The following is a 55284-nucleotide window of genomic DNA, read 5'->3' as shown; positions in this document are numbered from 1 at the left end:
CTGCGCACGGGTCAGCGCCAGCAGTTGGGTGGAGCTGCGGATCGCGCGGTCGGTCAGCTGGCGGATGTGCTGCAGCGCCTGCGCGGTGTCCTGTGCGCGGGTGCTGGCCTGGGCGCGCTGCACATGCATGCTCAGCCCCGCCAGCGGCGTGCGCAGCTGGTGCGCGGCGTCGGCGACGAAGCGCTCCTGCAGCGCCATCAGCTGCTTGAGCCGGCCCAGCAGGCCGTCGATGGCCTGGGTCAGCGGCAGCACCTCGATCGGGATGTCCGGGCCGGACACCGGGCTGAGGTCGCGCTGGCTGTCGTCGAGCCGGCGCACCGCCGGTTGCAGCAGGCGCAGGCCCACGCGCACGCCATGCCAGACCAGCGCCAGCAGCGAGCAGGTCAGTAGCAGTTCGGTCGGCAGCATCAGCATCAGGATCTCGCGCGCGCGGCGGTGGCGGTCGTCCAGGGTCTCGGCCACCGAGATCGTCAGCCGGTCGTTGGCCTCCCAGGCCGACGGCACGATCAGGCTGGCCACGCGCACGGGCGTGCCGTCGGCCATGCGTTCGTCGCGCAGCGCCACCCGGCCGAGCGTGGCCGGGGCGGCGTGCGCCGGGATCGGCTGCGCGCTGTTGCTGATCACGCCGTGGTCGCGGCTGCGCACCTCGAAGAACACGCGGCCGTCGCTGCTGTATTCGAGCAGGCGCCGCGCCTGCAGCGGCAGCGGCAGGCTGGCGCCGGCATCGTTGACCGCCTTGGCCAGGCCCAGCGTGTCCTCCTTCAGGTCCATGTCGTGGACGTGGTTGGAGTACTTGAGCATCAGCAGATAGAACAGCGCCGAGACCACCAGCATCAGCAGCAGGGTGGGGATCAGCAGGAACGCCAGCAGGCGCCGGCGCAGGCTGGGATGGGCGGGGAGCGCGCCCGCCGTCGCGGCTGCCACGGCCGCGCTCACGACGCGTGCGCGTCGTGGGCGGCGTCGGCTTCCGCGGCGCGGGATTCTTCCAGCAGGTAGCCCAGGCCGCGGATGGTGCGGATGCCGACGCCGGAGCCGTGCAGCTTGCGGCGCAGGCGGTGCATGGAGATGTCCAGGCCGTTGTCGGTGATCTCGTGCTGCCAGTCGCACAGCGCGTCGGTCAGCTGGCCGCGGCTGACCACGCGCCCGCTGCGCATCAGCAGCGTCTCCAGCAGCGCGAACTCGCGCGCGGTCAGTTCCAGCGGCTCGTCCTGCAGCCACACCCGGCGCCCGGCCAGGTTGATCCGCAGCTGGCCCAGGGCCAGCTCGGGGATGCCGCCGCTGCTGCGCCGGCGCAGCAGGGCGCGGGTGCGGGCCAGGAACTCGGACAGCTCGAACGGCTTGATCAGGTAGTCGTCGGCGCCCTGGTCGAGGGCGCGGATGCGGTCCTCCACGCCGTCGCGCGCGGTCACCACCAGCACCGCGACCTCGTCGCGGCGCTCGCGCACGCGCTGCAGCACCTGCAGGCCGTCGCGCCGCGGCAGGCCCAGGTCGAGCACCAGCAGGTGGTAGGACTCGGCGCTGAGCGCGCGCTCGGCGGCGGCGCCGTCGTTGACGTGGTCCACCACGTGCCCGCACTCGGCCAGCGAGTCGCGCAACGCAACGGCAATGGACGTATCGTCTTCGGCAACCAGGATGCGCATGGCGCGAGATGCTTGCAACGTGGATGTTGGAAAACCGTCGTAATCGGCGGTGGCGAGGCGATCACGATGGGATCCGTTTATGTAGCGACGGTGACGGTTGCGCGGCAGTGCGGCGTGGCCGGCGCAGGGTCGGGTGGAACGAGGGACGTAGCGGCGCCTGCCCGTGGTCCCTTCCGCAACCGGCCCGCCGTTGCGCAGGGCGCCGTTCCTGGCTTGCGCGCGCACGTTGAAACAGGGATCGGAAGCGCGCAAGCTCCTGTCTACTTGCGACCAGGGGGTTGGCGATGCGCGGAGTGCTGTTGTGGCTGTGTGCGGTTGCGGCCGCGGCGTTGCCCTCGGTGGCGTTCGCGCAGGCGACCACGCGTCAATGCGGCGCGGCCGAGGAGCCGGGTCCGGCCTGTCTGCTGGCCAGGAAGACGCTGCCGGCGTTGCCTGCTGAACCGGTGTTCTGGCATCTCGATCGCTTCGTGTCCAAGCCATCCGCCGAGGCTGCCGCCAGCGCCTCCAGCGTGGTGGTGGAGGCGTTCGGATCGGTCTGGCTGTTCACGCTGGCGCCGGCCGCGTGGCAGTCCACGGGCGGCGAGCACGTGTCCACGGTCGGCCCGCTCGCGGTGGCGCCGGCGTCGACCTATGCGGCCGAATACCTGCGCTCGGTCTTCACCCCGGGGACGACGGCGCCCTTGCATGTCCATTCCGGCCCGGAGGCCTTCTTCGCGGTGAACGGCGACACCTGCCTGGAAACGCCCGAGGGCGTGCGGATCGGCCGTGGGCCGGGCAACAGCCTGACGATCGAGGCGGGGCCGCCGATGCTGCTGATGGCGATCGGCACGGTGCCGCGGCAGGGCTTCGCGCTCATCCTCCATGACGCCGAGCGGCCGGCGACCACCTTGACCCAGGCCTGGCAGCCGCAAGGCCTGTGCGCGCGGCAGCTTTCCGCGGATCGGGCGCACTGACACCGCATCCGCGGTCGGCGCATGTCGGGAAATTCTGACAGTGCGTCGCGGTATCGGCCGATCGCGCCGGCGCCTGAGGAGAGGCATTCTGTGCGTGTCGGCAACGTCATCGCTCCCGCGCCAGGGATGCGCGCTTGCACGGAATCGAACGGAACTCGATTCGCCGGCCACCTGTTTTCGTTCCCGCATGCGCCGACGGACCGGCGCGCGTGCATGCGAGCGGAGTGACACGGACGGAACGCACGACGCCCCGGCATGCCGGGGCGTCGTGCGTTTGCGCGGGTGGTTGTTTGCGGCGTGCCTGCCGGTTCTGCGCAGAACACCGGCCTGGCGCTGCCGGTCCGGTGGCGCCGACGCGGCAATCGGCGGCGCATGGACGCGCCTTCGGCCTGGCGGCGCATCCGTTCACGGACGGTCCTTTCACCTCACGAGATCCGGTGGACCGCTGCGTTGTTGGTTCGACAGGATCGCCGCCATCACGGCCGCTTCGATCCTGCCCCGGCATCGCGGCGATCCGTCGCCCGCGCGCGGCGGAAACGCCGCGGCGTGCGAATACCTACCGCCGCCAGCGTCCGCCCAGGCGCGACAAATCCCCAATCCCCAATCCCCGCTTTTCCACAGCCGAATGGCTGGTCATCCCAGCCCTACAGCGCCCAATCCACCCGCATGCCGGCCACCAACGCATTCGGCAGGTCGCGGGTGCGCGCCGGCTCGTTGAACTGGTCCGGGTGCACGATGTAGTGCAGGTTCGGCGCGATGCGCAGCTGTGGGGTGACCTGGATGCCGTAGCTCAGTTCCATCATGTATTGCGAGCTGTGCGGGGTGCCGCTGCCGCCGGCCGCGGCGCGCGCCAGGCGCAGGTCTTCCAGCGCGTCGTCGCTGTAGCGCTGCTGGGTGACGACGAAGGCGATGTTGTCCTGCTCGCGGCTGGCGAAGGTGCCGCGCTGGACCAGGCCCAGCTCCAGGAAGTGGTCCTCGATCAGCTGCCCGGAGGTGCCCTTGAGCACCGAGCCGAACAGCACCAGGCCGCGCGCGCTGTCGGCGTCGGGGCGGGTGACCTGCTGCTCGAAGCGGAAGAACGCGCCGGAGCGGCCGTTGCGGGTGGCGTAGCCCAGCCCGCTGAGCCGCGCCGGGGTGCCGTTGCGGTCGTTGAGCGGGTCGCTGTAGTCGGAGTTGTCCTGCCAGCCGCCCAGTTCGTACATCGCCGGGAAGCGCACGCTGGCCGCCTCGGTCTTGTAGCCGATGGCATAGGGCACGATCACCCCGGTGTGGTCGCGGGTGCTCCAGTTCAGGCCGTGCTCGCCGTCCTCGGCCTGGGTCGGATTGACCTCGTAGGCGCCGACGTGCACGTACACGGTCGGGGTCACCCAGGCCTTGGCGTGCGCGGCCCAGCTGGACACTGGCCAGTAGGTGAAGTTGCTGGTGCGGAACACGTAGGTCGGGTTGCCGCAGGCCGAGTTGCCCTGGAAGTAGCCGCACAGGTCCGAGCCGAGGAAATGGATGTTGGCCACGCTGCGTCCGGCCTCCAGTTCCAGGCGGTCGTCGAACAGCTTCTGCTCGAGGGTGAAGTTGGCCAGGCGCGTGCCCTGGCCGCCGTAGATTTCCTGCACCGAGGTGCTGTTGCCGATGTCGCTGTTGGCCAGGTTGGTGCCGTGGCGGTTGATCGCATAGACCTTCAGCGTGGCGCCGTTCCAGCCCATCAGCCGCTGCAGGTCGACGTCGGTGCCGAGCATCAGCTGGCCGGCGTAGGCGCTGCCCTGTTCCTTGCCGCCGTCCAGCGAGACCGCGGCTTCGCCGGTGTAGGCGAGCTTGAGCTTGAACGCGTCGCTGGCGTCCTGGGCGTGGGCCAGCGGGGCGAGGGCGAGCGCCAGGGCGGTGAGCGACAGGCGCCGGGTGAGGGGAAGGGACATGGCAGGGACTCCTGGGGTGTGGGGAGGCCGGCGCGCCGCCGTGGACGACGGGGGGAGGGGACATCGCCCCCGGCGGCGCGCCGGCGCGTTGCTTATTCGGCGACCGGCTTCTTCAGCACGCGCAGGGCCAGCGCGGTCAGCGCGGTGCCGGCGATCAGGGCGATCAGGTACATGCCCAGGTGGGTCACCGCATTGGGGATCGGCAGCACGAACACGCCGCCGTGCGGCACCTTCAGTTCGGCGCCGGCGGCCATCGAGATCGCGCCGGCCAGCGCCGAGCCCAGCATCAGCGCCGGGATGGTGCGCAGCGGGTCGCGCGCCGCGTACGGGATCGCGCCCTCGGTGACGAAGGCCAGGCCGAGCACGCCGGTGGCGGCGCTGGTGCCGCGTTCCTCGCGGGTGAAGCGGTTGCGGAACACCCAGGTGGCCAGGGCGATGCCCAGCGGCGGGGTCATGCCGGCGACCATCGCCGCGGCCATCGGCGTGTACACCTGGCTGGCGATCAGGCCGGTCGAGAACGCATAGGCGGCCTTGTTGACCGGTCCGCCCATGTCGAAGGCCATCATCGCGCCCAGCAGCAGGCCCAGCAGCACCGCGCTGCTGCCCTGCATGCCGCGCAGCCAGTCGGTGAGCCAGGCCAGCGCTTCGGCGACCGGCTGGCCGACCACGTACAGCATGGTCAGGCCGACCAGCAAGGTGCCCAGCACCGGCAGGATCAGCACCGGCTTCAGCCCTTCCAGGGTGCGCGGCAGCTTGATCGCGCGGTTCAGCGCGGCCACGCCGTAGCCGGCGATGAAGCCGGCGAAGATGCCGCCGATGAAGCCGGCGCCGAGGTTGGCCGCGACCATGCCGCCGATCATGCCGGGGGCGATGCCGGGGCGGTCGGCGATGGAATAGGCGATGTAGCCGGCCAGCGCCGGCACCATCAGGGTGAAGCCGGCCTTGGCGCCGATCTGGAACAGCGACCAGGCCAGGGTGCCCTTGTGCGCGTCGTCGAAGGCGTAGATGCCGCCCAGCGCGAACGCCAGCGCGATCAGCAGGCCGCCGGCGGTGACGAACGGCAGCATGAACGACACGCCGGTCATCAGGTGCTTGTACGGGCCGGCCGACTTGCCGCGCTCGCTGCTCGCCGGCGTCGCGCCATTGCCGCTGGCCGCATGCACGCCGGCCTCGGCCAGCGCCTTGCGGATCAGCCCGGGGCCGTCGTTGATCGCCGGCTTGGTGCCGCTCTTGAACAGGCGCTTGCCGCCGAAGCGGGACAGGTCCACCTCGCGGTCGGCGGCGATCAGCACCAGGTCGGCCTCGGCGATCTCGGCGTCGCTGAGCGTGTCCTGCGCGCCGACCGAACCCTGCGTTTCCACCCGGATCTGGTGACCCAGGGTCGTGGCCGCCTGCTGCAGGCCTTCGGCGGCCATGAAGGTGTGGGCGATGCCGGTGGGGCAGGAGGTCACGGCGACGATGCGCTTGGCGCCGTCCGCCGTCGTGGCGGTGGCGGCGCCGCTCGCCTGCGCCGCGCTGGCCGCGGCCAGCAGCGGTGCGAGCACGCCGGCGGCGTCGTCGAGTACCGCGTCCAGGCTGGCACGCACCGGCGCGGCGCCGGCGAAGCGCGCCGCGTCGGCATCGCCGTCGCCGACCAGCAGCAGCGCCGCGGCGCTGCCGGCGGCGGCCAGGTCCAATGGGGCGATCACGCCCTGCGGCGTGCGCACCTCGGCGTGCAGTACCGCGCCGCCCGCGCTGGCCGCATGGCGCAGCGCTTCGGCGGCGAGGACGGCCTCGGTGCTGCGCTCGCCGGCGACGATCACCACGAAGATAGGATTCATGCTTGCTCCCGATGGACGCAGGGGGCCGACGCGCGGAATGGCGACGGCGGGTGGTTCGGGGTGGAGGTCACTGCAGCGCCTCGATGCGGACCGCGGCGGCGATGCCGGCGACCTGTTCGCGCGGCAGCCGGCGTGCCTCGCCGCTGCCCAGCGTGGCCACGGCGAAGGCGGTGGCCTGGCGCGCGCAGGTGGCCAGGTCGGCCTCGGCCAGCAGCGCCGCGACCAGGCCGGCGACCATCGCATCGCCGGCGCCGACGCTGCTGCCGCCGGCCAGCTGCGGCGGCCGCGCCAGCAGCGCCTGCTCGCCGCGCACGAACAGCGCGCCGTCGGTGCCCAGCGACACCGCCACCAGGGCGATGCCGCTGGCCAGCAGCGCGCGCGCCGCCGCCAGGACCGCGGCGGTGTCGCGCAGCGGGGTGCCGGCCCAGTCCTCCAGTTCGTGGCGGTTGGGCTTGATCGCGAACGGCAGCTGCGCGCGCGGCGCGGCCAGCGCGGCGCGCAGCGGCGTGCCGCTGGTGTCCAGCAGCACCCGCGCGCCGGCGGCGGCGGCCTGCGCCTGCAGCGTGCGCCAGCTGTCGGCGGCCAGGCCGGCCGGCAGGCTGCCGGTCAGCACCACCGGCAGGTCCGGGCGCAGCAGCTCGGCCAGGCGCGCGCCGACCGCCTGCAACTCGGCCGCGCCCAGCGGCAGGCCGGGCAGGTTGATGTCGGTGGTGTCGCCGCTGTCGGCGGCGACCAGTTTGAGGTTGGTGCGGGTGTCGCCGGGCACGCGCAGGCAGCGGTCGTCGATGCCGCGCGCGGCGAACAGGGTCTCGAACAGGTGCGCGTTGCCGGCGCCGAGCACGCCGAGCGCGGCGGTCGCCACGCCGGCGTCGGCCAGGCAGGCGGCGACGTTGATGCCCTTGCCGCCGGCGATGGCATGCGCGCCGCGTGCGCGATGCACCTGGCCGGGCTGCAGCCGGTCGATCGCCACGGTCAGGTCGATCGCCGGGTTCAGGCTGACGCTGACGGCCTGCACGCTCATGCGCCGGCTCCGTCCAGCGCGCGCACGTCGGCCGCGCTCTCGCAGTCCAGCGCGCGCTGCGCCAGCGCCTGCAGCGCGTCCAGGCGGCTGCCGCGCAGGCGCGCCTTCACCGCCGGCACGTCGTTGGGGGTCATCGACAGTTCGTGCACGCCCAGCCCGGTCAGCAGCGCCGCGCCGAACGCGTCGCCGGCCAGGCCGCCGCACACGCCGACCCAGCGCCCGTGGCGCGCCGCGCCCTCGACCGTGGTGCGGATCAGCCGCAGCACCGCCGGGTGCAGGCTGTCGGCCTCGGCGGCCAGGTCCGGGTTCTGCCGGTCGATCGCCAGGGTGTACTGGGTCAGGTCGTTGGTGCCGATCGAGAAGAAGTCGGCATGCCGCGCCAGCGCGTCGGCCTGGATCGCCGCGGCCGGCACTTCGATCATGATCCCCAGCGGCACCTCCGGCGCCTCAAGCTCGGCGCGCAGGCGCTCGCACTCGGCGCGCAGCGCGACGATCTCCGCCGCCGAGGTGATCATCGGGAACATGATCGCCAGCTTGGCGCCGTCCCTGGCCGCGCGGTACAGCGCGCGCAGCTGCGGTTGCAGCAGGTCGGCGCGGCGCAGCAGCAGGCGCGCGCCGCGCACGCCCAGGAACGGGTTGTCCTCGCGCGGCAGGTTCAGGTGCGCGACCTGCTTGTCGCCGCCGATGTCCAGCGCGCGCACGATCAGCGAACGCCCGTCCAGCGCCTTGGCCATCGCCATGTAGGTGGCGTACTGCTCGTCCTCGCTGGGCGTGCTGCCGCGCTCCAGGAACAGGAACTCGGTGCGCATCAGGCCCACGCTCTCGGCGCCCTGCGCCAGCGCCAGCGGCACCTGCTCGGGCAGGTTGACGTTGGCGCCGATCTCGACGCGATGGCCGTCCTGGGTCTGCGCCGGCTGGTTGCGCTGTTCGGCCTCGCGCTCGCGCAGCTGGCGCTGGTCCTCGATGTAGGCGCGCGCCGAGGCCAGGTCGGCCTCCGACGGCGCCAGGTACAGGCGGCCGCTGTTGCCGTCGACGATCACGGTGGCGCCGTCGTCCAGGTCGAGCAGGTCGGCGCCGCCGGCGACCAGCGCCGGCAGGCCCAGGGTGCGCGACAGGATCGCGGTATGCGAGGTCGGCCCGCCCAGCGCGGTGGCCAGGCCGAGCACGCGGCTGGTGTCCAGGTGCGCGGTGTCCGACGGCGACAGGTCGCTGGCGAGCAGGATGCAGGGGCGCTCGGGCAGGTGCTCCAGGCTGCCGCTGGCCAGGCTCGGGTCGATCTGGGTCAGCACCCGGCGGCCGACGTCGCGCAGGTCGCTGGCGCGCCCGGCCAGCACCGCGTTGCCCAGCGCCGACAGCTTGTTGGCCATGCGCTCGACCGCCTGCTGCCAGGACCAGGCCACGCCGTGGCCCTCGACCATAAGCTGGCAGGCCAGGGTGATCAGGTCGGTGTCATTGAGCAGTTCGGCCTGGGCGCGGAAGATCGCCGCGTCGCCGGCGCCGAGCCGGCGCCGGGTGTCGTCCTCGATCGCCTGCAGTTGCTGGCGGGTGCGCAGCAAGGCGTCGTGCAGCAGCGCACCGCCGTCGCTGAGCGGCACCGGCGCGTCCGGCACCGGGCCGTCGTTGCCGGCCAGCTTGTGCACCACGCCGATCGCCAGGCCGGGGCTGGCGCCGATGCCGACGATGGCCGGCTGCGCCTGCGGCGGGGTCCAGCCGGCGACCGGCGCGGCGCGGCGCTGCGCGGCGGCCTGCGCGTCGGCTTTCTCCTGCGCGGTCAGCCCGTCGATGACGCCGCGCAGCCGCGCCAGCGCCGCGGCGGCGTCCTGGCCGTCGGCCGAGATGGTCACCGTGTCGCCGGCATGCAGGCCCAGTTGCAGCAGCGACACCAGGTTCTTGGCATCGCCGGTCTGCTCGCCGGCGCGCACCTGGATCCTGGCGGCGAAACCGCGCGCGGTTTCCACCCAGCGCGTGGCCGGACGCGCATGCAGGCCGGTGGGGTAGGCGACGGTCCAGTCGAAGCGCTCGCCGAGGTCGGCGACCGGAGCGCCGCTCGCGGCGGCGGCCGGATCCTGGCTCAGCGCGTCGACGATCGCCTGCGGGTCGTCGCTGGCGAACAGCGCGTCCAGCCGCGGCTGGTCCTGGATCAGCCGGGTCAGGCGCCGCAGCAGGGTGATGTGGGTATCGGACTGCGCGGCGATGGCGACCACCAGGTGGGTGACCTGGCCGGGATTCCATTCCACCCCGTCGCGCAGCTGCAGCACCGCGATGCCGTCGCGCTGGACCAGGTGGCGGTCCTCGCCGGTGCAGTGCGGGATCGCCACGCCGTGGCCGAGGAAGGTGTTGGCCAGGGCTTCGCGGCGCAGCATGCTGGCCTCGTAGGCCGGCGGCACGCAGCCGGCGGCGACCAGCAGCTGCGCGGCCTGGGCGATGGCGTCGGCTTTGTCGCGGGCCTGGACATTGACGCGGACCAGTTCGCTGGCGACCAATACGGTGGGATTCGTCTGGGTCACGCGGGACATCCTTCGGGGTCTGGGACGGCGAGTGGGCGCAGTGTGGGAACGTTCCCACGGCCACGTCAATGTGCACTGCACAATTTATTCGGGAAATGCTGGTGCTACTATCGAATCCGGCCACTTGGAAGGGGGTTGCAGTGGGAATTTTGCGGGAACGTTGCCAGTGACGGTCAGCATCCATGACGTGGCGCGGGTGGCCGGGGTGTCGACCTCGACCGTGTCGCGCGCGCTGGGCCACGGCCCGGTCAGCGAGGATGTGCGGGCACGGGTCGAGGCGGCGGTGCGCGAGACCGGCTACCGGCCCAACCTGATGGCGCGGCGCCTGCGCTCGCAGCATTCGGGGATCGTCGGGCTGATCGTGGCCGACATCCGCAACCCGTTCTTCACCGCGGCGATCGGCGCGGTCGAGGACGTGGCCTATCGCGCCGGCATGCGCGTGATCCTGTGCAATACCGACGAGGATCCGCAGCGCGAGGCGCTGTACCTGCAACTGATGCAGGAGGAACGGGTCAGCGGCCTGATCTTCGCGCCGACCCGCACCACCCAGAACCAGCTGCCCAAGCTGAGCTTCGACTACCCGGTGGTGCTGATCGACCGCGCCGGCAAGGCCGGCGTGCACGACAGCGTGGTGCTGGACAACGCCGCGGCGATGGCGAGCCTGATCGAGCACTTGGCCGAGCGCGGCTTCCGCCGCATCGGCGGGCTGTTCGGCAAGACCAGCAGCACCGCCGCCGAGCGCCGCGACGGCTATCTGGCGGCGATGCAGGCGCATGGCCTGGCGCCGAGCTACCGCGAGGTGGCGCCGAGCGCGGAGGCGGCCACCGACGAGGTGCAGGCCTGGCTGGCGCAGCCCGATCGCCCCGAGGCGCTGGTGGCCAGCAACAGCCTGCTGCTGATGGGCGCGCTGAAGGCCGCGCGCGGCGCCGGCCTGCGCATTCCGCAGGACCTGGCCCTGGCCGGCTTCGACAACGAGAGCTGGACCGAGCTGGTCGAGCCCGGCATCACCGTGATCGAGCAGCCGGTCGAAGACATGGGCCGCACCGCGATGTCGCTGCTGCTGGAACGGCTGAATGCGCCGACCCTGCCGATGCGCAAGGTGGTGCTGAGCGGCCGCTGCATCGTGCGCGGGTCGAGCCTGCGCTGAGCGCTGGCACGGCCGGCGGCGCCGGTCGCAGCGCGCCGCGCGGGCTGCATGGGGTCCGGCGACAGGCGCGGCACGCGGCTGTCGGGGACGCGTTGCCTGCGGCGACCGGCGTTGCGCCGATCCTGCCGCGCCGGCCTATTCGCTGCCGTCCGGCCGCGGGTAGTCGCGTTCCGGATCGGCATGGTTGCGCTCGGGATCGCTGTCCGGCTGGTCGCGGTCCTTCCATTTCGCCTTGTCGTTGCGCACGGTGTCGGGCGTGTGGCCCTGCTGCTGGGGACTGTCCGCATTCTCGCGGTTGGAGGTGCTCGGCATGGACGTGTCTCCGGGGTGCTCAGGCGGGGGCAGGGGCTGGATCGGGCTGGGTGTCGCGCCGTTCGGAGCCGTCCAGCCTGGCCCAGCAGGCCAGTACCAGGGCTTCGGCGTCGTTCCAGGCGATGCGCGGCCACGGATGTTCGGCGTCGTAGCGCTGGCGCAGGCGCTGCATGCGCACCGCGTTGGATTCGCGCGGCAGTTGCAGGAAGACGTCGCAGGCCATCTTGATCAAACGCGCATGCTCGCTGAAGGACTGCGGCCCCAGCTTGCCTTCCCCGTGCAGCATCTTCCAATGCGCCAGTTCGGCTTCGACATCCACGAGCAGGCACGGAGCGTGACTCACGGCGAGATCTCCTGTTGGTTGGGGGGATTGGTTCCGGAATTACGCGGAGGCGCTTCGCCACAGTAGAACGTGCGGCGTAAAGGCCAGGTCACACCGGTGTCGCGGCGGCGGCAAGAACCGCGACATGCCGACAGCGGCGGATGCGATGCGCACAGCATGCACACGGCGTGCGTGAAGACGGCGCCGGCTTGGAGCGGGCCGCGACGCCGCTTACCATGGCCGCGGGTCCGCGCCGCGGACATCCGCACTTCCGCGACCACCCGCGCCGACGGTCCACGCCGCCGTCGCGGCGCCCTGAAAGGAACGGCATGCCCGTCGATCTCGTGTTCGATCCCGCGCAACTGCGCATCGCCGTCATCGGCCTGGGCTACGTCGGCTTGCCGCTGGCGGTGGCCTTCGGCGCGCGCCACGACACGCTCGGCTACGACATCGACGCGCAGCGCGTGGCGCAACTGCGCGACGGCCACGATCAGACCCTGGAGATGGAGCCGGAGGAACTGCGCAGCGGCGTGCACCTGCGCTACAGCGACGACGCGGCCGCGCTGCGCGACCGCAACGTCTACATCGTGACCGTGCCGACCCCGATCGACGCCTACGAACAGCCCGACCTGCAGCCGCTGCGCCAGGCCAGCGAACTGCTGGCCGGCGTGCTCAAGCGCGGCGACCTGGTGATCTACGAATCCACGGTGTATCCGGGCACCACCGAAGAGGTCTGCGTGCCGTTGCTGGAACAGGGTTCGGGCCTGCGCTTCAACGAAGACTTCCACTGCGGCTACAGCCCGGAGCGGGTCAATCCGGGCGACCGCCAGCGGCGCCTGGCCGACATCCGCAAGATCACCTCCGGCTCCAGCGCCGCGGCCGCCGACGCGGTCGATGCGCTGTACGCGGGCATCATCGCCGCCGGCACCTGGCGCGCGCCGTCGATCCGCGTGGCCGAGGCGGCCAAGGTGGTGGAGAACATCCAGCGCGACGTCAACATCGCCCTGGTCAACGAGCTGGCGCTGATCTTCGACCGCCTCGGCATCGATACCCAGGACGTGCTGGAGGCGGCCGGCACCAAGTGGAACTTCCTGCCGTTCCGCCCCGGGCTGGTCGGCGGCCACTGCATCGGCGTGGACCCGTACTACCTGCTGCACAAGTCCGAGAGCATGGGCTACCACCCGGACCTGATCCACACCGCGCGCCAGGTCAACAACCGGGTCGGCGCGCACGTCGCGGCGCGTGTGCAGGCGCTGTTGGCGGGCAAGGGCGTGCCGATGGCCGCGGCCACGATCCTGGTGCTCGGCGTCACCTTCAAGGAGAACTGCCCGGACCTGCGCAACAGCCGCGCGCTGGAGCTGGTGCAGGCCCTGGCCGCCAGCGGCGCGCAGGTCGATGCCTGCGATCCCTGGGCCGAGCCGCAGCTGGCGCGCGAGCACGGCGGGGTCGAGCTGCGGCCGGCGCCGGCGCCCGGCCGCTACGACGCGGTGGTGCTGGCGGTGGCGCACGACGAGTACCGCGGCTTCGATGCCGCGCAGATCCGTGCGCTGGGCACGCCGAACCTGGTGGTCTACGACGTCAAGTCGGTCTGGCCGCGCGAGGCGGTGGACGACCGGCTGTAGCGGAACGCGGCGGACGCTGTACACCGCCAAGCTGTACGCCGCCCAAGCGGGCAACCGCGCGCCGCACCGCCGCCGCGGGCCTGCAGCGCCTACACTTCCCGGCTTCCGAATCTCGCGAGGAACGCGATGCACCGCTACCTAGCCTATGTCGCCAGCTGCCTGCTGCTGGCGCTGTCCATCGCCCTGTGCGCGATCTGGCCGCTGTGGGGCTGGGGCGTGGCCGGGTTCGCGGTGCTTGCGCTGCTGGGCACCTGGGACCTGCTGCAGACGCGCAGCACGCTGCGCCGCAACTATCCGATCCTGGCGCATTTCCGCTACGGGCTGGAATCGGTCGGCCCGGAGATGCGCCAGTATTTCCTGCAGAGCGACATCGAGGAGGCGCCGTTCTCGCGCCAGCAGCGCGCCCTGGTCTACCAGCGCGCCAAGAACGTGATGGACGTGGTGCCGTTCGGCACCCTGCGCAGCGCCTACGCGCCCGACTACGAGTGGATCAACCACTCGCTGGCGACCAGCGAGATCGCCCACCACGATTTCCGCGTGACCATCGGCGCCGACTGCGCGCAGCCGTACTCGGCCAGCGTGTTCAACATCTCGGCGATGAGCTTCGGCGCGCTGTCGGCCAACGCCATCCGCGCGCTCAACGCAGGCGCGCGCCGCGGCGGCTTCTATCACGACACCGGCGAAGGCTCGATCTCGCCGTACCACCGCGAATGCGGCGGCGACCTGGTGTGGGAGATCGGCTCGGGCTACTTCGGCTGCCGCGATGCGGACGGGCATTTCAGCGAGGAACGCTTCGTCGCCAACGCCAGCCTGGCGCAGGTCAAGATGATCGAGATCAAGCTCTCGCAGGGCGCCAAGCCCGGCCACGGCGGGGTGCTGCCGGCGGCCAAGGTCAGCGCCGAGATCGCCGCCACCCGCGGCGTGGCGATGGGCCAGGACTGCGTGTCGCCGTCGCGGCATTCGGCGTTCTCCACGCCGCTGCAGCTGCTGCAGTTCGTGGCCCGGCTGCGCGAGCTGTCCGGCGGCAAGCCGACCGGCTTCAAGCTGGCGATCGGGCACCCGTGGGAGTGGTTCGCGATCGCCAAGGCGATGCAGGAAAGCGGGCTGTATCCGGATTTCATCGTCGTCGACGGCGCCGAGGGCGGCACCGGCGCGGCGCCGGCCGAGTTCATCGACCACGTCGGCGTGCCGATGCACGAGGCGTTGCTGCTGGTGCACAACACCCTGGTCGGGCTGGACATCCGCGAGCGGATCAAGCTCGGCGCGGCCGGCAAGATCACCAGCGCCTTCGACATCGCCCGCACCCTGGCGCTGGGTGCGGACTGGTGCAACGCCGGGCGCGGCTTCATGTTCGCGCTGGGCTGCATCCAGTCGCTGAGCTGCCACAGCGACCGCTGCCCGACCGGCATCGCCACCCAGGACCAGCGCCGCTGGAAGCACCTGGATCCCACCGACAAGGCGGTGCGGGTGGAGCACTACCACGCCAATACGCTCAAGGCGTTGCGCGAACTGCTCAGCGCCGCCGGGCTGCAGGATCCGTCGCAGCTGGGTCCCGAACACATCCTGCGCCGCATCTCCCAGGTCGAGATCCGCTCGCTGGCCTCGCTGTACCGCTACCTGGAGCCGGGCGAGCTGCTGCGCACGGTGCCCGACCATGCCGTGTTCCACGACTACTGGGGCGACGCGCGCAGCGATTCGTTCCAGCCGCCGGCGCGGATCCGCAGCCTGCGCGACAGCAAGTCGCGATGAGCGCCGCCGCGCCGCCGCCGGGATCCGTCGCGCTGCGCCCGGCGCTGCACGCCGACATCGCCGCGATGTGGGCGTTGCGCACGCGCTGCGTGCGCCAGGTGTGCAGCACGCACTATCCGCCCGAGGTGATCGCGGCCTGGGCGTCGGCGCCGGCGCCGGCGACGTATCCGCAGCTGATCGCCAGCGGCGGCGCGGTGCTCGCCGAGGACAGCGGCGGCCGCCTGCGTGGCTTCGGCGTGGCCGATCTGGCCGGCAGCGAGATCGACGGCCTGTTCGTCGATCCGGACCTGCGCGGCAGCGGACTGGGCCGGCGCCTGCTGCAGGCGCTGGAGGCCAAGCTGGTGCCCGGCGCGCGCATCCACCTGGCCGCCGCGCTCAATGCGGTCGCGTTCTACCAGGCGCAGGGCTACGCGGTGCTGCGGCAGGGCAGCTATGCGCATCCCAGCGGCATCGCGCTGGCCTGCACCTACATGGAAAAATACCCCGGGCAGGCGCACGCCGGCACGCCGGCGGCGGCCGTCTAGCGTCTCTTCCGGCAGCCACCCGCGGCGGCGTGGCGGCGGTCCGTCGCGCCACGCGCGCGCTGCGCAGGCGCCGCTTGCGCAGCAGCATGCGGCCTGCCGCGCCGCCCGCGCTGCGCGCCGAATGCGTGGTGCACGTCGCCAACCGCGATCGTGCGACTGCCATCGCCGCCCGCGGTCCGCTATCTTGGCCTGCGCCCATCCCGCTTGCCGCGCATGACCCAGCGACCGCCCCTCGGCTTCATTCCCGCGCCGTTGCCCGCCGACGAACGCGAGCGGCTGCGCGCGGTGGCCGAACTGGGCGTGCTGGACACGCCGCCGGAGCCGGTGTTCGACGACCTGATCTGGTTGGCCAGCCAGCTGTGCGACGTGCCGATCGCCCTGGTCACGCTGATCGACGAACACCGCCAGTGGTTCAAGGCCAGCCGCGGCCTGGACGTGTCGGAGACGCCACGCGAGCTGGCGTTCTGCGCGCATGCGCTGCTCTCGCCGCAGCTGCTGGAAGTGCCGGATGCGCTGCAGGACCCGCGCTTCGCCGGCAACCCGCTGGTGCAGGGGCCGCCGCACATCCGCTTCTACGCGGGCATGCCGCTGCGCGGCAGCGGCGGCCATCTCTACGGCAGCCTGGGCGTGATCGACACCATGCCGCGGCAGCTGGGCACGGCGCAGCGCGAGGGGCTGCGGCGCCTGGCCGCACAGGTGACGATGCAACTGGAGGCGCGCCGCGACGCGCGCATCGCCCGGACCCAGGCGCAGATGCTGAGCCTGCTGCTGGAGACGGTGCCCGACGCGGTCGTGTCGTGTTCCGCCGACGGCACGCTGTCCCAGTTCAACCGGGTCGCGCGTGACTGGCACGGCACCGATCCGCGCGCCTTGCCGCCGGCGCAGTGGGCGCAGTATTTCGACCTGTTCGACGCCGACGGCCAGCGCCTGCTCGAGCGTGAACGGATCCCGCTGTTCCGCGCCTGGCGCGGCGAATCGGTGCGCGATGCGGAGATCGTCGTCGCCGCCGCCGGACAGCCGCCGCGCAGCGTGCTGTGCAGCGCCGAGCGGCTGCACGACGCCGACGGGCACGCGCTGGGCGCGGTCTGCGTGATGCGCGACGTCACCGTCGAGCGCCAGGCCACGCGTGCCGCGCTGCTGGCCGGACAGCGTTTCTCCGGGGCGTTCTCGGCGGCGGCGCACGGCATGGCGCTGGTCTCGCTGCAGGGCGGCTGGCTGGAGGTCAACGACGCCTTGTGCGCGATGCTGGGGTACGAGCGCGACGCGCTGCTGGCGCTGGATTTCCGCCAGCTCAGCCATCCGCAGGATGTCGCCCCCGACCTGGCGCTGGCGGCCGAACTGGTGGCCGGGCGACGCAGCGGCTACCACCTGGACAAGCGCTACCTGCGCCGCGACGGCGCCACCCTGTGGACGCGCCAGGCGGTGTCGCTGGTGCGCGACGAACACGAGCGGCCGCTGCATTTCGTGGCGCAGATCCAGGACGTCACCGAGCAGCACCTGGCCGAGGCGCGCCTGCGCCAGAGCGAATCGCAGCTGCGCACCATCGCCGACAACGCGCCGACGCTGATCGCCTACGTCGACAGCCAGTTGTGCTACCAGTTCGTCAACAAGCCCTATGCGGACTGGTTCGCGCTGGCGCCGGCGGCGATCGTCGGCCGGCGCCTGCCGGACCTGCTGGACGCCGAGCACATGGAGCGGATCCGGCCGCATCTGCAGCGGGTGCTGGACGGCGAGGCGCAGCATTTCGACGCGGAGCTGCGCGACGCGGCCGGCGAACTGCGGGTCATGCATTCCAACTACCTGCCCGACGATTCCATGGCGCCGGCGCGGCCCGGCTTCCACATCATGATCAGCGACATCACCGGGCAGACGCGGCTGGCGCGGTTGATGGAAGCGCGCGCGCTGCGCGACGAACTGACCGGGCTGCCGAACCGGATGGCGTGGAACGAGACCCTGCGCCGGACCCTGGCGCAGCCCGGCCGCCGCAGCGCCGACCAGGTGGCGGTGATGTTCCTGGACCTCAACGATTTCAAGACGGTCAACGACCGCTTCGGCCATCACGCCGGCGACGCGGTGCTGGTGCATTTCGCGCGATTGCTCAAGGCCTGCCTGCGCGAGGAGGACTTCATCGCGCGCCTGGGCGGCGACGAGTTCGTGGTGTTGATGGACCAGTTGGCCGACGCCCGCAGCGAAGCGCACGCGGCGGCGGCCCGGGTGCTGGCCGCCACGCGCGAGGGGTGCGTGGTCGACGGGCAGCGCCTGCCGCTGCAGCCGAGCATCGGCATCGCCCTGCAGACCGGCCCGGCATTCGATCCGGCGCTGCTGATCCAGCGCGCCGACGAGGCCATGTACAGCGCCAAGCGCGATCCGCAACGCCGCGTGCAGATCGCCGACCTCTGATCCGCGGCGGCGCGATGGGGGCAGGGCACGGCGACCCGCGCGCCGCGCCGGGGACGCCATCGTTCGCGCGCTTGTCGGTCTTCGCGCCTGCCTGCCGCGGACGCGCCCGAACACGGCGCGGTCCGTCCCATCGCACTCGCGCGCCTCAGCGTGCGCTGTCGGCCGGCACCCGGCGGAACGGCGCATGGAAGCTTCCGGCGTCGATCGTGCCCAGGTCGGCCTGGCCGGCGTCGAAGCGGATCACGATGTCCTGCGCGCTGAGGAAGAACGCATGCGCCGACGAGGGAATCAGCGGATACACCTGGTCCTTGCGCAGCTCGACCTGCAGGCCGCCAGCCGCTTCGCGGATGTCGAACGTGCCCAGCTCGGGAATGGCGAAGCTGCCGACGAAGCGGCGCAGCACGGCGATGTCCACGCTGGCGGCCCGGCGCTGGATCGGCCGGAAGTCGGGCCAGTCGTAGGCCGCGGCGACGGCGCGGACGATTTCCAGGCCCAGCTGGTAGCCCTGGTCGCCGTTGCTCAGCACCACCGCGCCGTCGCAGCGGTCGGGATAGACGACCAGGGTGGCCTTGTAGCCCGCATTGGAACCATCGTGATAGGCGTAGCGGCGCGCGCCGTGCCCGCCGATCTGCAGTCCCAGCCCGTAGTCGCCGCGTACCGGGGTCAGCATGTCGCGCACGCTGGCCGCGGACAGCACGCGGCCATGTCCGGCGCTGGCCGCGCACAGTTCCAGCGCATAGCGCGCCAGGTCCTCGGCATTGCTCCACAGCCCTGCGGCGGCCAGTTCCGGATAGACATGCGCGCCGCCTGCGATGGGCTGGCCCATGGCGTCGTGCGGTTGCGCCGCCTTGGCCAGCACCGCCGCCGGCAAGGGTTGCGTATAGCCGCTGGCCTCCATGCGCAGCGGCGCCAGCACGCTGTCGCGGAGCAGGTCGGGGAACGGCTTGCCGCCGACGTCGATCAGCAACTGCTGCATGACCGTATAGCCGCCTCCCGAATAGCGGTAGCGTTCGCCGACCGGCGCATCCACCACCACCGGCGCCGAGTTGGCCGGCGCCTGGCCGTCGAGCACCTGCTGCAGGGTCGGGACCGCCGCGCCCTGGGCATAGCCGTCGAAGCCGTGCACGCTGGTGCCGGCGCTATGCGACAGCAGCTGCCGCAGCGTGACCGGGTGATCGCGGGTGTAGACGGAGTCGGGCAGCTTCCAGGTCTTCAGCAGCGCGTTGACCGGCGCATCCAGCGCCAGGCGCTTGTCCTGGACCAGTTTCAAGGCCGCCATCGCCGCGACCGGCTTGCTCACCGAGCCGGCCTGGAACAGGGTCCTGGCGTCGACCGGGGCGCCGTCGGCGGCGGTGACGCCGTACCCCTTGGCCCAGTCGACGCGGCCGCGGTGGATCACCGCGATCGACACGCCCGGCACGTGCAAGGCGTCCATCTGCTCGCGCAGCGACAGCGTCGCGGCGGCCTGGTCCTGCACCACGACGGCCGGCAACAGGCCGGTTTCCACCCGCCGCATCTGCGCGGAGGACGCCGGCGGCGCGGCGCCGGCGATGTTGCAGCTCACCACACCGAGTGCGAGAAGGGTCAGCAGGCGCATGCGTGCTCCAGGTCGATGGCGCCGTTGCGGCGGCCACCACATGGATATGCCACGCCACGGCATGGCCGACAGGCCCGAAGGTCATTGGCCGTTCCGGCGCCCCCTGCTGCCGATGCCGCTCAGTCCGTCGTCCGTTGCAGCCACGCCACCGCGCCGCGCCCGGCGCGCAGGCCGCTGGCGAAGCATGCGCTGAGCAGGTAGCCGCCGGTCGGCGCTTCCCAGTCGAGCATTTCGCCGGCGCAGAAGGTGCCGGGCAGGGCGTGCAGCATCAGCGCCGGGTCCAGCGCTTCCAGGCGCACGCCGCCGGCGCTGCTGATCGCCTCGGCCAGCGGCCGCGGGCGCAGCAGGGTCAAGGGTAGCCGCTTCAGCGTGGCCGCCGCGTGCGCCGGATCCTGCCCGGCCTGCTTGCCCAGGATCTCGAACAGCAGCGCCGCCTTGACCCCGTCGATGCCGGCCTGGCGCCGCAGGTGCTCGCCGAAGCTGCGCCCGCCGCGCGGCTTGCCCAGTTCGGCCCGCAGCCGCGCCAGCTCGCGGCCCGGCGCCAGGTCCAGCCACAGCGTGGTCGCGCCCTGGGCGGCGATGGCCTCGCGCAGGTCGGCCGCCAGCGCATACACCAGGCTGCCTTCGATGCCGTACTCGCCGACCACGCATTCGCCCTGCAGGGCCTGTTCGCGGCCATGCAGGTCCTGCCAGTGCGCGATCACCGGCTTCAGCGGCGCGCCGGCATGGCGTTGCCGGAAATGCGCGCTCCAGGCGATGTCGAAGCCGCAGTTGGCCGGCTGCAGCGGCGCGACGTCGACGCCGCGCGCGCGCAGCGTGTCCTGCCAGGCGCCGTCGGACCCCAATTGCGGCCAGCTGCCGCCGCCCAGCGCCAGCACGCAGGCATCGGCATGGACCAGGCGTTCGCCGTCGGCGCCGGCGAAGCGCAGCGCGCCGTCGGCGCTCCAGCCCAGCCAGCGCTGCTGCACGTGGAAGCGCACCCCGGCCTCCTTCAGCCGCCGCACCCAGCCGCGCAGCAACGGCGCGGCCTTGCGGTCCAGCGGGAACACGCGGCCGGAACTGCCGACGTAGGTGTCCACGCCCTGCGCCTGCGCCCAGGCGCGCAGCGCATCGGCGTCGAAGTCGGCCAGCCAGTCGCCGACCTGCGCGGCGCGCTCGCGGTAGCGCGACACGAATAGCGCGAACGGATCGGAGTGGGTGAGGTTGAGCCCGCCCTTGCCGGCGATCAGGAACTTGCGGCCGACCGAGCCCTTGCCCTCGTACAGGTCGACTTCGGCACCGGCCGCGCGCGCGGTCTCGGCGGCGATCAGCCCGGCCGGGCCGCCGCCGACGATGGCGATGCGGCCGCGCACGGCGGCGGCGAGCTTGCTGGCGGGCATCGGCGCTGCCGGCTCAACGCGGCTTGACGTCGAGCAGCTCGACCTCGAACACCAGCGAGGCGTTCGGCGGAATCACCCCGCCGGCACCGCTGGCGCCGTAGCCGTACTCGGCCGGGATCATCAATTTGCGCTTGCCGCCCACGCGCATGCCGGCCACGCCTTCGTCCCAGCCGCGGATCACCTGGCCGCCGCCGAGCGCGAAGCTGAAGGGCTGGCCGTGGTCGGCGGAGGCGTCGAACTTCTCGCCGCGCTGGTCCTTGGCGTTCTCGTCGTACAGCCAGCCGGTGTAGTGCACGGTCACCTGGCTGCCGGGGCGCGCCTCGGCGCCGCTGCCGACCTGTTCGTCGATCATCTCGAACGCGGCGATGCTGCCGCCGGGCGGCGGACCGGGCGGCGTGCAGCCGCCCAACAGCCAGGCCGGCAACGACAGGCTCAACAGCAGCAGGGCACGGCGCATGCGGACATCCATGGCGAACAGGGCGTGCAAGGGTAGCGCATCGCCGCAGCGGCTATCATCGGCGCATGGCCAAACTGCTGCTCAACCTGCGCAACGTCCCCGACGACGAACTCGCCGAGGTGCGCGCGCTGCTCGACGGCGCGCGCATCGACTACTACGAGACCCGCCCCGGCACCTTCGGCATTTCCGCCGGCGGCGTGTGGCTGCGCGAGGACGCCGAGCAGGCACGGGCCAAGGCGCTGCTGGCCGACTACCAGGCGCAACGCGGCGAGCGCGCCCGCGCCGAGCGCGCTGCGGCGTTGCGCGACGGCAGCGCCGAGACCTTCGCCACGCTGCTGCGGCGGCGCCCGCTGTTCGTGCTGGGCACGCTGCTGGGCATGCTGCTGATCGCCTCGCTGGTGCTGCTGCCGTTCTTCCTGCTGCGCGGCTAGGTGCGCGCGGCGCTCGCCCTGTGCGAGCGCCCGCAAGCGCGTGGTGCGCTGAGGCGCAAGCGTTGCGCAACGCCCAGGCAGCATGCGTCCGTGCGCGTTCAGGCGCATGCGGTCTGCTTGGCGCAACTGCCGCACCGGCGTCGCCTGGGCGGCGCGCGCTAAAATGCGCGGATGATCGCCAACACCGCCGCCTACCATTTCGTCGCCATCGCCGATCCCGACGCGCTCGCCGCGCGCCTGCAGGCGTGGGCGCAGGCGGGCGCCCTGCGCGGCACCATCCTGGTCGCGGGCGAGGGCATCAACCTGTTCCTGGCCGGCGCGCCGGAGGCGATCGACGACTTCTACGCGCAGCTGCGCGCCGATCCGTGCTTCGCCGGGCTGCGGGTCAAGACCAGCGCCAGCGCGCAGCAGCCGTTCGCGCGGCTGAAGACCAAGGTCAAGCCGGAGATCATCAGTTTCCGCCGCGATGCGGCCTCGCCGCTGGACGCCGAACGCGCACCGTCGGTGGCGCCGGCGACGCTGCGGCGCTGGCTGCGCCAGGGCCACGACGACGCCGGCCGGCGCCTGGTGCTGCTGGACACGCGCAATGCGCAGGAAGTGGAGTACGGCACGTTCGCCGGCGCGCTGACCCTGCCGATCGTCAAGTTCACCGAGCTGCCCGAGGCGCTGGCGCCGCATCGCGCCGCGCTGGCCGATGCCACCGTGGTCAGCTTCTGCACCGGCGGCATCCGCTGCGAGAAGGCGGCGCTGTGGATGCGCGCCGACGGCATGGACAACGTGCTGCAGCTGGACGGCGGCATCCTCGGCTACTTCGAGCACGTGGGCGGCGAAGGCTACGACGGCCGCTGCTTCGTGTTCGACGAACGCGTGGCGCTGGACCCGCAACTGCAGCCGCTGGTGGATGTTGCTGAGGTGGGGATTGGGGAGTCGGGATTGGGGATTGGCAGAAGCGGGCTGCCCCGCAACTGACCGAAACTTGCGGTCTGCAAGTTGGTTTCGGCTCGCTGCATGCCGCGTCCCCTCAGAGCCTCAAAAAAATCCGCTCCAGCGAATCCCAAATCCCCAAACACGAATCCCGAAAAAAGGATCTGGCTTGGAAAGCGCCCGAGCCGTACGGTGTTCGCCAGAGGAGCTAGCCAGTGGCGCGATGGCGCACTCGGCCCCTCAGGTCAGGCAACAGCCGCTTTAACGAATCTCCAATCCCGACCCCCCAATCCCACCGCCGTCAGGCGTACTGCATCTTGCGCGTCATCCCGCCATCGACGACGAAATCCTGCCCGGTGACGAAGCCGGCATCGGCCGACAGCAGATACACCGCCAGCGCACCGATGTCCTGCGGGGTGCCGACGCGGCCGGCCGGATGCTGCGCATGGTCCTGCCGCGACAGCGCCGGCTTGCGCCGCGCGCTCGGCTTGCGCCACGCATCGGTGGCGATCCAGCCGGGGCTGATGCAGTTGACCCGCACCGCCGGCCCGGCGCTGATCGCCAACGCGTGGGTGAAGGCGAGCAGGCCGCCTTTCGCCGCCGCGTAGGCTTCGCTGTCCGGCTCGGATTGGTGGGCGCGGGTCGAGGCGATATTGACGATCGCGCCGCCACCGGCGCTGTCGCGCAGCGCCGGCAGCGCATGCTTGCTGCACAGGAAGGCGCCGCCCAGGCTCGCGCCCAGGCGCCGGTTCCATTCGCGCAGCGCCAGCCGCTCCAGCGGGCCGCTGTGCGGATCGGCGATGCCGGCGTTGTTGACCAGGCCGTCGAGGCGGCCGAAGCGCGCCAGCGCGGCGTCGACGAAGCGGTGCACGCTGGCCTCTGCGGCCACGTCCAGGCGCCGGAACAGCACGCGCTCGCCGGCATCCAGCTCGGCCACGCAGGCGCGCCCGGCCTCGGCATCGAGGTCGCCGAACGCGACCCGGCCGCCGGCGCCGAGCACCGCCTGCACCACGCCGCGGCCGATGCCCTGCGCGCCGCCGGTGACCAGGACCACGCGGTCGCGCAGGGGCAGGGCGGGAGTGGCGGAGACTGGCGGGATCAAAGACATGGCGCACACCGGGCAGGGCGGGAGTGCAAGCGTAGCCAAGCGGTCGTGCAGTCGGCGTTGCCGTCGCGCGCCCGCGCGTGGGTGTCGCAAGACAGCGGGGCGCACGTACCCTCATCCGCGCCTTCGGGGCACCTTCCCCCGAAAAAGGGGCCATGGTCCCGATGCGAGAAGGGAAGCGTTCAAGCCCCTCTCCCCCCGGGAGAGGGGTTGGGGTGAGGGTACGCCCGCACGCAAACCCTGGCGCAGCCATGCCGCCACCGCAAATCAGCGTTCCGGCACACGCCGCTGCAATCGGCGCCGAACGCCCCCAGTTACAAGCCATCGCTTTGCAGGAACCCGCTCTCCATGATGCCGATCTCCATCCTCGATCTCGCCCCGGTCTGCGAAGGCAGCGACACCACCCAGGCCTTCGCCAACATGCTGGACCTGGCGCAGCACGCCGAGCGCTGGGGCTACCACCGCTACTGGCTGGCCGAGCATCACAACATGCCCGGCATCGCCAGCGCCGCCACCGCGGTGCTGATCGGGCACGTGGCCGGCGGCACGCGCCGGATCCGGGTCGGCGCCGGCGGCATCATGCTGCCCAACCATGCGCCGCTGCAGGTGGCCGAGCAGTTCGGCACCCTGGCCTCGCTGTATCCCGGGCGCATCGACCTGGGCCTGGGCCGCGCGCCCGGCACCGACCAGCCCACCGCGCGCGCCTTGCGCCGCTATTTCGACAGTGCCGACCAGTTCCCGCAGGACGTGGCCGAACTGCTGCGCTATTTCGAGCCGGCCGAACCCGGCCAGCTGGTGCGCGCGGTGCCGGGCGCCGGCATCGAGGTGCCGGTGTGGCTGCTCGGCTCCAGCCTGTTCAGCGCGCGCCTGGCGGCGGCGCTGGGGCTGCCGTTCGCGTTCGCCTCGCACTTCGCCCCGGATGCGATGGACGAGGCGCTGGCGGTCTACCGCCGCGAGTTCCGTCCCTCGGCGCGGCTGCGCGATCCGTACGCGGTGCTGGCGCTGAACGTGGTCGGCGCCGAGTCCACTGCCGCGGCGCGGCGCCTGTTCACCACCCAGCAGCAGAGCTTCGTCAATCTGCGCCGCGGCCGTCCTGGCCTGATCCCGCCGCCGATCGACGACATCGAGGCGTTCTGGCAACCGCACGAGAAGGCCGGCGTGGAGCGTGCGCTGGCCTGCACCGTGCTCGGCGATCCGGCCGAGGTCGCGCGCGGCATGGCCGAGTTCGTCGCCCGCCACCGCCCCGACGAGCTGCTGCTGACCGCCAACATCCACGACCATGCGGCGCGGCTGCGCTCGTTCGCGATCGCCGCCGAGGCCTGGACCCAGGCCGCGGCCGCGTAGGCGCCGGCGAACGCGGCCGCATCCCGCCGCCGCGTCCGCCACGCAGGCGGCTCGGGCGGCCTTGGTGCGCCGCGTAGACAAGTCACGGTGGCAGCGGCGGATTTCACCGGGCCTTGCCTGCGCCTGGGATGAGATCGGATGCGCGTGCCAGGTACTGGGACGCACGTGGCAGCAGGACACGGCGTGGGCCGGTCCGGCGCCACGCATCCAGGGATCGCGACAGGGGGCACTACATGGAAACCGACTATTTGCCGCCGGCGGCGCGCGGCTGCGGGCTGGAAGCCGTCTTGCATCAGCTCGCCCTGCAACTGCAACGTCTGCAGCGCAACGCCCACGAATCCCGCGCGGCGCAGCAGCCGCAGCGGCATGTGTTTGCCGAGGCGCCGATTCCCGACTGAGCGTAGTGTCCGCGATCGACCCCGCGCCGACATGCGGGCATTGCCCGAGCCTGGAAGACTGCCGCAGCCCGCGTCAGCGGTTGCGGCCGCTGGCGTAGCGCCCCGCGGGCGCCTGGGGTTACGGCGCGCCCGCGGCTACAGCTTGTGCATCCACTCGCGGCTCAGGTCCACCACCTGGTCCGAGGCCAGGCCCAGTCCCACCGCCACCGCGATGCCGCCCAGCCACGAGACCAGCATCAGGCCGCCGTCGCGTTCCAGCAGGGCCAGCGAGAACAGCAGCAGCATCGCGCCGAAGGCGTAGTTGGTGAACGGGATCGGCAGCGACAGCAGGATCCCCAGCACCACCAGCAGCAGGCCGCTGAACGCGCGTGCCGGCAGCGTCTCGACCAGCGCCGGCAGGCGCGGCTTGAGCAGCTTGTCCAGCCGCCGCAGCCACGGCGCGATGCGGCGCACGAAGCGCTGCATGGTGCGCCGGCGCGGGCCGCGTTCGCCGATGAAGCGCGGCAGCCAGGGCTTGCGCAGGCCGATCAGCATCTGCGCGCCGATCAGCGTCACCAATGGCCCGCTGATCCCGCCGGCCAGGCCCGGCACCGGCAGGAACGCCGGCAGGATCGCCACGAACAGGAACACGCCGAACGCGCTGTGCTGCAGGTCGGCCAGGATCAGCCGCAGGCGCAGCTGTTCGTCCGGATCGCCGAGCAGGAAGGTGTCGAGCAGGGTGCGGATGCCTTCGGCGCTGTAGCCATGGCCGGGGTCCGCGTCGGGCGCGTCACCCGATGATGTCATCGCTGTTCTCGTCCTGCAGCTTGCTCAGCAGCAGCTTGTCCACGCGCGCGCCGTCCAGGTCGACGATCTCGATGCGCCAGCCGGCCCAGTCGAAGAACTCGCCGGCGTGCGGGATGCGGCCGAAGTAGTAGATGCACAGGCCGGCCAGGGTGTTGTAGTCGCCTTCCTCGGCGTTGGGCAGTTCGGCGCCGCCGAGCAGCTCGCGCAGGTCCTCGATCGCCAGCGAGCCGTCGATCAGCAGCGAGCCGTCGGCGCGGGTCACCACCAGCGCGTCCTCGTCGGCGTTGTCCACCGACTGCAGGCGCCCGACCACCGCGCCCATCAGGTCGCTGATCGTGACCAGGCCCTGGATCTCGCCGTATTCGTCCACCACCAGCGCCATCGACTGCTGTTCCTCGCGGAAGATCTCCAGCAGCTTCATCGCATGGGTGGATTCGGAGACGAACAGGGTCTCGCGCAGGCTCTGGAACAGCTGGGTGGCGTTGCCGTCCATGCGCGTGACCAGCGATTTCACCTCGAGCACGCCGGCGATGTCCTGGTCGCTGCCGCGGTACACCGGATAGCGCGAGAACTCGTGCTCGCGCATCGCCTGGAAGTTGCGTTCCGGCTCGGCATTGGCGTCGAGCCAGGCGATGCGGTTGCGCGGGGTCATCAGGCTGTCGGCGGTGCGGTCGCCCAGGCGCATGACCCGGTTCATCATGTCGCGCTCGTGGCTGTCGATCACGCCGGCCTCGTGGCTCTCGGCCACCAGCATGCGGATCTCCTCTTCGGTCACCGACGCCGATTGCTCGTTGCCCAGGCCGAGGATGCGCAGCACCAGCCGGGTCGAGTGCGACAGCACCCACACGCCCGGGGCGGCGATCCGGGCCAGCCAGCCCATCGGCATCGCGACGAAGCCGGCGATGACCTCCGAGCGGGTCAGCGCCAGGCGCTTGGGCACCAGTTCGCCGAAGATCAGCGTCAGGAAGGTGATCAGTACGATCGCCAGGGTCTTGCCGATCAGCGCCGACCAGGGCTGCGGCTGGCCGATCAGGGAAAAGCTGGCCGACAGCGCCGGGAACCACGCCTGCAGCTTGATCGCGATCGCCTCGCCGATCGCATCGCCGCCGAACACGCCGGTCAGGATGCCGATCGCGGTGATGCCGATCTGCACCGTGGACAGGAAGTTTTCCGGGTTCTCGGCCAGCGCCAGCGCCTTGGCCGCGCGCGTGCTGGATTGCGCCATCTGCTTCAGGCGGCTCTTGCGCGAGGTCATCAGCGACATCTCGGACATCGCGAAGAAGCCGTTCAGCAGCACCAGGGCTACCACGATCAACAGTTCAAGCATGCGCGCGCTCCCTGGCGGCAAGGGAAGCGGGGACATGGGCGCCTGGGCGGCGCGGGGGAGGGGGGCTAGGGTGGTCGTCCATAGGGTGCGCCGAGCGACGGCGCGGCTGCATGGTAGCAAACCCGGGCGGCGGCCGCGTCCACGCCGCGCCCGGCGCCGCCGCCGGTCGCCGGATTAACCCGTTTTGTCAGCAAACGGTCATAATTCCGCCCCGGTGCCGTCCCTCCCGCGACGGCGGGATTGCGCTTCATGTTCTCGTTGCAGACCATCTTCGGTTCCGGCAAGCAGTTCTACACCCTGCTCGACGAGGCGGCGCAGGCCGCCTACGACAGCACCAAGGCGCTGCATTCGATGATGCGCGAGTCGGATCGGCAGCCGGCGCTGGACGCCTTCAAGCTGGCGCGGCTGCGCGAGCGCGCCGCCGCCGACAAGATCGGGCAGGCGCTGGTCGACAGCTTCATGACCCCGATCGAGCGCGAGGACATCGAGGCGCTGGGCTCGGCGCTGTACAAGATCCCCAAGCAGGTGGAGAAGTTCGCCGACCGCTATTCGCTGGCGGTGCAGCACCTGGAGCACATCGATTTCGCCCCGCGCGCGGCGATGCTGGAGCAGGCCGCGGCGGTGGTGGTGGAGATGGTCCACGACCTGCACAACATGCACCTGGACCGGATGAGCGCGCTCAACGACAAGCTGCGCTCGCTGGAGAACGAGGCCGACCGGCTGATGCTGGAGCTGTACCGCGACATCTACTCCGGGCGCCTGGACAACCTGCAGATGTTCCTGCTCAAGGAGTTCTTCGAGATCCTGGAGAAGGCCATCGACCGCTGCCGCGAGGCCGGCGTGGTGGTCTACCAGATCGTGCTGAAGAACTCGTAATGGGCACGGTCCGGATCCGCTGCATGCGCGGCCGCGCCGCCATGCCCGCCGCCGCGACGTCCGCCTGCGGCACTGCCGCCGGCGCGAGGAACCCACGATGCTGACGCTGGTCCTGATCGTGATCCTGGCCGCGCTGGTGTTCGAGTTCATCAACGGCTTCCACGACACCGCCAACTCCATCGCCACCGTGGTCGCGACCAAGGTGCTCAGCCCCGGCTGGGCGGTGATCCTGGCCGCCGGCATGAACCTGGTCGGCGCGCTGACCGGCACCGCGGTGGCGATGACCATCGCCTCGGGCCTGCTCAACACCGACGTGGTGGCGGTCACCCCGCAGGTGATCCTGTGCGCGCTGCTCGGCGGCATCGTCTGGAACCTGATCACCTGGTGGAAGGGCCTGCCGTCCTCGTCCTCGCACGCCTTGATCGGCGGCCTGTGCGGCGCCGGCCTGGCGGCCGCGCACAACAACTGGGGCGCGCTGATCTGGTCGCAGAACGTCGGCGACTGGGCCAAGAACAAGGGCCTGCTGTGGAAGGTGTTCGTGCCGATGATCACCTCGCCGATCGCCGGCTTCCTGCTCGGCATCGCGGTGATGCTGCTGCTGTGGGCTATCATCGCCGGCATGGCCGGGCTCGGTGGGCGCATCGGGCGGCTGGCGCGGCCGCGCTGGGTCAACGCCTTCTTCGGCAAGGCGCAGATCGCCTCGGCCGCGTACATGGGCTATGCGCACGGCCACAACGACGCGCAGAAGACCATGGGCATCATCGCCATGACCCTGATCGGCGCGCAGAGCACCGGCGCGCTGGACGACCTGCCGGCCTGGCTGGCGTTCCTGCACCCGGCGGCCAGCCAGGGCCAGGGCATCGCCACCTGGATCGTGCTGACCTGCGCGGTGGTGATGGCCGCCGGCACCGCCTCCGGCGGCTGGAAGATCATCAAGACCCTGGGCCACAAGATGGTCAAGCTGCACCCGATCCACGGTTTCGCCGCGGAAACCAGCTCGGCGACGATCCTGACCCTGGCCGCGCACTTCGGCATGCCGGTGTCCACCACCCACAGCATCTCCACCGCGATCATGGGCGTGGGCTTCGCCAAGAACCCGCGCTCGCTGCGCTTCGGCGTGATCGAGCGCATCGTCTGGGCCTGGATCCTGACCATCCCGGCCGCGGCCGGCGTGGCGTATTTGATTTTCCGATTGTTTGCGCTGTTCGGGTGGACGTGACGGGCGGGGATTGGGGAGTCGGGATTGGGGATTCGTAGAAGCGGGTCTGGCGCGCGCCGAGCCCGCTGTTGCCAATCCCGAATCCCCAATGCCGAATCCCGGCTAATTGGCCCGATACAGCGCGATCACATCCCCGCGCAGCGCGCGCTGGCTGTCGGCGCGGTGGTAGAACATGACGGGCGGGGATTGGGAATTCGGGATTGGGGATTCGTAGAAGCGGGTCTGGCGTGCGCCGAACCCCGCTGTTGCCAATCCCGAATCCCCAATGCCGAATCCCGGCTAATTGGCCCGATACAGCGCCAGCACATCCCCGAGCAGCGCGCGCAGGCTGTCGGCGCGGTGGTAGAACATGACGGGCGGGGATTGGGAATTCGGGATTGGGGATTCGTAGAAGCGGGTCTGGCGTGCGCCGCACCCCGCTGTTGCCAATCCCGAATCCCCAATGCCGAATCCCGGCTAGTTGGCCCGATACAGCGCCATCACATCCCCGCGCAGCGCGTGCTGGCTGTCGGCGCGGTTGTAGAACATGTGCCCGCCCGGATAGTTCCTGACCTGCACCCGGGTCGGGTCGCTGCCCATCACCGGCATCTGGTCCACGGTCAGCACCGAACCCATGAACGGGCACGACAGGTCGTTCCAGCCGTGCACGATCAGCACCCGCAGCTTGGGATCGATCGCCACCGCCTGGCGCAGGTCGGTCACCGAACCCTTGCGCAGTTCGTCGTTCCAGTCCCACAGCTTGTTCACGTCGTAGTTCAGCGCCTGGTAGCGCGCATCCACCTTCCAGCCGACCACGCGGGTCACGAAATCCACCATCGCGGTGGTGGTCGGGGCGATGATGCTGTCCAGCAGCGGGTCGTTGGCGCGCTGCTCGGGCGCGTTCGGGAACGGGTCGAACGCGGTCACGTTGGAGTCGTAGCGGCTGCCCAACTGGCCCTTGTCGCGGAACACCTCGCGCAGGTAGGCCTGGGTCTCCAGGCGGCCGCCGGCGCGGCGCACGTACACCGGGTCCAGCCCGGTCATCGCCGCCACCTGCTGGATCATGCGTTCGCTGCCGGCCGGGTCCGAGCGCCCGCGCAGCAGCGCGGTGACGTAGTCGCCGCGGGTGTAGTCGATCACCTGGCGCATCGCCTCCGGGGTCAGCCGCTGCTCGCGCTCCAGGTGCGCGGCGGCGATCGAGGGCAGGGTCAGCATCCACGCCAGCGGCGACACGTCGCCGTTGTCGTCCAGGGTCGGGTTGAGGTACGGCGAGACCAGCACCACGCCGTTCATCGCCACGCCCAGCTGGGTCTGCAGGTAATGGGTGATGCGCGGGCCGCGGAAGCCGCCGTAGCTCTCGCCGACCAGGTACTTGCGCGACTGCAGGCGCTGGTTCTTCAGCAGCCAGTCGTAGATCGTGCGCGACAGGTATTCGATGTCGGCCTGCGGGTTGTAGAACAGCTTCTTGGCCTGCTCGTCGGCGACCCGCGAACGGCTGAAGCCGGTGCCGACCGGGTCGATGAACACCAGGTCGGTGAAGTCCAGCCAGGTGCCGGGGTTGTCGCGCAGCGTCGCCGGCGCCGAGGCGCTGTCGCCCTCGCTGCCGAAGGTGACCACCTTCGGCCCGATCGCGCCCAGGTTGAGGTACACCGAGGCGGCGCCGGGGCCGCCGTTGAGGGCGAAGGTGACCGGGCGGTCCTTGCCGTCCACGGTGTAGGCGGTGAACACCACGTCGGCGACGGTCTTGCCCTGCGCGTCCTTGACCGGCAGGGTGCCGACCGTGGCGGTGTAGCTGAGCGACTTGCCGTCGACGCGGGTGACCTGGCGCACCTTCGCATCGGCCGGCAGCGCGGCCGGCCTGGCCTGCTCGGCGCTGTCGGCCTTGTCGGGTTTGTCCGCCTTGTCGGCGCTGTCGGCATCGGCGGCCAGTGCGGCGGAGATCGGCAGGACGGCCAGCAACAGCGCGGCCAGCAGCGGCTTGGACAGGTTCGGCACGGGGAGGGCGCTCGGCAGAAGGGAAGCCGGCATGCTAGGCCGCGCCGCGGCGCGCGCGGATGTGCACAAAGGCATGGTCGGCGCGGGGCGCGATCCCGATGGCCTGCGCGCATTGCCTGGATCGTCGCCTCCGCCGCCGCGGCGTCCTACCAGGCCAGCGCCGGGTCCGGATCCGGGCAGCGCGGCAGCGGGCGGCAGATGAAGGCCAGGATATAGATGCTGTCGTCGCGCGGTGCCGCGGGCGCAGCCGTCGTCGCCGGCGCTGCCGGGGTGGGGGCGACCTCGGCCACGCTGAGGTCGCGCGCATAGGCATCCAGGCGCAGGCGCCGCAGCGTCGCCTGTGCGGCCACGGGCGCAATCGTGGTCGGCGTCGGCGTCGGCCGGCCGATCGCGATGCGCGGGCGCAGCGTCGGCGCGGCGATGTTGCGCGGCGGCATGCGCAGCGCCGCGCTGGCGATCGGCGCCGTGGCGATCGGCGCGCTGCGCTCGGCCACGGCCAAGCCGGGCCGCTGGCGGATGCCGATCGGCCCCGCCGGCACGCGCAGCGGCGGCCGCAGTCCCGGCCGCGCGATCAGCGTCGGGGTCAGGCGCAGCTGCCGCAGCAGGCCGGGGTCGAAGCCCAGCGCCGGGCCGGCCGCGGTCGGCGCCGCTGCGGACGGCTTGCGCTGCACCTGGATGTCGCGGGCGAACACCACCGCCACCGGATACGCGGTGCACGGGCCGTGCGCGGGCGACTGGCCGTCGCTGAGCTGCCGCGAGGCATCGGCGAAGCGCCAGAAACGCGCGGTGAAGGCGTCGGCGCTGAACCAGGGCCGGATCAGCGCGGCCGAGCTGAACTCGAAGCGCAGCGAGGCGATGCCGGAATCGCCGCCGGCCCCCAGCCGTGCGCGCAGCTCGGCCGGCGCCTCGGCCAGCGCGGCCTCGATCTCCGCGCCGCTGAGCTCGAAGCGCCGCCAGGAACCCTCGTCCAGCGCGTTGCTGGGCGCATAGCTGGTCGGATAGACCTGCAACTGGTCGCTGGCGCGGGTCAGGGTGTCCATGTCCGGATTGCAGCGTCCCTTCCATTCGCTGAGCGTCTGCCACGGCGATTTCGCGCCGAGCCCGCCGACCTGCGCCTGCGCCTGCTCGACCGCGTCGCGGTAGCCCAGCGCGACCCAGTCGGCCAGCGCGCCGTCGAGCCCGCGCTGCAGCGCGGGCTGCTGCAGGTCGTGCCAGGCCTGCATCTGCGCGGCGCTGCCGGCGACGGCGGTGGCCTGCTGCGCCAGGTAGTCCTGTTGCAGCAGCAGGTAGCGGTCGCGATAGCTGCGGTAGGCGAGCGCGGCATCGCTCGGCAGGCGCCGGCCTTCCTCGTCCTGCCGGTACAGCACCGCACAGGCGGCCTGGTAGTCGGCCTCCTCCTGCGCGGTGCGGGTGGATTGGGCGAACTCGGCCTCGCGCAGCACCTGCGCGTAGACGTCCCACAGCAGGGTCTGGGCGTCGCCGTTCCAGGCGGGGCCGTCGGGAATGCGGTTGGCCAGCAGCGAGAATTCGATCAGGCGATCCATCGCGCCGTCGCCGAGCAGGTCCAGCGCGGCGGGCGCGAACGCCAGCGGCGTGACCGGGAAGCTGAGTTCGCTGTCGTCGCTGCCGAACACGTGTTCGGCTTTGGCCATCAGGGCCAGTTGGGCGGCTGCGTCCATTGCAGGCGGTTCCTTGAAAGGGGAAGCATCAGGCGCGCGCGCGGACGGCAGGCGGCGCGCAGCCGCCTGCCGTCGTGCCGCGGCGCCGCTCAGATCCAGTCGGTGATGCTGGGCAGCGGATCCGGCGACTTCGGGAACACATGGCACTTGAAGCCGATGATCTGGGTGCCGTCGACCCGCATCGTCTGGCTTTCGCGGTCGTAGTGCGCCTGGCTGGAGCGTTCGCCGCTGGCCGAGCTGCGCCCGTGCGAACCGCCCAGGTGGAACGGGCCGAACGAGAACACGCCGCCGCCGCTGGCGGAGGAGCGCTGCCAGGACTCGGCCATGTCGCTGAAGCCGGAGGACTTGGCGAAGCACAGGGTCAGGTCGCGGACCAGGATCAGCGAGGTCGGGTAGGCCGGCAGCAGGCCCTTGGCCGGGGTGGCGCCGTCGGAGGCGAACTGGCCCTTGGCCTCGGGATTGTTCTGGTCCATGCGCCAGCTCTTGCTCATCAGGAACGCGGTCTTGAACCAGGGCCGCACGATCGGCATCTGCGCGATGCTGAACTTCATGCTGAAGTGCTCCGAATCGAACTGCACGTGCGACTGGCTCTCGCCGCTGGCGTTGCTGACCCGGCCGCCGCCGCCGAAGATGCCCAGGAAGCCGCCGGCGGCGCTGGTGCTGGAACGGCGCATCGCGTAACTGGAGTTGCTCGAGCTGTTGTAGTCGGAGGAGCTGAAGCCGAATTCGGTCCAGCCGGCGTTGTCCATGAAGTTGCCCGGCACCACCGAGCTGTAGAAGAAGTCGCTGCCGGACACCAGGCTGGTCAGCCGCGCCTTTTCCAGGTCGTCGCGGTACTGCTGCTTGAGCAGGGCCATGTCGCGCTGCATGACCTGGTCGATGAACGCGGCGATCTGCTCGTAGTCGTTCTTGTAGCCGTTGGAGACCCAGTCCGACATCGCCGCCTTGACCTTGTTGCGCAGGATGTTGGCGTTGATCGCCCAGTTCTGCACCGCGCGCTGGTCGGCCGCGGCCAGGCCGTCGATGCGCTGGCTGTTGTACTCCAGCGCCGCGCTCATGTAGTCGACCATCTTCTCGTTGTAGGCCTTGACCAGCGGGCTGGGTTCGGTGACCTGGGTCTCGCTGTCGTCGATCAGGTTCTTCTTGGTGGTGGTGGTCTGCAGCAGGCCGCGGAACTTCTCGATCTTCTTCTTGAGATCGTCCGGCAGCTCGTTGTGCATGACCTGGCTCATGCGCAGGATGTACTCGTAGCGGTCGGACAGGGTGCCTTCGTTGTTCATCACGCTCAGCGCGGAGAACTGGTTGTTGACGGTGGCGGCCAGGTCCGGCACGAAGTCGACCAGGCGCGAGAAATCCTCGGCCTGCTTCAGCAACTGCGCCGCATCGCTGCCCTTCAGCGCTTCCAGCTGCGACGGGGTCAGTTCCGGCGTGGTGGTGGTGCCGTCGGGCTGGGTGCTGCGCATCTCGTCCAGCGCGGCCTTGCGCACCACGCCGGTGAGGCCCTGCTTCATGAAGCGCACGTCTTCGGGCTGCAGCGGGATGCCGGGCGTGGCCCAGCTGAAGAAATTGTCTTCCGACTTGGGGACGGTGTCGTCGCCGTTGGTGAGGACGTTGTAGACCTTGCCCATGACCGAGTTGAGCATGACGTCCGGAGTGACGAGTGCCATGAAAGTGCTCCTTGCGTTGATGGTGGGCGGCGTTCCCGCCGCCCTGCTGGTTACGGAAGATCGGCGATGACCGCGCCGTAATAGTTGTCGATGAAGTCCTGCTGCGGGATCGCCAGGTCGAAGCTGTTCTCGCCCCACGACCAGATCGACAGCAGCACGTCGTCCTTGTGGAACTTGAGCGTGCCGTCGCCGTTCTGCGGACCGTCCATCACCGCCACGGTGATGTTGTTGAGGCCGACCACGTAGTGGTTGGGGAACAGGTCGAGCAGGAACTGGCTGTCGATCGGGCTGTCGCTGCTGCGCGCTGCGTGCAGCAGGTTGCTGTGGATCAGCAGCGCCACGTCCCGGCCTTCGCGGAACTCGATGCCGGTGGCGTGCGGGATGCCGGCCGGGGAGGCCCAGTTGCCTTCGTCGCTGACCTGCGCGTAGATGCCGGTGGCGCGCAGCCAGCCGGCCAGTTCTTCCGGCCTGGTCAGGCCGGCCAGGGTCTGCTCCGGATCGCCGACCCAGCTTCTTTGCCAGAACGGCTGGTCGGTGTTGCGGATCGCGCTGAGCAGCATCCAGTCGGCGCCGAAGGTGCCGGTGCTCAGGCTGCCGTAGTCCTGCGCCAGCAAGGTGTCCTTGGGCTGGATGGAAAGATCGCCGAGGTCGGCGCTGCCGTTGTCGTACAGCGTGGTGGCGAAATTGGCGAACCCCAGCGGATCGCGGCTGGCCCACATCAGCAGCAGCGCCGCCGGACCGCACAGGTTCAAGGCGCCCTGGCGGAACAGGCGTGGGTTGTTGACCAGATCGAGCAGGCGATCGGCCACTTCGGTGCGGTCCAGTCCATTCCATGAACTGGTACCGTCGCCGTCGCGGAAGGTGCCGATGACGTTGCGCGCCTCGTCGATGTCGGAGACGGTGCGGGTGTCGTTGGCGCGGGTGTCGGTGAGCAGGGCGTCGAGCTGGTCGAGATCGTCGAACGCCGGAGTATCGGAGCTGTCGCTCATATGTGGATTCCTTTTCGTGGTTGATTCCTGGAGCAGCCGGCGCAATGCGGGCTACTCCAATCAACAACGCCGGTTGCGAGGAAAACCGGACAGCGTGCGCGGCATTTTTTGCGGGCACGCTGGCGCATGCATGCGGCACCCGAGGTGGCCGCTATGTCAGGGCGATGACGTAATGCGCGCGGGCGAACTTGCAGGAGGGACTTCAGTCCCGGCGCGTTTGCGGCACTGCGCTGTGGCTTGCTTCGTTCGTCGCGACTGAAGTCGCTCCCACAGGTGCTTGCGCGCAGTTGGCTGAGGAACCTGGGGAAGAACTTCAATGCCGACGTTTTCGCGGCACGGGGAGGTGGCCTGCTTCGTTCGTCGCGACTGAAGTCGCTCCTGCAGGGGCTTGCGCGCAGCTGGCTGGGGAACTTGGGGAGGGACTTCAGTGCCGACGTTTTCGCGGCATGGCGAGATGGCCTGCTTCGTTCGTCGCGGCTGAAGTCGCTCCCACAGGTGCTTGCGCGCAGTCGGCTGAGGAACCTGGGGAAGAACTTCAATGCCGACGTTTTCGCGGCACGGGGAGGTAGCCTGCTTCGTTCGTCGCGACTGAAGCCGCTCCTGCAGGGGCTTGCGCGCAGCTGGCTGGGAATTTATGGCAAGGTCTTCAGTCCCGCCGCTTTCGCGGCATGGCGAGGCGACCCGCTTCGCTTGTCGCAGCTGACGCGGCATCTGCAGGATGCCGCGCGCTTGCACGGGAAGGTCGTGCCGCCGCCACACCAATCCCGAATCCCCAATCCCCAATCCCAGCCCCTCAGACCTCCAGCGACGCCAGGTCGCCCTTGGTCTCCAGCCACTGCTTGCGGTCGCCGGCGCGCTTCTTGGCCAGCAGCATGTCCATCAGCGAGCGGGTCTCGTCGCCTTCGTCCACGGTCAGCTGCACCAGCCGCCGCGTGTCCGGGTGGATGGTCGATTCGCGCAGCTGCTGCGGGTTCATTTCGCCCAGGCCCTTGAAGCGGGTCACGCTGAGCTGGCCCTTGAGCTTCTCGCGCGCGATCTTCTCCAGCAGCGAGCGCTTCTCTTCCTCGTCCAGCGCGTAGAACACCTGCTTGCCCACGTCCACGCGGAACAGCGGCGGCATCGCCACGAACACGTGGCCGGCCTTGACCAGCGCCGGGAAGTGGCGCAGGAACAGCGCGGTCAGCAGGGTGGCGATGTGCAGGCCGTCGGAGTCGGCGTCGGCCAGGATCACCACCTTGCCGTAGCGCAGCCCGGTGATGTCGTCCTTGCCCGGATCGCAGCCGATCGCGATCGCCAGGTTGTGCACTTCCTCGGAGGCCAGCACGCTGCCGGAGGCCACTTCCCAGGTGTTGAGGATCTTGCCGCGCAGCGGCAGGATCGCCTGGAAGTCCTTGTCGCGCGCCTGCTTGGCGCTGCCGCCGGCCGAGTCGCCCTCCACCAGGAACAGCTCGGTGCGCGACAGGTCCTGGCTGATGCAGTCGGCCAGCTTGCCGGGCAGGGCCGGGCCGGAGGTGACCTTCTTGCGGGTGATCTGCTTTTCGGTCTTCAGCCGCGCGCTGGCGCGGTCGATCGCGATCTGCGCGATGCGCGTGCCGGTTTCCACGTTCTGGTTCAGCCACAGGCTGAAGGCGTCGTGCGCGGCGCCTTCGATGAAGCCGGCGGCCTGGCGCGAGGACAGGCGTTCCTTGGTCTGGCCGCTGAACTGCGGATCGGTCATCTTCAGCGACAGCACGAAGGTGACGCGGTCCCACACGTCTTCCGGCGCCAGCTTGACCCCGCGTGGCAGCAGGTTGCGGAAGTCGCAGAACTCGCGCAGCGCGTCGGTGAAGCCGCTGCGCAGGCCGTTGACGTGGGTGCCGTGCTGCGCGGTCGGGATCAGGTTGACGTAGCTTTCCTGCACCAGCTCGCCGTCGGCGACCCAGGCCACCGCCCAGTCCACGATCTCGCGGTCCTTCTTCAGGTTGCCGACGAACAGGTCCGCCGGCAGCAGCTCGCGCTCGGCCAGCTCGCCCTTCAGGTAGTCGCGCAGGCCGTCCTCGAAGTACCAGGTGTCCTGTTCGCCGGTGGCCTCGTCGTGCAGCTTCACGGTCAGGCCGGGACACAGCACCGCCTTGGCGCGCAGCAGGTGGCGCAGCGCGCGCACCGCGAACTTGGGCGTGTCGAAATACTTCGGGTCGGCCCAGAAGCGCAGCCGCGTGCCGGTGTTCTTCTTGCCGACGCTGCCGACGATCTCCAGCTTCGAGGCGGGGAAGCCGTCGCCGAATTCCATCCGGTATTCGTTGCCGTCTCGCTTGATGAACAGCTCCACCTTCTTCGACAGCGCATTGACCACGCTGACGCCGACGCCGTGCAGGCCGCCGCTGAAGGTGTAGTTGCGGTCGTTGAACTTGCCGCCGGCATGCAGCCGGGTCAGGATCAGTTCGACGCCGGAGATCTTCTCTTCCGGATGGATGTCCACCGGCATGCCGCGGCCGTCGTCGGCCACCTCGCAGCTGCCGTCCTTGTAGAGGGTCACCTCGATGTGCCGGGCGTGGCCGGCCAGCGCCTCGTCGACGGCGTTGTCGATGACTTCCTGCGCCAGGTGGTTGGGGCGTGCGGTGTCGGTGTACATGCCGGGCCGGCGCTTGACCGGGTCCAGGCCAGAGAGAACTTCGATGTCGGCGGCGTTGTAGCGGGTATTCATGCGTCTCAACAGGTGGCGCGAAGCAGATCCGGAAGTGTGCGGTCTGCGGCGGCTTTTTGCACGTCGCCGGTGTTCAGGGCCGGTGCCGGGGCGGTGCGCTAGCCTTGCACTGGAAAAACCGCGACGGCATCCCCATTGTCGTTGCAGCCTCACACAGGAGTACGCCATGAACGTTCGCAAGCTGTTGACCCTGGCCGCGCTGGTCGCCGCCGCGGTGGCCATCCCGGTCGCGATGGCCCAGGCGCAGAGCGCCGATCCGGCCGCTTCCGGCGCGGCCGCCTACGAGGCGCAGGTCGCGAAGGAGAAGGCCGAGGCCGACGCCAAGGCCAAGCGCCGCGCGGCCGCGGCCGCCGAGCACAAGGCCGGCAAGGACGCGGCCGCGCCGAAGAAAGAGGAAGAAGAGGAAGCGCGCAAGCCCTGAGCGCGCGCCCCGTTTCTCTCTGCGACGCCCCGGCTGCCGCCGGGGCGTCTTCGTTTGTGCGGTCGATCGCTCCGAAAGCGCTTGGGCAAATCGGCTTCACCCGTTAAACTATGGCTTTCCGGGAGGCCTTAGAGCCATGACCCCCCTGATCTTCGTTACCGGCGGCGTAGTGTCCTCGCTTGGCAAGGGCATCGCGGCCGCTTCGCTTGCGTCCATTCTCGAAGCACGTGGCCTGTCGGTCACGATGATGAAGCTGGACCCCTACATCAACGTCGACCCGGGCACGATGAGCCCGTTCCAGCACGGCGAGGTGTACGTCACCGACGACGGCGCCGAGACCGACCTGGACCTGGGCCACTACGAGCGCTTCGTGCGCACCCGCCTGTCGCGCAAGAATTCGGTCACCACCGGCCGCATCTACGAGAACGTGATCCGCAAGGAGCGCCGCGGCGACTATCTCGGCGCCACCGTGCAGGTGATCCCGCACATCACCGACGAGATCCGCCGCTGCGTGGACGAGGCCACCGCCGGGTTCGACGTGGCGCTGGTGGAAATCGGCGGCACCGTCGGCGACATCGAGTCGCTGCCGTTCCTGGAGGCGATCCGCCAGGTGCGCACCGAGCGCGGCGCGGAGCGGGCGCTGTTCATGCATCTCACCCTGGTGCCGTACATCGCCGCCGCCGGCGAGCTGAAGACCAAGCCGACCCAGCACTCGGTCAAGGAACTGCGCTCGATCGGCATCCAGCCGGACGTGCTGCTGTGCCGCTCCGAGCAGGCGATCCCGGATTCGGAGCGGCGCAAGATCGCGCTGTTCACCAACGTCTCCGAGCGCGCGGTGATCAGCGCCGCCGACATCGACGTGCTCTACGGCATGCCGCTGGAACTGCACCGGCAGGGCCTGGACGAGATCGTCATCGACCAGTTCAAGCTGCGCGACAAGGTCGGCCCGGCCAACCTGTCCGAGTGGGAGGCGGTGGTCGACGCCACCAAGCACCCGCTCGACGAGGTCACCATCGCCGTGGTCGGCAAGTACGTGGACCACCAGGACGCCTACAAGTCGGTCGGCGAGGCGCTCAAGCACGGCGGCCTGCGCCAGCGCACCAAGGTCACCTTGAAGTGGCTGGAGGCGCAGGAACTGGAAGGCAGCGACCTGTCGGCGCTGGCCGACGTGGACGGCATCCTGGTCCCAGGCGGCTTCGGCGACCGCGGTTTCGAAGGCAAGGTGCTGACCTCGCGCTATGCGCGCGAACACCGCGTGCCGTACTTCGGCATCTGCTACGGCATGCAGGCGGCGGTGGTCGACTACGCGCGCCATGTCGCCGGCCTGGACGCCGCCAACAGCACCGAGAACGACCGGCAGTCGCCGTATCCGGTGATCGGCCTGATCACCGAGTGGCGCACCGCCAGCGGCGATGTGGAGAAGCGCGACGAGAAGTCCGACCTCGGCGGCACCATGCGCCTGGGCCTGCAGGAGCAGCGGCTCAAGCCCGGCACGCTGGCGCGCGAGATGTATGGCAAGGAGGTGGTGGCCGAGCGCCATCGCCACCGCTACGAGTTCAACAACCGCTACCGCACCCAGCTCGAGGACGCCGGCCTGGTGATTTCCGCCAAGTCGATGGACGACACCCTGGTGGAGATGGTCGAGCTGCCGCGCGAGGTCCATCCGTGGTTCCTGGCCTGCCAGGCGCACCCGGAGTTCCTGTCCACCCCGCGCGACGGCCATCCGCTGTTCATCGGCTTCGTGCGCGCCGCGCGCGAGAAGAAGGCTGGCGGCAAGCTGTTGAAGGAAGCGCGGGCGTAGTCCTTCTCCCATCGGGAGAAGGTGGCGCGAAGCGCCGGATGAGGGTACGGGCGCAGCCACGCGCAGCCGATTTTCATGAGGCTGCGCCCGTACCCTCGCCCCAATCCCTCTCTCCCACGGGGACGTCCTTCGGTCGCCGATGGGAGAGGGGCTTATATCTCGCCAAACCTCACCCCGGCTGGGGCGGGGCTCAAATCGATAGGTGATCCGATGAAACTGTGTGGCTTCGAAGTCGGCCTGGACCAGCCGTTGTTCCTGATCGCCGGCCCGTGCGTGATCGAGTCGATGCAGCTGCAGCTGGACGTGGCCGGCAAGCTCAAGGAGATCACCGGCAAGCTGGGGATCAACTTCATCTTCAAGTCGAGTTTCGACAAGGCCAACCGCACCTCCGGCACCAGCTTCCGCGGCCCCGGCCTGGAAGAAGGGCTGAAGGTGCTGGAAGCGGTGAAGCGGCAGATCGGCGTGCCGGTGCTGACCGACGTGCACGAGTACACCCCGATGCACGAGGTCGCGGCGGTGGTCGACGTGCTGCAGACCCCGGCGTTCCTGGTGCGGCAGACCGACTTCATCAGGAACGTCTGCGCCGCCGGCAAGCCGGTCAACATCAAGAAGGGCCAGTTCCTGTCGCCGTGGGACATGAAGCCGGTGGTGGACAAGGCCAAGTCCACCGGCAACGAGCAGATCATGGTCTGCGAGCGCGGCGCCAGCTTCGGCTACAACAACCTGGTCAGCGACATGCGCTCGCTGAGCGTGATGCGCGAGACCGGCTGCCCGGTGGTGTTCGACGCCACCCATTCGGTGCAGCTGCCGGGCGGGCAGGGCGGCACGTCCGGCGGCCAGCGCGAGTTCGTGCCGGTGCTGGCGCGCGCGGCGGTGGCGGTGGGCGTGTCCGGCGTGTTCGCCGAGACCCATCCGGATCCGTCCAAGGCGCTGTCCGACGGCCCCAATGCCTGGCCGCTGGACAAGATGGAAGCGCTGCTGGAAACGTTGATGGCGCTGGACGCGATCACCAAGCGCAACGGCTTCCTGGAGCACGGGCTGGGCTGACGCGGCGATCGCGGCGCCGCGCCGCGCCGCGCCTGCGCCGGACGCACCCGTCGCGCTTGCCGCGGCGCCTGCGTGCCGGCGCCGGCAGCGCCGCGTCCGAGGCCGGGGCGGCGCGCCGTTCATTTGGCAAGCAGCGGCGCTGCGGCCATAATCCGACGGTTTCCGGTGTCCCCCTCCTTTCCTGGTAGCCGACTGGACCTATGACCACTATCGCCAAGATCCACGCCCGCGAGATTCTCGATTCTCGCGGCAATCCCACGCTCGAAGCGGAAGTCACGCTGGCCGACGGCTCCCTGGGCCGCGCCGCGGTGCCGTCGGGCGCTTCCACCGGCACCAAGGAAGCGGTCGAGCTGCGCGATGGCGACAAGACCCGTTACCTGGGCAAGGGCGTGCGCAAGGCGGTGGAGAACGTCAACGCCACCATCGCCACCGCGCTGCAGGGCTTCGACGCGGCCGACCAGCAGGGCCTGGACCGGCGCCTGATCGACCTGGACGGCACCGAGAACAAGGGCCGCCTCGGCGCCAACGCGCTGCTCGGCGTGTCGCTGGCCAATGCGCATGCGGTCGCCGCCTCGCGCAAGCAGGCGCTGTGGCAGTACCTGGCCGGCAGCAACACCGCCAACGTGGCGCTGCCGGTGCCGATGATGAACATCATCAACGGCGGCGCGCATGCCGACAACAACGTCGATTTCCAGGAATTCATGGTGCTGCCGGTCGGCGCCGCCTCGTTCTCCGAGGCGCTGCGCGCCGGCACCGAGATCTTCCACGCGCTCAAGGCGGTGCTGAAGGGCCATGGCCTGTCCACCGCGGTCGGCGACGAGGGCGGCTTCGCGCCGGACTTCCGCAGCAACGTGGAAGCGCTGGACACCATCCTCGAGGCGATCGGCAAGGCCGGCTACACCGCCGGCGAGGACGTGCTGCTGGGCCTGGACGTGGCCTCCAGTGAGTTCTACGACAACGGCAAGTACCACCTGGTGGGCGAGGGCAAGCGCCTGACCAGCGAGCAGTTCGTCGACTTCCTCGCCGACTGGGCCGCGCAGTACCCGATCATCAGCATCGAGGACGGCCTGGCCGAGGACGACTGGGCCGGCTGGAAGCTGCTGACCGACCGCCTGGGCAGCAAGGTGCAGCTGGTCGGCGACGACCTGTTCGTGACCAACCCGAAGATCTTCAAGCAGGGCATCGAGTCCGGCACCGCCAACGCGATCCTGATCAAGGTCAACCAGATCGGCACCCTGACCGAGACCCTGGAAGCGATCGCGATGGCCGACAAGGCCGGCTACGCGGCGATCGTCTCGCACCGTTCCGGCGAGACCGAGGACACCACCATCGCCGACATCGCCGTGGCCACCACCGCCACCCAGATCAAGACCGGCTCGCTGTGCCGCAGCGATCGCGTGGCCAAGTACAACCAGCTGCTGCGGATCGAGGAAGCGCTGGGCAGCGGCGCGCGCTACGCGGGGCGCGACGCATTCGTCTCGCTCAAGCGGTAGGCCGTGCGCAACTGGCGCTGGCTGCTGCTGGTGCTGGCGGGACTGCTGGCGTGGCTGCAGTACCGTTTCTGGCTCGGTCCGGGCAATTCCGGCGAGGTGCTGGTGCTCGAGAGCCAGGTCGAGCACCAGAAGCGCGATAACGAAGGCCTGCGGCAACGCAATGCCGCGCTCGCCGCCGAGGTCAAGGACCTCAAGGACGGCGAGGCGGCGATCGAGGAGCGCGCGCGCAGCGAGCTGGGCATGATCAAGCCGGGCGAGAAGTTCTATCGCGTCGTCGAGGACGCGCCGGTGCCCGTCGCGCCGGCCGCCGACGGCACCCCGGCGCAGGCGCCGGCCGCGCCGAGCGAGCAACCCTGATGGCCACGGTCTGGGCGGTGGTGCCGGCCGCCGGCCGCGGCACCCGTTTCGGCAGCGCCACGCCCAAGCAGTATCTGCAGGCGGGCGGGCGGCCGTTGATCGCGCATGCGCTGGAGGCCTTGCTGGCGCATCCGGCGGTGGCCGGGGCGATGGTCGCGCTCGGCGCCGACGATGCCGATTGGCCGGGCTGGAGCGAACTGGCCGGCAAGCCGGTGCTGACCTGCGTCGGCGGCGCCAGCCGCGCCGGCTCGGTGCTGGCCGCGCTGGACGCCCTGCCGGACACGGTCAAGCCGGACGATTTCGTGCTGGTGCACGATGCGGCGCGCCCGAACCTGGCGCAGGCCGACCTGGACCGGCTGCTGGAGACCGGGCGCGGCGATCCGGTCGGCGCGATCCTGGCCGCGCCGGTGCGCGACACGCTCAAGCGCGCCGGCGACGATGGCGGCATCGACGCCACCGAACCGCGCGAGCGCCTGTGGCGCGCGCTGACACCGCAGCTGTTCCGGCGCCTGCAACTGAGCCGGGCGCTGGAACAGGCCGCGGCCGCCGGGGTCGAGGTCACCGACGATGCGATGGCGATGGAGTTGCTGGGCCTGCGGCCGCTGCTGGTCGAGGGCGCCGAGGACAACTTCAAGGTCACCACCCCGGCCGACCTGGTGCGCTTCGAGTTCGAACTGTTCCTGCGCGCGCGGCAGCCGTGAAGCGGCCGCGCCGCGCTGCGGCGTCGCGCCGCCGATGCCTTCCTTTTTTCCTCTTGCGATCCTGCGATGCCCATGCCTGAATTTCCTCCCTTCCGTATCGGCCAGGGCTACGACGTGCACGCCTTCGGCGACGGCGACCACGTGATGCTCGGCGGCGTGCGCGTGCCGCACACGCGCGGCGTGCTCGCGCACAGCGACGGCGACGTGGTGATCCATGCGCTGTGCGATGCGCTGCTCGGCGCGCTGGCGCTGGGCGACATCGGCCAGCATTTCCCGCCGTCGGACCCGCGCTGGAAAGGCGCCGACAGCGCGCAGTTCCTGAGCCATTGCGAGCAGTTGCTGCGCGAGCGCGGCTGGCAGCTCGGCAACGCCGACGTCACCGTGATCTGCGAGCGGCCCAAGGTCGGCCCGCATGCGCTGGCGATGCGCGAACGCCTGGCCGCGCTGCTGCAGGTCGGCATCGAGCGCTTCAGCGTCAAGGCCACCACCAGCGAGCAGCTCGGCTTCACCGGCCGCGGCGAGGGCATCGCGGCGCAGGCGGCGGTGCTGCTGGTGGCGCTGTGAGCGAATTGCCGCGCGCGTTCGGCGCCGCGCCGCTGCAGGCGCGCATGCGCAGCGTGGCCGAGGACTTCCAGGTCGACGAAGTGCCCGCGTTCGAGCCGAGCGGCGAGGGCGAGCATCTGCTGCTGACCGTGCGCAAGCGCGGCATGAACACCGCCTTCGCCGCGCGCCGCCTGGCGCAGTGGGCCGGCGTGGCCGAGATGGCGATCGGCTACGCGGGCATGAAGGACCGGCATGCGGTCACCACCCAGCGGTTCTCGGTGCACCTGCCCAAGCGCGTGGCGCCGGCGCTGGAGGCGCTGCACAGCGACGACCTGCAGGTGCTGCAGTCGCAGTGGCACAACCGCAAGCTGCCGCGCGGCGCGCTGGCCGGCAATGGCTTCGTGCTGGTGTTGCGCGAGGTGCGCGGCGAGCGCGCCGCGATCGAGGCGCGGCTGGCGCAGATCGCCGCGCGCGGCATCCCCAACTGGTTCGGCGAGCAGCGCTTCGGCCGCGACGGCGGCAACGTCGGCGCCGCGCTGGCGATGTTCGGCGGGCGCCGGGTCCGCCGCGAACAGCGCTCGCTGCTGCTGTCGGCGGCGCGCTCGGAACTGTTCAACCGGGTGCTGGCCGCGCGCGTGGCGGCACGCAACTGGGACAGCGCGCTGGACGGCGAGGTGTGGCTGCTCGACGGCAGCCGCAGCGTGTTCGGCCCGGAACCCTGGTCCGACGTGCTGGGCGAGCGGCTGCAGCGCTTCGACATCCATCCTTCGGCGCCGTTGTGGGGCGCGGGCGAATTGCGCAGCGCCGACGCGGCGCGCGCGCTGGAACTGGCGGCGCTCGCCGATGCGACGTCGCTGCGCTTGCGCGAGGGCCTGGAGCGCGAAGGCCTGAAACAGGAGCGGCGCGCCACCCGCCTGCGCGCGGCCGAGCTGCAATGGCGCTGGCTGGACACGGACGGCGCCGCGCTGGAGCTGCGCTTCGCGTTGCCGCCGGGCAGCTATGCCACCGCGCTGCTGCACGAGCTGGGCGACGTGGTCGACGCCGGGCAACAGGCGCAGGCCGAGCCGGCCGCGCAGGACTAGGTCGTGTGGCGCGGCGTCAGCGCCGCGCCAGCAGCACCAGCATCGCCCCGGTGCCGCCTTGCGCGGGCGGCGCCGAATGGAACGCCAGCACATCGTTGCGCTGGCGCAGCAGGCGATCGACCAGGTTCTTCAGCATCGGGATGCCGCCGGACTGCAGGCCCTTGCCGTGCACGATGCGCACGCAGCCGTACTCGTGCGCGTGCGCCTCGGCGATGAACTGGCGCAACAGCGCCTCGGCCTGCGCCGCGTTGGCGCCGTGCAGGTCGAGTTCGTCCTGCGCGGAGAACTGGCCGCGGCGCAGGCGCTGGAACACGCGCGCCGGCACGGTCTCGCGGCGATAGCTGGCCACGTCGCCGGCCTCCAGCGGCGAGGCGTCGCGCAACAGGCGCTGGAACTCGCCCTGCGCCTCGGCGTCGTCGCGTTCGGCCATGCGCGCGCGCGGCTTCGGCCGCGGCTTGGCGTTGGCCGGCGGCGTCGCATTGAGCGGCGTGACCGCACCGATCGCCGCGCGGAACAGGGCGGCGGGATCTTCGTCTTCGGGTTGCGACATGCGCACAGCCTAACCTGCCGACGCCGTCACGCAAGCGCGCTGTCAGCGACCTGGCAGGATGCATCCGGTATCATGCCGGGGTTTCCGAGGAGCACCATGCGCGTATTAGTGAGCAACGACGATGGCGTCGACGCCCCCGGCATCCGCATGCTGGCCGAGCAACTGCGCGGCGCGGGCCATGAAGTGACCGTGGTCGCGCCGGACCGCGACCGTTCCGGGGCGAGCAACTCGCTGACCCTGGACCTGCCGATCCGGCTCAAGCGCATCGACCACTACACCTGCAGCGTCGCCGGCACGCCGACCGACTGCGTGCACCTGGCGCTCACCGGCATGCTCGAATACGAACCGGACATCGTGGTTTCCGGGATCAACAACTCGGCCAACCTGGGCGACGACGTGATCTATTCCGGCACGGTGTCGGCGGCGATGGAAGGGCGCTTCCTGGGCCTGCCGGCGGTGGCGGTGTCGCTGGTCACCCACAACCACGAGCCCAAGCACTTCCAGACCGCCGCGCGCGCCGCGGTGGAGATCGTGGCGCGGCTGAAGGCCGATCCGCTGCCGGCCGACACCATCCTCAACGTCAACGTGCCGGACCTGCCGTGGAGCGAGCTCAAGGGCTTCGAGGTCACCCGGCTCGGCAATCGCCACCGTTCCGAGCCGTGCCTGCCGCAGCCGGATCCGCGCGGCGGCACCGTGTACTGGATCGGCCCGGCCGGCCGCGAGCAGGACGCCGGCCCCGGCACCGATTTCCACGCGGTGCGTACCGGCTTCATCTCGATCACCCCGATCCAGGTCGATCTGACCCGCTACCAGGCGCTGGAGACCGTCGCCAGCTGGGTCGGCGGGCTCACCGCCGCGCTGGACAACCCGGCATGACCCCGCGGCTGCGCCTGCAACCGGAAGCGATCGGCATCGGCATGACCTCGCAGCGCGTGCGCGACCGCCTGGTCGAGCGCCTGCGCGAGGCCGGCATCCGCGACGAAACCGTGCTCAACGCGGTGCGCACGGTGCCGCGGCACCTGTTCATCGACGAGGCGCTGGCCTCGCGCGCCTACGAGGACACCGCGTTGCCGATCGGCCACGGCCAGACCATCTCGCAGCCGTGGGTGGTGGCGCGGATGACCGAGACCGTGCTCGAGGCGGCGCCGAAGAAGGTGCTGGAAGTGGGCACCGGCTCCGGCTACCAGGCCGCGATCCTGGCCGCGCTGGGGCTGGAGGTCTATACCGTGGAACGCATCGGCGACCTGCTGCGGCAGGCGCGCAAGCGCTTGCGCCAGCTCGGCATGAACGTGCGCAGCAAGCACGACGACGGCCGCATCGGCTGGGCCGAGCACGGCCCCTACGATGCGATCGTGGTCACCGCCGCGGCGCCGGCGCTGGTCGATGCGCTGGTCGAGCAGCTGGCGCCGGGCGGCTGCCTGGTGGCGCCGGTCGGCGGTCCCTCGTCGCAATCGCTGGTGCGCCTGCGCCGCGATGCCGACGGCAGGATCGAACAGGACATTCTGGCGCCGGTGACCTTCGTCCCGCTGCTGTCGGGCATGCTGGATTGAATCACCCTCGATTGAGTCACCGGAGCTGGGTTGCATGAAGATATTCGGGCCGTTGTACGAACGCGCCATCGCCTGGTCGCGCCACCGCCGCGCGCCGACGTTCCTGGCCGGGCTCAGCTTCGCCGAGGCGATCGTGTTCCCGGTGCCGCCGGAAGTGATGCTGGCGCCGATGTCGCTGGCGCAGCCGCGGCGCGCGCTGTGGTTCGCCACGCTGAGCCTGATGGGATCGCTGGCCGGCGCGCTGGTCGGCTACATGCTCGGCCATTTCGCCTTCGCCGCGGTGCAGCCGCTGATCGAATGGCTGGGCTGGACGCAGAAGATCGACGCGCAGGTCAGCCACCTGCGCGAGGTGGTGGCCGAGTCGCCGTGGCGTGCGTTCTGGCTGCTGGTACTGGCCGGTTTCACCCCGATCCCGCTGAAGATATTTACCTGGGCCTCAGGCATCGTGGGAATCCCGCTGCTACCGTTCCTGGCGAGCATGCTGGTCGGCCGTGGCAAGCGCGTGTATCTGGTGGCCGGTGCGATCCGCCTGGGCGGGCCGCGCGCGGAAGCCGCGTTGCGCCGCTGGATCGAACCGCTCGGTTGGGTCGCGATGGCGATCCTGGCGCTGCTGGTGGTGTGGGTCATATGGAGAGCGAAGTACGGATGAGCGTCGATCGGGTGGTGCGTAACGGCCTGCGTGGCAGCGTGTGCTTGCTGGTGGCGATCGGCCTGGGGGCATGCAGCAGCGCCACCGTGGTGCGCACCTCCGGTGCGCCCGGCAAATCCAGCGCGGCGGCGCCGCGCCCGTCGGTGCCCAAGCCCGGAGTCAGCGCCACCGTGCGCCGTGGCGACACGCTGTATGCGATCGCCCGCGCCAACAACATCGCGCCGCAGGACCTGGCCGCCTGGAACCGGCTGCCGCCGCCGTACACGATCTACCCCGGGCAGTCGCTGAAGCTGTATCCGCCGGGCGGCGGCACGGTCGCGGCGCGGCCCGGCAGCGCCGTGGTGCCGCCGCCGACCGCGTCGGGAACGGCAGTGCGTCCGCCGGCCGCGGCGGCGCCGACCCCGGTCAGCAGCGGCTTCAGCTGGCGCTGGCCGGCCGACGGCGCCGTGGTCAGCCGCTTCGTCGCCGGCGAGACCACCAAGCAGGGCGTGGACATCGCCGGCAGCAGCGGCCAGGCGGTGCGCGCGGCCGCCGATGGCGTGGTGGTGTACTCGGGCGCCGGCCTGGTCGGCTACGGCGAGCTGATCATCATCAAGCACAACGAACAATGGCTGTCGGCCTACGGCCACAACCGCAAGCGCCTGGTCAACGAAGGCCAGAACGTGAAGGCCGGCGAGCAGATCGCCGAGATGGGCCGCAGCGGCGCCGCGCGCGACATGCTGCACTTCGAGATCCGCTACAACGGCAAACCGGTCGACCCATTGCTGTACCTGCCCAGCAAATAACCGGCACGTCATCGATCGGGCGGATCCCCGGCCCGGCGCAGCGCGCCGGGCGCTCAGCGGCGCGCGGTCCGGTGGACCGCAAGCGGCGCCGCTTCGCCCACGACAACGGCAAACCGGTCGATCCATTGCTGTACCTATCCAGCAAATAACCGGCACGTCATCGATCGGGCGGATCCCCGGCCCGGCGCAGCGCGCCGGGCGCTCAGCGACGCGCGGTCCGGTGGACCGCAAGCGGCGCCGCTTCGCCCACGACAACGGCAAACCGGTCGATCCATTGCTGTACCTATCCAGCAAATAACCGGCACGTCATCGATCGGGCGGATCCCCGGCCCGGCGCAGCGCGCCGGGCGCTCAGCGGCGCGCGGTCCGGTGGACCGCAAGCGGCGCCGCTTCGCCCACGACAACGGCAAACCGGTCGATCCATTGCTGTATCTGCCCAGCAAATAACCGGCACGTCATCGATGGGTGGATCCGCGGCCCGGCGCAGCGCGCCGGGCGCTCAGCGGCGCGCGGTCCGGTGGACCGCAAGCGGCGCCGCTTCGCCCACGACAACGGCAAACCGGTCGACCCATTGCTGTACCTGCCCAGCAAATAACCGGCACGTCATCGATCGGGCGGATCCCCGGCCCGGCGCAGCGCGCCGGGCGCTCAGTTGCCCGCCTTTGCTTTTGTAGGAGCGGCTTCAGCCGCGACCGGGCATTACCTGTGATGGTCGGTCGCGGCTGAAGCCGCTCCTGCAAAAAAGCGTGGCGGGGGAACGTGTAGATCGGACACCGCGCCGTGCGGTGCCAGGCTCAGCCTTCGAGCAGGAATCCGACCGCCACGCGCCGGCCTTCGGCGGCCAGCACGTTGTAGGTGCGCGCCGCGGCGGCGTTGTTCATCACTTCGATGCCGATGCCGCGGGTCAGGAACAGCGCCAGCGCGGCGGCGGGCGGGAACACCTGGCGCTCGCCGGTGCCCAGGATCACCAGCGCCGGGTTCAGCTCCAGCAGCGGCTGCAGTTGCTGCGGCTGCAGCTCGGCCGCGGCCGGGGCGTCCCACTGCTCGACCAGGGTGTCCGGGGCGAGGATGAAGCTGCGGGTCAGCAGGCGATCGTTCACCTTGGCCTGGCGGCCGTCGGCCATGCGCAGGGTGTAGGCGTAGTCGGGCAGGTCCTGGGTCAGCTGCATGAGGTCACCGGGAAGCGGATCAGCCGCGCGGCAGCACGATCTGGCGGTCTTCCTTGGCCGGGCGGTACAGGATCGCGGTATGGCCGATCCGCTGCACCAGCACGCTGTGCGATTGCTCGACCAGGCTGGCGATGCTCGCGTCGCGGGCCTCGCGGTCGTCGCCGCCGACCTTCACCTTGACCAGCTCGTGGCGCTCCAGCACCTCGTCCAGTTCGGCCAGGAAGGCCGGCGTGATGCCCTTGCCGCCGATCTGCAGCAGGGGTTTGAGGTCGTGCGCCAGGCCGCGCAGGAAGCGGTTCTGGGACGGGGTCAGGCTGATCGACATGCAGGCGGGAACGGGGTTGCCAAGGGCGATCAGGGTATCATGGCCGCCCACCACGACCGCGATCCCATGGCAACCCGCAGCAAAAGCAGCCAACGCTGGCTCCGCGAACATTTCGCCGACCCCTTCGTGAAGAAGGCCCAGGCCGAAGGCATGCGTTCGCGTGCCGCCTACAAGCTGGAAGAGCTGCTGCAGCGCGACAAGCTGCTCAAGCCGGACATGCTGGTGGTCGATCTCGGCGCCGCGCCGGGCGGCTGGTCGCAGCAGGTGCGCAAGTCGCTGGGCGAGCGCGGCCGGGTGCTGGCGCTGGACATCCTGGAGATGCCGCCGCTGGCCGGCGTGGAGTTCCTTCACGGCGACTTCAGGGAAGACGCGGTGCTATCGCAGTTCGAGGAAATGCTGGGCGGCAACCCGGTAGACCTTGTGCTGTCGGATATGGCCCCCAATAAAAGCGGCATGGATGCGGTCGACCAGCCGCGGATGATGCATCTGGCCGAATTGGCGATGGCGTTCGCCGATACCCACCTGAAGCCGGGCGGGGCGTTCCTGATCAAGCTGTTCCAGGGCGTCGGGTCCGACGACTACATCCGCGAGATGCGCCGCCGCTATGAGAAGGTGTCGATCCGCAAACCGGCTGCATCGCGCAAGCGCTCGCCGGAGGTCTACGCCCTCGGGCAGGGCAAGCGCGCCCAGATCAAGTAAGCTGAACCCGTCGCATCACGCATAGAGAAAGAGTTGAAGGGACACCGGAGCCAATGAGGATGAACGACTTGACCAAGAATCTGTTGCTGTGGGTAGTCGTCGCCGTCGTGCTGATGGTGGTGTTCCAGAGCTTCTCGCCACGGCTGGCCGGCGGCCCCGGCAACGACACCGTGACCTACACCCAGTTCCTGAAGGAAGTGGACGGCGGGCGGGTGAAGTCGGTCGACTTCACCGACGACACCGGGCTGTCGGTGACCGCGATCCGCTTCAAGCGCAACGATGGCAGCGAGAGCACGGTCTACGGGCCGCGCGACGACAAGCTGGTCGACGTGCTGTACAGCAAGAACGTGGAGATGACCCGGCAGAAGCCGGCCAACGGCCCGAGCTTCTGGTCGCTGGTGCTGAACTTCCTGCCGGTCATCCTGATCATCGGCTTCTGGCTGTTCATCATGCGCCAGATGCAGGGCGGCGGCGGCGGCGCCAAGGGCGCGATGTCGTTCGGCAAGTCGCGCGCCAAACTGCAGGGCGAGGACCAGATCAAGATCACCTTCGCCGACGTCGCCGGCTGCGACGAGGCCAAGGAAGAGGTCAGCGAACTGGTCGACTTCCTGCGCGACCCGACCAAGTTCACCAAGCTCGGCGGCAAGATCCCGCGCGGCGTGCTGATGGTCGGCCCGCCCGGCACCGGCAAGACGCTGCTGGCCAAGGCCATCGCCGGCGAGGCCAAGGTGCCGTTCTTCAGCATTTCCGGTTCCGATTTCGTCGAGATGTTCGTCGGCGTCGGCGCCAGCCGCGTGCGCGACATGTTCGAGCAGGCCAAGAAGCACGCGCCGTGCATCATCTTCATCGACGAAATCGATGCGGTCGGCCGGCATCGCGGCGCCGGCCTGGGCGGTGGCCACGACGAGCGCGAGCAGACCCTGAACCAGTTGCTGGTGGAGATGGACGGGTTCGAGGGCGGCGAAGGCGTGATCGTGATCGCCGCGACCAACCGTCCGGACGTGCTCGACCCGGCGCTGCTGCGCCCGGGCCGCTTCGACCGCCAGGTGGTGGTCGGCCTGCCGGACGTGCGCGGCCGCGAGCAGATCCTGAAGGTGCACATGCGCAAGCTGCCGCTGGCCGACGACGTCGAGCCGATGGTGATCGCGCGCGGCACCCCGGGCTTCTCCGGCGCCGACCTGGCCAACCTGTGCAACGAGGCGGCGCTGTTCGCCGCGCGCGAGACGGTCAAGGAGGTCCGCATGGACCATTTCGACCGCGCCCGCGACAAGATCCTGATGGGCTCGGAGCGTCGCTCGATGGCGATGAGCGAGGAAGAGAAGACGCTGACCGCCTACCACGAGGCCGGCCATGCCATCGTCGGCCGCCTGGTGCCGGAGCACGATCCGGTCTACAAGGTCACGATCATCCCGCGCGGGCGTGCGCTGGGCGTGACCATGTACCTGCCGGAAGGCGACAAGTACTCGATCAACCGGGTCGCGATCCAGTCGCAGCTGTGCTCGCTGTACGGCGGCCGCGTCGCCGAGGAGCTGATCTTCGGCACCGACAAGGTCACCACCGGCGCGTCCAACGACATCGAGCGCGCGACCAAGATGGCGCGCAACATGGTCACCAAGTGGGGCCTGTCCGACGAGTTGGGTCCGATCGCCTACGGCGAAGAGGACGACGAGGTCTTCCTCGGCAGGTCGGTGACCCAGCACAAGAGCGTGTCCGACGACACCGCGCGGCGCATCGACGAAGTGGTGCGGTCGATCCTCGACAAGGCGTATGCGAACACCACCCAGATCCTGACCCAGAACCTGGACAAGCTGCACGTGATGGCCAAGCTGCTGCTCGAGTACGAGACCATCGACGTGCCGCAGATCGACGCGATCATGGAAGGCCGCGATCCGCCGCCGCCGATGGGCTGGAACAAGTCCGGCAAGGATGGCGGCAACGACAAGGGCAGTTCGCGGCCGCTGCCGCCGATCGCCGGGCCGGCCGAGCAGCTGTAAGCGGCACGCTCGGGTCCGCCACAAACAAGGCCAGGGAGCGATCCCTGGCTTTTTTGTTGCCGGTGCGCCGCGCCGCTCGGCCGTCGGCCGCATCGGCGAAGGCAATGTTCCGATCCCGGGCGCATGCCGCTGCCGGGTCGTCGCGCGCATGCCGACTGCGCGACAATGGCCGCCCATCGCCACGGCCCGCCGCCCATGCCATCGCCCGCCTGTCCCTCGCTGCCGCCGGTTGCGAACGCAGCCGCCGCCCTGACGCGCCGCGTCGCCGCGCGGATCGCGACCAGCCGCGTGTGCAGCCTGTCCGTGTACTGCGGCAACCCTCGGGAGCACCGCTGATGTTCGAGACCTCGCCGAGCCTGGACTGCGGCGGCCGCCGCCTGCTGCTGGATCGTCCGCGGGTGATGGGCATCGTCAACGTCACCCCCGATTCGTTTTCCGACGGCGGCGCGCATGCGACGGTGGAGGCGGCGGTGGCGCACGGCCTGCGCCTGGCCGAGGAAGGCGCCGACCTGCTCGACATCGGCGGCGAATCGACCCGCCCGGGCGCCACCCCGGTGCCGGTGGAGGAGGAACTGCGCCGGGTCGTCCCGGTGATCGAGCGGCTGGCGGCGCAGACCGCGTTGCCGCTGAGCGTGGACACCTTCAAGCCGGAGGTGATGCGCGCGGCGGTCGCCGCCGGCGCCGGCATGATCAACGACATCCAGGCCTTGCGCCGGCCCGGCGCGCTGGACGCGGCGGCGCAGCTGCGCGTGCCGGTGGTGCTGATGCACATGCCCGACGACGCCTACGCCGCGGGCAGCGCGCCGCACTACGACGACGTGGTCGGCGAGGTGCACCGGTTCCTGGCCGAGCGCATCTTCGCCGCGGAAATGGCCGGCATCGACAAGCGCCGGCTGCTGGTCGACCCCGGCTTCGGCTTCGGCAAGGGCACCGCCGACAACCTGCAGTTGCTGGCGCAGCTGTCGCGGCTGGTCGAACTCGGCGTGCCGGTGCTGGCAGGGCTGTCGCGCAAGCGCAGCATCGGCGAGCTGACCGGACGCACCGCGCCGGAGCAACGGGTGGCCGGCTCGGTGGCGGCGCACCTGCTGGCGGCGCAGCGCGGCGCGCTGCTGCTGCGCGTGCACGATGTCGCCGCCACGGTGGACGCGCTGAAGGTCTGGCAGGCGCTGGCGGCGGTGCCGCTGCCGCGCAGCGGCGCCGCACCCGCCGCGATCCGCTGGCCGGACGAGGAGTGATGGCGGCCGACGCGCGCCCGCGCGCGATCGCGCTGATGGGGCCGACCGCGTCGGGCAAGACCGCCGCGGCGATCGCCCTGGCCGAGCGCCACGGCGGCGAGATCGTCAGCGTGGATTCGGC

The 55284-nt window shown here is 70.7% G+C and carries 50 protein-coding genes (2 of these 50 cut by a window edge); 28 read left to right on the top strand and 22 right to left on the bottom strand.

Going from position 1 to position 55284, the window contains the following annotated elements:
* Both AB3X10_RS13465 and AB3X10_RS13460 read right to left on the bottom strand, forming a co-directional pair.
* Positions 1 to 924: the 5' portion of a sensor histidine kinase gene (locus AB3X10_RS13465; protein WP_369975583.1), read on the bottom strand. The gene continues 489 nt to the left of window position 1, outside the view; 924 of the gene's 1413 nt are visible here — the first part of the coding sequence; it begins with the start codon at positions 922 to 924; its stop codon lies beyond the left edge, outside the window.
* A gap of 8 nt (positions 925 to 932) precedes the next feature.
* The gene (locus tag AB3X10_RS13460) at positions 933 to 1640 is read right to left on the bottom strand and encodes a response regulator (RefSeq protein WP_369975582.1); all 708 of its coding nucleotides are present in this window, start codon (positions 1638 to 1640) and stop codon (positions 933 to 935) included.
* A 284-nt stretch (positions 1641 to 1924) separates the two neighbouring features.
* Here AB3X10_RS13460 and AB3X10_RS13455 point away from each other — a divergent pair, with 284 nt between their 5' ends.
* On the top strand, positions 1925 to 2593 hold the full coding sequence (locus tag AB3X10_RS13455) for a hypothetical protein (protein ID WP_369975581.1): 669 nt from the start codon (positions 1925 to 1927) through the stop codon (positions 2591 to 2593).
* A gap of 644 nt (positions 2594 to 3237) precedes the next feature.
* Here AB3X10_RS13455 and AB3X10_RS13450 read toward each other — a convergent pair.
* The 4 genes from AB3X10_RS13450 to ptsP form a co-directional block, all read right to left on the bottom strand.
* Positions 3238 to 4503 (bottom strand): carbohydrate porin, encoded by a 1266-nt coding sequence (locus AB3X10_RS13450; protein WP_369975580.1) that lies wholly within the window; start codon positions 4501 to 4503, stop codon positions 3238 to 3240.
* Between the two features lie 92 nt (positions 4504 to 4595).
* A complete protein-coding gene (locus AB3X10_RS13445; protein WP_369975578.1) occupies positions 4596 to 6323 on the bottom strand; it encodes a PTS fructose transporter subunit IIC in 1728 nt (575 codons plus the stop codon).
* A gap of 67 nt (positions 6324 to 6390) precedes the next feature.
* Positions 6391 to 7344 carry a 1-phosphofructokinase family hexose kinase gene (locus AB3X10_RS13440; protein ID WP_369975577.1) on the bottom strand — a complete coding sequence of 318 codons (954 nt, stop codon included), beginning with the start codon at positions 7342 to 7344 and terminating at the stop codon, positions 6391 to 6393.
* Positions 7341 to 9860, bottom strand: a complete 2520-nt coding sequence (gene ptsP / locus AB3X10_RS13435) for a phosphoenolpyruvate--protein phosphotransferase (RefSeq protein ID WP_369975576.1) — start codon at positions 9858 to 9860, stop codon at positions 7341 to 7343. Before ptsP ends, AB3X10_RS13440 begins: the two co-directional genes overlap by 4 nt.
* Positions 9861 to 10017: 157 nt before the next feature.
* On the opposite strand from ptsP, the gene AB3X10_RS13430 reads away from it, so the two are divergent.
* Positions 10018 to 10998, top strand: a complete 981-nt coding sequence (locus AB3X10_RS13430; RefSeq protein ID WP_369975575.1) for a LacI family DNA-binding transcriptional regulator — start codon at positions 10018 to 10020, stop codon at positions 10996 to 10998.
* A 135-nt stretch (positions 10999 to 11133) separates the two neighbouring features.
* Here the strand turns inward: AB3X10_RS13430 and AB3X10_RS13425 are convergent, their stop codons facing one another.
* Together AB3X10_RS13425 and AB3X10_RS13420 are read right to left on the bottom strand one after the other, a co-directional pair.
* Positions 11134 to 11310: a hypothetical protein gene (locus tag AB3X10_RS13425; RefSeq protein ID WP_369975574.1), complete on the bottom strand. Its 177-nt coding sequence runs from the start codon at positions 11308 to 11310 to the stop codon at positions 11134 to 11136.
* Between the two features lie 19 nt (positions 11311 to 11329).
* Complete coding sequence (locus AB3X10_RS13420; protein WP_369975572.1) at positions 11330 to 11653, bottom strand: transposase; 324 nt, start codon at positions 11651 to 11653, stop codon at positions 11330 to 11332.
* A gap of 308 nt (positions 11654 to 11961) precedes the next feature.
* On the opposite strand from AB3X10_RS13420, the gene AB3X10_RS13415 reads away from it, so the two are divergent.
* The 4 genes from AB3X10_RS13415 (at position 11962) to AB3X10_RS13400 (ending at position 17927) form a co-directional block, all read left to right on the top strand.
* Positions 11962 to 13254, top strand: a complete 1293-nt coding sequence (locus tag AB3X10_RS13415; protein ID WP_369975570.1) for a nucleotide sugar dehydrogenase — start codon at positions 11962 to 11964, stop codon at positions 13252 to 13254.
* A gap of 126 nt (positions 13255 to 13380) precedes the next feature.
* Positions 13381 to 15003 (top strand): FMN-binding glutamate synthase family protein, encoded by a 1623-nt coding sequence (locus AB3X10_RS13410; protein ID WP_369975569.1) that lies wholly within the window; start codon positions 13381 to 13383, stop codon positions 15001 to 15003.
* Positions 15000 to 15527 (top strand): GNAT family N-acetyltransferase, encoded by a 528-nt coding sequence (locus AB3X10_RS13405; RefSeq protein WP_369975567.1) that lies wholly within the window; start codon positions 15000 to 15002, stop codon positions 15525 to 15527. Before AB3X10_RS13410 ends, AB3X10_RS13405 begins: the two co-directional genes overlap by 4 nt.
* A 213-nt stretch (positions 15528 to 15740) precedes the next feature.
* Entirely contained in the window at positions 15741 to 17927 is a 2187-nt protein-coding gene (locus tag AB3X10_RS13400; RefSeq protein ID WP_369975566.1) for a diguanylate cyclase domain-containing protein, read from the top strand.
* Positions 17928 to 18072: 145 nt separating this feature from the next.
* Here AB3X10_RS13400 and AB3X10_RS13395 read toward each other — a convergent pair whose 3' ends face one another.
* The 3 genes from AB3X10_RS13395 to AB3X10_RS13385 all read right to left on the bottom strand — a co-directional run bounded on the left by AB3X10_RS13395 (position 18073) and on the right by AB3X10_RS13385 (position 21360).
* Positions 18073 to 19524, bottom strand: coding sequence for a serine hydrolase domain-containing protein (locus AB3X10_RS13395; RefSeq protein ID WP_369975564.1), 1452 nt, complete (start codon positions 19522 to 19524; stop codon positions 18073 to 18075).
* A gap of 119 nt (positions 19525 to 19643) precedes the next feature.
* The gene (locus AB3X10_RS13390) at positions 19644 to 20903 is read right to left on the bottom strand and encodes a TIGR03862 family flavoprotein (RefSeq protein ID WP_369975562.1); all 1260 of its coding nucleotides are present in this window, start codon (positions 20901 to 20903) and stop codon (positions 19644 to 19646) included.
* A gap of 13 nt (positions 20904 to 20916) precedes the next feature.
* Positions 20917 to 21360 (bottom strand): FKBP-type peptidyl-prolyl cis-trans isomerase, encoded by a 444-nt coding sequence (locus AB3X10_RS13385; protein ID WP_369975561.1) that lies wholly within the window; start codon positions 21358 to 21360, stop codon positions 20917 to 20919.
* A 65-nt stretch (positions 21361 to 21425) separates the two neighbouring features.
* On the opposite strand from AB3X10_RS13385, the gene AB3X10_RS13380 reads away from it, so the two are divergent.
* A complete protein-coding gene (locus AB3X10_RS13380; protein WP_369975559.1) occupies positions 21426 to 21791 on the top strand; it encodes a DUF6164 family protein in 366 nt (121 codons plus the stop codon).
* 171 nt (positions 21792 to 21962) lie between these two features.
* Positions 21963 to 22760, top strand: coding sequence for a sulfurtransferase (locus AB3X10_RS13375; protein ID WP_369975557.1), 798 nt, complete (start codon positions 21963 to 21965; stop codon positions 22758 to 22760).
* Between the two features lie 256 nt (positions 22761 to 23016).
* On the opposite strand, the gene AB3X10_RS13370 is transcribed toward AB3X10_RS13375, so the two are convergent.
* Positions 23017 to 23823 carry an SDR family oxidoreductase gene (locus AB3X10_RS13370; protein WP_369975556.1) on the bottom strand — a complete coding sequence of 269 codons (807 nt, stop codon included), beginning with the start codon at positions 23821 to 23823 and terminating at the stop codon, positions 23017 to 23019.
* A 345-nt stretch (positions 23824 to 24168) separates the two neighbouring features.
* On the opposite strand from AB3X10_RS13370, the gene AB3X10_RS13365 reads away from it, so the two are divergent.
* Together AB3X10_RS13365 and AB3X10_RS13360 are read left to right on the top strand one after the other, a co-directional pair.
* The gene (locus AB3X10_RS13365) at positions 24169 to 25164 is read left to right on the top strand and encodes an LLM class flavin-dependent oxidoreductase (RefSeq protein WP_369975554.1); all 996 of its coding nucleotides are present in this window, start codon (positions 24169 to 24171) and stop codon (positions 25162 to 25164) included.
* Between the two features lie 233 nt (positions 25165 to 25397).
* Positions 25398 to 25562, top strand: a complete 165-nt coding sequence (locus tag AB3X10_RS13360) for a hypothetical protein (RefSeq protein ID WP_369975553.1) — start codon at positions 25398 to 25400, stop codon at positions 25560 to 25562.
* 135 nt (positions 25563 to 25697) lie between these two features.
* On the opposite strand, the gene AB3X10_RS13355 is transcribed toward AB3X10_RS13360, so the two are convergent.
* Entirely contained in the window at positions 25698 to 26348 is a 651-nt protein-coding gene (locus tag AB3X10_RS13355) for an exopolysaccharide biosynthesis protein (protein ID WP_369975551.1), read from the bottom strand.
* Positions 26332 to 27675, bottom strand: coding sequence for a hemolysin family protein (locus tag AB3X10_RS13350; RefSeq protein WP_369975550.1), 1344 nt, complete (start codon positions 27673 to 27675; stop codon positions 26332 to 26334). Before AB3X10_RS13350 ends, AB3X10_RS13355 begins: the two co-directional genes overlap by 17 nt.
* Positions 27676 to 27924: 249 nt before the next feature.
* Here AB3X10_RS13350 and AB3X10_RS13345 point away from each other — a divergent pair, with 249 nt between their 5' ends.
* Both AB3X10_RS13345 and AB3X10_RS13340 read left to right on the top strand, forming a co-directional pair.
* On the top strand, positions 27925 to 28551 hold the full coding sequence (locus AB3X10_RS13345) for a DUF47 domain-containing protein (RefSeq protein ID WP_145700335.1): 627 nt from the start codon (positions 27925 to 27927) through the stop codon (positions 28549 to 28551).
* Between the two features lie 97 nt (positions 28552 to 28648).
* On the top strand, positions 28649 to 29770 hold the full coding sequence (locus AB3X10_RS13340) for an inorganic phosphate transporter (RefSeq protein WP_369975549.1): 1122 nt from the start codon (positions 28649 to 28651) through the stop codon (positions 29768 to 29770).
* A gap of 456 nt (positions 29771 to 30226) precedes the next feature.
* Here AB3X10_RS13340 and AB3X10_RS13335 read toward each other — a convergent pair whose 3' ends face one another.
* From AB3X10_RS13335 to parE, 5 genes are all read right to left on the bottom strand, one after another.
* Positions 30227 to 31777 carry a S10 family peptidase gene (locus tag AB3X10_RS13335; RefSeq protein WP_369975548.1) on the bottom strand — a complete coding sequence of 517 codons (1551 nt, stop codon included), beginning with the start codon at positions 31775 to 31777 and terminating at the stop codon, positions 30227 to 30229.
* A gap of 113 nt (positions 31778 to 31890) precedes the next feature.
* Positions 31891 to 33423: a hypothetical protein gene (locus tag AB3X10_RS13330; RefSeq protein ID WP_369975547.1), complete on the bottom strand. Its 1533-nt coding sequence runs from the start codon at positions 33421 to 33423 to the stop codon at positions 31891 to 31893.
* Positions 33424 to 33512: 89 nt separating this feature from the next.
* Positions 33513 to 35090 carry a hypothetical protein gene (locus tag AB3X10_RS13325; RefSeq protein WP_369975546.1) on the bottom strand — a complete coding sequence of 526 codons (1578 nt, stop codon included), beginning with the start codon at positions 35088 to 35090 and terminating at the stop codon, positions 33513 to 33515.
* A gap of 50 nt (positions 35091 to 35140) precedes the next feature.
* Positions 35141 to 36079 (bottom strand): hypothetical protein, encoded by a 939-nt coding sequence (locus tag AB3X10_RS13320; RefSeq protein WP_369975545.1) that lies wholly within the window; start codon positions 36077 to 36079, stop codon positions 35141 to 35143.
* A gap of 793 nt (positions 36080 to 36872) precedes the next feature.
* A complete protein-coding gene (gene parE, locus AB3X10_RS13315) occupies positions 36873 to 38762 on the bottom strand; it encodes a DNA topoisomerase IV subunit B (RefSeq protein WP_369975543.1) in 1890 nt (629 codons plus the stop codon).
* A gap of 166 nt (positions 38763 to 38928) precedes the next feature.
* Here parE and AB3X10_RS13310 point away from each other — a divergent pair, with 166 nt between their 5' ends.
* The 8 genes from AB3X10_RS13310 (at position 38929) to truD (ending at position 46207) form a co-directional block, all read left to right on the top strand.
* Entirely contained in the window at positions 38929 to 39183 is a 255-nt protein-coding gene (locus tag AB3X10_RS13310; RefSeq protein WP_145700321.1) for a hypothetical protein, read from the top strand.
* Positions 39184 to 39319: 136 nt separating this feature from the next.
* Complete coding sequence (locus AB3X10_RS13305) at positions 39320 to 40984, top strand: CTP synthase (RefSeq protein WP_369975541.1); 1665 nt, start codon at positions 39320 to 39322, stop codon at positions 40982 to 40984.
* 210 nt (positions 40985 to 41194) lie between these two features.
* Positions 41195 to 42031, top strand: coding sequence for a 3-deoxy-8-phosphooctulonate synthase (gene kdsA / locus AB3X10_RS13300; protein ID WP_369975539.1), 837 nt, complete (start codon positions 41195 to 41197; stop codon positions 42029 to 42031).
* Positions 42032 to 42231: 200 nt separating this feature from the next.
* On the top strand, positions 42232 to 43524 hold the full coding sequence (eno, locus tag AB3X10_RS13295) for a phosphopyruvate hydratase (RefSeq protein ID WP_369975538.1): 1293 nt from the start codon (positions 42232 to 42234) through the stop codon (positions 43522 to 43524).
* A gap of 3 nt (positions 43525 to 43527) precedes the next feature.
* Positions 43528 to 43881, top strand: a complete 354-nt coding sequence (gene ftsB / locus AB3X10_RS13290) for a cell division protein FtsB (RefSeq protein WP_369975537.1) — start codon at positions 43528 to 43530, stop codon at positions 43879 to 43881.
* Positions 43881 to 44582, top strand: a complete 702-nt coding sequence (ispD, locus tag AB3X10_RS13285) for a 2-C-methyl-D-erythritol 4-phosphate cytidylyltransferase (RefSeq protein ID WP_369975536.1) — start codon at positions 43881 to 43883, stop codon at positions 44580 to 44582. Before ftsB ends, ispD begins: the two co-directional genes overlap by 1 nt.
* Before the next feature lie 66 nt (positions 44583 to 44648).
* Complete coding sequence (ispF, locus tag AB3X10_RS13280; RefSeq protein ID WP_369975534.1) at positions 44649 to 45146, top strand: 2-C-methyl-D-erythritol 2,4-cyclodiphosphate synthase; 498 nt, start codon at positions 44649 to 44651, stop codon at positions 45144 to 45146.
* 44 nt (positions 45147 to 45190) lie between these two features.
* Positions 45191 to 46207 (top strand): tRNA pseudouridine(13) synthase TruD, encoded by a 1017-nt coding sequence (gene truD / locus AB3X10_RS13275; RefSeq protein ID WP_369981819.1) that lies wholly within the window; start codon positions 45191 to 45193, stop codon positions 46205 to 46207.
* A 16-nt stretch (positions 46208 to 46223) separates the two neighbouring features.
* Here truD and AB3X10_RS13270 read toward each other — a convergent pair whose 3' ends face one another.
* On the bottom strand, positions 46224 to 46757 hold the full coding sequence (locus AB3X10_RS13270; RefSeq protein ID WP_369975532.1) for a Smr/MutS family protein: 534 nt from the start codon (positions 46755 to 46757) through the stop codon (positions 46224 to 46226).
* A gap of 96 nt (positions 46758 to 46853) precedes the next feature.
* Here AB3X10_RS13270 and surE point away from each other — a divergent pair, with 96 nt between their 5' ends.
* The 4 genes from surE to AB3X10_RS13250 are packed head-to-tail and all read left to right on the top strand — an operon-like array spanning position 46854 to position 49741.
* Positions 46854 to 47633 carry a 5'/3'-nucleotidase SurE gene (gene surE, locus AB3X10_RS13265; protein ID WP_369975530.1) on the top strand — a complete coding sequence of 260 codons (780 nt, stop codon included), beginning with the start codon at positions 46854 to 46856 and terminating at the stop codon, positions 47631 to 47633.
* A complete protein-coding gene (locus AB3X10_RS13260) occupies positions 47630 to 48307 on the top strand; it encodes a protein-L-isoaspartate(D-aspartate) O-methyltransferase (RefSeq protein WP_369975528.1) in 678 nt (225 codons plus the stop codon). The genes surE and AB3X10_RS13260 overlap by 4 nt, the downstream gene beginning before the upstream one ends.
* A 34-nt stretch (positions 48308 to 48341) precedes the next feature.
* Entirely contained in the window at positions 48342 to 48956 is a 615-nt protein-coding gene (locus tag AB3X10_RS13255) for a YqaA family protein (protein WP_369975526.1), read from the top strand.
* Complete coding sequence (locus AB3X10_RS13250; RefSeq protein ID WP_369975525.1) at positions 48953 to 49741, top strand: peptidoglycan DD-metalloendopeptidase family protein; 789 nt, start codon at positions 48953 to 48955, stop codon at positions 49739 to 49741. The genes AB3X10_RS13255 and AB3X10_RS13250 overlap by 4 nt, the downstream gene beginning before the upstream one ends.
* 794 nt (positions 49742 to 50535) lie before the next feature.
* Here AB3X10_RS13250 and AB3X10_RS13245 read toward each other — a convergent pair.
* Both AB3X10_RS13245 and yhbY read right to left on the bottom strand, forming a co-directional pair.
* Positions 50536 to 50910: an Mth938-like domain-containing protein gene (locus AB3X10_RS13245; RefSeq protein ID WP_369975523.1), complete on the bottom strand. Its 375-nt coding sequence runs from the start codon at positions 50908 to 50910 to the stop codon at positions 50536 to 50538.
* Between the two features lie 19 nt (positions 50911 to 50929).
* Entirely contained in the window at positions 50930 to 51235 is a 306-nt protein-coding gene (yhbY, locus tag AB3X10_RS13240) for a ribosome assembly RNA-binding protein YhbY (protein ID WP_228319471.1), read from the bottom strand.
* Positions 51236 to 51301: 66 nt separating this feature from the next.
* Between yhbY and rlmE the strand changes: the two genes are divergently transcribed.
* The 4 genes from rlmE to miaA all read left to right on the top strand — a co-directional run.
* Positions 51302 to 51934, top strand: a complete 633-nt coding sequence (gene rlmE / locus AB3X10_RS13235; protein WP_145701708.1) for a 23S rRNA (uridine(2552)-2'-O)-methyltransferase RlmE — start codon at positions 51302 to 51304, stop codon at positions 51932 to 51934.
* A 59-nt stretch (positions 51935 to 51993) separates the two neighbouring features.
* The gene (gene ftsH / locus AB3X10_RS13230) at positions 51994 to 53928 is read left to right on the top strand and encodes an ATP-dependent zinc metalloprotease FtsH (protein ID WP_186451383.1); all 1935 of its coding nucleotides are present in this window, start codon (positions 51994 to 51996) and stop codon (positions 53926 to 53928) included.
* 335 nt (positions 53929 to 54263) lie between these two features.
* Positions 54264 to 55163, top strand: a complete 900-nt coding sequence (gene folP, locus AB3X10_RS13225) for a dihydropteroate synthase (protein WP_369975522.1) — start codon at positions 54264 to 54266, stop codon at positions 55161 to 55163.
* Positions 55163 to 55284: the 5' portion of a tRNA (adenosine(37)-N6)-dimethylallyltransferase MiaA gene (gene miaA, locus AB3X10_RS13220; RefSeq protein ID WP_369975521.1), read on the top strand. 829 nt of this gene lie beyond the right edge of the window; only the first 122 of its 951 coding nucleotides appear in the window; its start codon is at positions 55163 to 55165; the stop codon falls past the right edge of the window. The genes folP and miaA overlap by 1 nt, the downstream gene beginning before the upstream one ends.

This window comes from Xanthomonas sp. DAR 80977, assembly GCF_041240605.1.
Classification (GTDB): Bacteria; Pseudomonadota; Gammaproteobacteria; order Xanthomonadales; family Xanthomonadaceae; genus Xanthomonas_A; species Xanthomonas_A bundabergensis.
Note: the sequence above shows the minus strand (reverse complement) of the source record. Positions and strands in the feature narration are given on the sequence as shown.

What these genes read in the sequence shown, in the direction of transcription:
- AB3X10_RS13460 (WP_369975582.1), bottom strand. Translation starts at nt 1,640, where the DNA reads ATGCGCATCCTGGTTGCCGAAGACGATACGTCCATTGCCGTTGCGTTG.
- AB3X10_RS13455 (WP_369975581.1), top strand. Translation starts at nt 1,925, where the DNA reads ATGCGCGGAGTGCTGTTGTGGCTGTGTGCGGTTGCGGCCGCGGCGTTG.
- AB3X10_RS13450 (WP_369975580.1), bottom strand. Translation starts at nt 4,503, where the DNA reads ATGTCCCTTCCCCTCACCCGGCGCCTGTCGCTCACCGCCCTGGCGCTC.
- AB3X10_RS13445 (WP_369975578.1), bottom strand. Translation starts at nt 6,323, where the DNA reads ATGAATCCTATCTTCGTGGTGATCGTCGCCGGCGAGCGCAGCACCGAG.
- AB3X10_RS13440 (WP_369975577.1), bottom strand. Translation starts at nt 7,344, where the DNA reads ATGAGCGTGCAGGCCGTCAGCGTCAGCCTGAACCCGGCGATCGACCTG.
- ptsP (WP_369975576.1), bottom strand. Translation starts at nt 9,860, where the DNA reads ATGTCCCGCGTGACCCAGACGAATCCCACCGTATTGGTCGCCAGCGAA.
- AB3X10_RS13425 (WP_369975574.1), bottom strand. Translation starts at nt 11,310, where the DNA reads ATGCCGAGCACCTCCAACCGCGAGAATGCGGACAGTCCCCAGCAGCAG.
- AB3X10_RS13415 (WP_369975570.1), top strand. Translation starts at nt 11,962, where the DNA reads ATGCCCGTCGATCTCGTGTTCGATCCCGCGCAACTGCGCATCGCCGTC.
- AB3X10_RS13410 (WP_369975569.1), top strand. Translation starts at nt 13,381, where the DNA reads ATGCACCGCTACCTAGCCTATGTCGCCAGCTGCCTGCTGCTGGCGCTG.
- AB3X10_RS13405 (WP_369975567.1), top strand. Translation starts at nt 15,000, where the DNA reads ATGAGCGCCGCCGCGCCGCCGCCGGGATCCGTCGCGCTGCGCCCGGCG.
- AB3X10_RS13400 (WP_369975566.1), top strand. Translation starts at nt 15,741, where the DNA reads ATGACCCAGCGACCGCCCCTCGGCTTCATTCCCGCGCCGTTGCCCGCC.
- AB3X10_RS13395 (WP_369975564.1), bottom strand. Translation starts at nt 19,524, where the DNA reads ATGCGCCTGCTGACCCTTCTCGCACTCGGTGTGGTGAGCTGCAACATC.
- AB3X10_RS13390 (WP_369975562.1), bottom strand. Translation starts at nt 20,903, where the DNA reads ATGCCCGCCAGCAAGCTCGCCGCCGCCGTGCGCGGCCGCATCGCCATC.
- AB3X10_RS13385 (WP_369975561.1), bottom strand. Translation starts at nt 21,360, where the DNA reads ATGCGCCGTGCCCTGCTGCTGTTGAGCCTGTCGTTGCCGGCCTGGCTG.
- AB3X10_RS13380 (WP_369975559.1), top strand. Translation starts at nt 21,426, where the DNA reads ATGGCCAAACTGCTGCTCAACCTGCGCAACGTCCCCGACGACGAACTC.
- AB3X10_RS13375 (WP_369975557.1), top strand. Translation starts at nt 21,963, where the DNA reads ATGATCGCCAACACCGCCGCCTACCATTTCGTCGCCATCGCCGATCCC.
- AB3X10_RS13370 (WP_369975556.1), bottom strand. Translation starts at nt 23,823, where the DNA reads ATGTCTTTGATCCCGCCAGTCTCCGCCACTCCCGCCCTGCCCCTGCGC.
- AB3X10_RS13365 (WP_369975554.1), top strand. Translation starts at nt 24,169, where the DNA reads ATGATGCCGATCTCCATCCTCGATCTCGCCCCGGTCTGCGAAGGCAGC.
- AB3X10_RS13360 (WP_369975553.1), top strand. Translation starts at nt 25,398, where the DNA reads ATGGAAACCGACTATTTGCCGCCGGCGGCGCGCGGCTGCGGGCTGGAA.
- AB3X10_RS13355 (WP_369975551.1), bottom strand. Translation starts at nt 26,348, where the DNA reads ATGACATCATCGGGTGACGCGCCCGACGCGGACCCCGGCCATGGCTAC.
- AB3X10_RS13350 (WP_369975550.1), bottom strand. Translation starts at nt 27,675, where the DNA reads ATGCTTGAACTGTTGATCGTGGTAGCCCTGGTGCTGCTGAACGGCTTC.
- AB3X10_RS13345 (WP_145700335.1), top strand. Translation starts at nt 27,925, where the DNA reads ATGTTCTCGTTGCAGACCATCTTCGGTTCCGGCAAGCAGTTCTACACC.
- AB3X10_RS13340 (WP_369975549.1), top strand. Translation starts at nt 28,649, where the DNA reads ATGCTGACGCTGGTCCTGATCGTGATCCTGGCCGCGCTGGTGTTCGAG.
- AB3X10_RS13335 (WP_369975548.1), bottom strand. Translation starts at nt 31,777, where the DNA reads ATGCCGGCTTCCCTTCTGCCGAGCGCCCTCCCCGTGCCGAACCTGTCC.
- AB3X10_RS13330 (WP_369975547.1), bottom strand. Translation starts at nt 33,423, where the DNA reads ATGGACGCAGCCGCCCAACTGGCCCTGATGGCCAAAGCCGAACACGTG.
- AB3X10_RS13325 (WP_369975546.1), bottom strand. Translation starts at nt 35,090, where the DNA reads ATGGCACTCGTCACTCCGGACGTCATGCTCAACTCGGTCATGGGCAAG.
- AB3X10_RS13320 (WP_369975545.1), bottom strand. Translation starts at nt 36,079, where the DNA reads ATGAGCGACAGCTCCGATACTCCGGCGTTCGACGATCTCGACCAGCTC.
- parE (WP_369975543.1), bottom strand. Translation starts at nt 38,762, where the DNA reads ATGAATACCCGCTACAACGCCGCCGACATCGAAGTTCTCTCTGGCCTG.
- AB3X10_RS13310 (WP_145700321.1), top strand. Translation starts at nt 38,929, where the DNA reads ATGAACGTTCGCAAGCTGTTGACCCTGGCCGCGCTGGTCGCCGCCGCG.
- AB3X10_RS13305 (WP_369975541.1), top strand. Translation starts at nt 39,320, where the DNA reads ATGACCCCCCTGATCTTCGTTACCGGCGGCGTAGTGTCCTCGCTTGGC.
- kdsA (WP_369975539.1), top strand. Translation starts at nt 41,195, where the DNA reads ATGAAACTGTGTGGCTTCGAAGTCGGCCTGGACCAGCCGTTGTTCCTG.
- eno (WP_369975538.1), top strand. Translation starts at nt 42,232, where the DNA reads ATGACCACTATCGCCAAGATCCACGCCCGCGAGATTCTCGATTCTCGC.
- ispD (WP_369975536.1), top strand. Translation starts at nt 43,881, where the DNA reads ATGGCCACGGTCTGGGCGGTGGTGCCGGCCGCCGGCCGCGGCACCCGT.
- ispF (WP_369975534.1), top strand. Translation starts at nt 44,649, where the DNA reads ATGCCCATGCCTGAATTTCCTCCCTTCCGTATCGGCCAGGGCTACGAC.
- truD (WP_369981819.1), top strand. Translation starts at nt 45,191, where the DNA reads ATGCGCAGCGTGGCCGAGGACTTCCAGGTCGACGAAGTGCCCGCGTTC.
- AB3X10_RS13270 (WP_369975532.1), bottom strand. Translation starts at nt 46,757, where the DNA reads ATGTCGCAACCCGAAGACGAAGATCCCGCCGCCCTGTTCCGCGCGGCG.
- surE (WP_369975530.1), top strand. Translation starts at nt 46,854, where the DNA reads ATGCGCGTATTAGTGAGCAACGACGATGGCGTCGACGCCCCCGGCATC.
- AB3X10_RS13260 (WP_369975528.1), top strand. Translation starts at nt 47,630, where the DNA reads ATGACCCCGCGGCTGCGCCTGCAACCGGAAGCGATCGGCATCGGCATG.
- AB3X10_RS13255 (WP_369975526.1), top strand. Translation starts at nt 48,342, where the DNA reads ATGAAGATATTCGGGCCGTTGTACGAACGCGCCATCGCCTGGTCGCGC.
- AB3X10_RS13250 (WP_369975525.1), top strand. Translation starts at nt 48,953, where the DNA reads ATGAGCGTCGATCGGGTGGTGCGTAACGGCCTGCGTGGCAGCGTGTGC.
- AB3X10_RS13245 (WP_369975523.1), bottom strand. Translation starts at nt 50,910, where the DNA reads ATGCAGCTGACCCAGGACCTGCCCGACTACGCCTACACCCTGCGCATG.
- yhbY (WP_228319471.1), bottom strand. Translation starts at nt 51,235, where the DNA reads ATGTCGATCAGCCTGACCCCGTCCCAGAACCGCTTCCTGCGCGGCCTG.
- rlmE (WP_145701708.1), top strand. Translation starts at nt 51,302, where the DNA reads ATGGCAACCCGCAGCAAAAGCAGCCAACGCTGGCTCCGCGAACATTTC.
- ftsH (WP_186451383.1), top strand. Translation starts at nt 51,994, where the DNA reads ATGAACGACTTGACCAAGAATCTGTTGCTGTGGGTAGTCGTCGCCGTC.
- folP (WP_369975522.1), top strand. Translation starts at nt 54,264, where the DNA reads ATGTTCGAGACCTCGCCGAGCCTGGACTGCGGCGGCCGCCGCCTGCTG.